Genomic DNA, 56643 nt, shown 5'->3' with positions numbered 1-56643 from the left:
GGCTGGGGCGTGCTGCCCAGCGGCTCGCTGCTGGCGTACATGACCATTTTCCAAGTGATCGCGGCGCTGCTGATGCCGGTGCTGGCACAACGCGGTGTCGACCGTCGTCCGTTGCTGGTCATCAGCCTGTTGGCACAAACCGTGGGTTACCTCGGACTGATCTTCGCGCCGTTGGACTACCCCCACCTGTGGGTGGCCTTGTGCGGCTTCGGCCTGGGCGCCTGCTTTGCCCTGAGCCTGCTGCTGACCCTCGACCACCACCGCGACCCTCGCCATGCCGGGCAACTGGCGGCCTTTGTGCAAGGCGTGGGCTTTTTGATCAACGCCATTTCACCGTGGATGACCGGTTGGCTGCGCCAGCTCACCGGCGACTTCGTCAGCGCCTGGTGGGTGCTGACCGCCACGGTGCTGGCGATGCTGGTGGTGACGCGGGTGTTCAGCCCGGCGAGCTATCGCGTCGAACCGGACGTCGTGGCGCCGGGTCAGCGCTTTACACACTAGCGACACAAAACAATGCCAGGTTTGAACCATCGAAGTTCACCGGGCACGCTGCCCGCCCCTTTGACGAAAACGAGGACGTCGTCTGATGGACTGTATCTTCTGCAACATCGCTCGCGGCACCGCCCCTGCCCACTTGTTATGGGAAGACCAGAGCCACATGGCTTTCCTCTCCATCTTCCCCAACACCCCAGGGTTCAGTGTGGTGATTCCCAAGGCTCATTACGGCAGCTATGGGTTTGCCCAGTCGGACGAGGTGCTGTGCGAATTGGTGGTTGCGGCCAAGAAGACCGCACGGCTGATTGACCAGGCGCTTGCGGGCGTGGCGAGGACCGGCATGATTCTGGAGGGTTACGGCGTCGATCATTTGCACGCCAAACTGTTCCCGATGCACGGAACGGGCGAAGACAGCGCATTCAAAAAAATCAGCTCTCGCATGGATAAGTTTTTTGATCGCTATGAGGGCTATCTCTCGTCCCATGACTGCGCCAGGGCCGACGATTCGGCGTTGGCCGAGTTGGCCGCGCATATCCGTGCCTTCAACGACTGAGCACGGGCGGCCAGACTCGCCACCTCAACCGGCCACCGCACCTCAGCGCAGCGCCGTTTCCGCCGGTTTGAGGCCGGCATTGGCTGCCGCCATGGGCTCCAGCCGATTGGCCCGCGCAAACGTGCCGAAATCATTAAAGCGCACCCCTATTTCAGCCATCACTTTATGCGCCACCTTGGCCGTCATCTGGCGGATATAGAACGGTTCCTTCACCACAAAATGATGAATCCCGTGGGTGCTGCCGAAGTTGAAGCAGAACGCCTGCAACGGCCACATCCACCACGGGTTCAGCACCTGGGTCTGCTGGATCACATTGCCCGGTTCCACATCGCCGTAGTAGTGCATGTTGGAGCTGACAAAGTGCAGGCAGAACGTGCGCAGTACATTGGGGCCGATGATCACCACGGCGGCGATATCGATCACGTGCATCATCTGCAAAGTGCCTTCCGACCAGGCGATGGGCGCGCCGAGCAGGCTGGCGATGCCGTTGGCGGCGTGGAACCCTAGAAACACGTACCACGCGCCCCAATGCAGCAGCGCCAGCGGCGCATAAACCAGCAGCGCGCGCTTGAGAATCTTGAATTTATGGCTCCAGGTCTTGGCCCGCAGCATGCGGATAAAGGCCGACATCACGTTATCGCCCACCATCAACAAGCGCGCCAGGCCCCACGGCTCGCCGTTGGTGATTGCGCGCTCCTCCATGTCGGCCTCGGTGCCGGAGACCTTGTGATGGTTCAGGTGCAGGTGGCGACGGATCCACGGGTTGATGGTGCTCGGCCGCGCCAGCCATACCAGGCCCATCATCAGGTTGTGCGGCACACGCTGCTTGCGAAAGTACATGCTGTGGATCAGGTCGTGTTCCAGCTCGTGGGTCAGTGAAGCGAAAAATGCGTTGAGCAGCAGGCACACCCACCAGGCCATATGCCCGCTGATGTACAGCGCCGCCGAGCCAAGCATGCCCAACAGCGCGAAGGCCAGAATGCCGGCACCCAGAGCGTCCTGATGCTGCAGCCACGGGTGTTGCTGGCGCAGGCGCACGCCTTCGGCGAGTACGACTTCGCGAATGTGCGCCGAACGTTGTTGTGCATTCAGCGATTGGGGACTTGCAGAAGTACCGTCCATGCTCCCATCCTCTTGTTTATCGAGGTTTACATCCTGCACCAGGCGCTCGCGCAGGACGCAAGCCTCACACGCCAACCTGTTGACCGCACACGCCAATCATCATGACCGAACCCACCTCCCTCGCCAGCTGGACCCGCGCCCTGCGCAAACAGCTCGATGCCCTGGGCCTGGACAGCGCCGCGCTGTGCCGCGAGGCCGGGGTCGATCCGCAGTTGATGGACGACCCCAACGCGCGCTACCCGCTGTCGGCCACCACGCGCCTGTGGGAACTGGCGGTGCAGGTCAGCGGCGATCCGGCGATCGGCTTGCGGGTGTCGCGGTTTGTCAGCCCCACCACGTTTCACGCGCTGGGCTATGCGCTGGTCGCCAGCGGCAGTTTGCGCGAGGTATTCGAACGCATCGTGCGTTACCACCAGGTGGTCAGTGATGCCTTGACCCTGGAGTTGAGCCGCGACGGCGAGCGCTACCGGTTTCGCCTGCTGCAACCGCCAGGCAACCCGGCGCCGGCGTTCGAGGCGATCGATGCGTTCGCGGCGATTTACGTGCGCACCTGCCGCAATCGCCTGGGGCGAGATTACGCGCCGTTGGCTGTGTATCTGCGTCGCCCGCCACCGGCCGATCCGACACCATGGCACACCGTGTTCCGTGCGCCGGTATTGTTCGCCGCCGACGAAGACCGCCTGGAGTTCGCCGCGCGCGACTTCGACAGTCACTTGGACGACGCCAACCCGGAGCTGGCCGAACACAACGAAGCCGTGCTCAAACGCACCCTCGCGCAGCTGCAACCGCTGACTTGGGAGCGCAAGGTGCGTGCGGCCATCGAAGCGCAATTACCCGACGGCGAGCCCAGCGCCGAACGCGTTGCCCAGGCCCTGCACCTGAGCCTGCGCAGCCTGCAACGGCATCTGGCGGACGAAGGCTGTCGGTTCGATGCGTTGCTCAATCAATGCCGGCAGAACCTGGCGTTACTGCACCTGCGTGATCCGCACTGTTCGTTGGCCGAGATCAGCCACCTGTTGGGGTTTGCCGATACCAGCAGCTTCAACCGCGCGTTCAAGCGCTGGACGGGGATGACGCCGGGGCAGTTCAGAGAAGGCTTGGGTTAGCGCCCACGTTCGCGCCGCAGCAGTTTCTTGACTCGCGCGACCAGCGCCTTGTCATCAAACGGTTTGAGCAGGTAGTCATCCTCATGCAGCTCCAAACCGCGCAGACGGTCTTCGATCCCGCCCGGCGTGGTCAGGAACAACAGCGGTGTGTCGCCTCGCTGACGGATCGCCTGCTGCAGCTTCCACGCATTCAGGCCCGGCAACATCACGTCCAGGATCACCAGGTCGTACACGCAGCTTTCCACAAAGCGCTGCGCGGCCATGCCATTGGCCGCGACTTCCACGGCGAAACCCGCCTCGCTCAAGCCCTGGGCCATGCGTTGCGCCAGCTGCGGCTGGTCTTCCACTAACAACACCTGCATGCCTCACCTCTGGTGATTAATGACAAACCTGTCATCCAATTGTGCGGTTTCTGACCCCGTTCACTGGCTACCGTGGGTGCCTGTTCAACGGAGCCTTCACCATGTATCGCACTGCTTTGTTTTTAAGCCTGGCGCTGACCAGCGCCGCCCAGGCCGCGCCGCAATTGCCGCGCCATGCCGATCTGGACCTGCGTACAGCGCGCCAATTGGCCGACGCCAGCCTGGCCCACTGCAACGCCGCGCTGACCGTGCTCGATCGCGGCGGCAACCCGTTGCTGGCCCTGCGCGCCGATGGGGTCGGGCCGCACAACAGCCTCGCCAGCCAGCGCAAGGCCTACACCGCGCTGTCGAGCAAGACCGCCACCCGGCTGTTTGCCGAGCGCGCCCGCAACAACCCGGAAGCGGCCAACCTTAACACCTTGCCTGAATTGCTGTTGCTCGGTGGCGGCGTGCCGTTGTTTGCCGACGCCGAACTGGTCGGCGCCCTGGGCATTGCCGGTGCCGGTGGCGCGGCGCAGGACGAAGCCTGTGCCGTCCAGGCCGCCGAGCAGCTGGGCCTGAAAACTTCCTTGTAACTGACCCTCGAAAGGACCTCTCGATGAAAACCCTGAGCATTACCCTCGCCGCCCTCAGCCTGAGCGGCCTGTGCAACCTGGCCCTGGCCGACGGCAACCCGCTGAGCGTCCACGTCCTTAACCTGGAAAACGGCCTGCCGTCGGCGGGTGTGAGTGTGACCCTGGAGCAGCAGGTGGGCGATCACTGGCAAGCGCTGTCCGAGGGCGTGACCAACCAGCAGGGGCGCATTGCCGAACTGTTCCCCGCCGATCGCAGCATGAAACCCGGCGAGTACCGGGTGGTGTTCAAGACCGGCGACTACTACAAGAAGGCCAACCGCGAGACCTTTTTCCCGGAAGTACCGGTGATTTTCCAGGTCAAGCAGGCCGACCAGCACTACCACATCCCGCTGCTGCTCAGCCCGTACGGGTTCTCCACGTACCGCGGCTCCTAGTTTGAGGCGCCTGCGGCGTGCCGCAGGCCTGGCAGGTCGAGCACTTTGATCGCGCCATAACTCAAGCCGATAATGCCCTGCTGCTCCAGACTCTTGAGCAGGCTGTTGATGGTCTGGCGCGACAGGCCCAACATCGCCGCCAAGTCTTCCTGGGGCAGTTGCAGCTCGCGGCGCGCCTGCTCGATTTCACCGTAGCCTTCGGCAATCATCAGCAACCGATGGGCCAGGCGCGCCGACGCGGGCATCAGGCTCATCTGTTCGATATTGATCAATGACAGCCGCAGTTTATGGCTCATCAGCAGGGCTATTTCCCGCCAATACACCGGCTGGTGCTCAAGCAGCGCGAGCATCGCCGCCTGCGGCACGTGCAGCAACGTACACGGCCCCATCGCCAGCGCATCGTGGGTGCGCGGCAGGCCGTCGAACAGGCAGATCTCGCCGAACCAGTAGGGCGTTTCCACCAGGCTCAACACCGCTTCCTTGCCTTGGGCATTGACCGCGCTGATGCGCACCGCACCGTCGAGCACCGCATACAGGCCACAGGGCGGATCGCCGCGTTTGAACAGCCACTGCCCCGCCGCCAGCGTACGCAAGCGAGCGGCCGTCAGCAGGCTGCGCTGCAGGTCGCCCGGCAAGTGCCTGAACCAATGGCCGGTGACCAATTGGCGGTGCCAGTTCTCTGGGTTCATGAGCGCTCCGAAGATTGTCGTCCAGCCGACAGTCAGGCGTGGTCCGACAGGGCATCATCAAACATCCTACAGGAGGAACAACAATGAAAAGCCTCGTCGACCACCTCAGTCAATACGCCGCCTACCACCGCGACCCGCGCAATATCGCCAGCCATTTTGTCGGCATCCCAATGATTGTGGTTGCCGTGGCCGTTCTGCTGTCGCGCCCGGAATGGACGGTGGGTGGGTTGTGGCTTTCACCGGCGGTGATCGTGGGGTTGTTTTCGGCGTGGTTTTACCTGCGCCTCGAGCTGGCCCTGGGCGTCTTGATGACGGTATTGATGGGCTTGTCGGTGTGGGCCGGGCATGCGTTGGCGGCGCAGAGCACGATGGTGTGGCTCAGCAGTGGGGTGGGGATGTTTGTGGTGGGTTGGGTGATTCAGTTTGTCGGGCATTACTACGAAGGCAAGAAACCGGCGTTTGTGGATGACGTGTCGGGGTTGATTGTGGGGCCGTTGTTTGTGGTGGCGGAGGTGGCGTTTTTGCTGGGGTTGCGGCATGGCTTGAAGCAACAGGTCGAAGAGCGCTCGGGGCCAATGGCTCGCCGCGATGATCGTTCCCATGCTCCGCGTGGGAATGCAGCCCAGGACGCTCCGCGTCCCAAAGCGTGACGCAGAGCGTCACAAAAGGCGCTCCCACGCGGAGCGTGGGAACGATCAGGGGCTCAGGTTTTTTGCCAGACCTTGGGCTTGAAGAACAGGGTTTCGCCACGGGCCAAACCGGTCAGGCTGTCGTGGTCTTTCACCACTTCGGCTTCGATCAGTTCGGGCTGGCCCTCCACCTTGAGCGTCACTCGCGTGGTCGCGCCCAGCGGGCGGATATCGCGCACTTCGGCGGCGTGGTGGTCTTCCAGTGCATGGCGCGACAGCGACACTTCATGAGGGCGGAACAGCACGTGCCGGTCTTCGCCCAGGTGCAGGCGATTGGAGTCGCCGAGGAAGTGGTACACAAAATCGCTGGCCGGGTTCTCGTAGACGTCACCCGGTGAGCCGATCTGTTCGATCACGCCCTTGTTCATCACCACGATGCGGTCGGCGACTTCCATGGCCTCTTCCTGATCGTGGGTCACGAAAACCGACGTGAGGTTGATGTCTTCATGCAGGCGCGCCAGCCAGCGGCGCAGTTCTTTACGCACCTTGGCGTCGAGGGCGCCGAAAGGTTCGTCCAGCAGCAGCACCTTGGGTTCCACCGCCAGGGCGCGGGCCAGGGCGATGCGCTGGCGTTGGCCGCCGGAGAGTTGTTCCGGGTAGCGGTCGGACAGCCAGTCCAGTTGCACCATGTTCAGCAGCTCATGGACCTTCGCCGCGATCTGGCTTTCGCTGGGCCGCTGGTTTTTCGGCTTCATGCGCAGGCCGAAGGCGACGTTATCGAACACGGTCATGTGGCGAAACAACGCATAGTGCTGAAACACAAACCCGACGTTGCGATCACGCACGTCGTGGCCCGACACGTCCTCGCCGTGGAACACAATGCTGCCGTCATCGGGCGTTTCCAGGCCGGCGATGATGCGCAGCAACGTGGTCTTGCCGCAGCCGGAGGGGCCGAGCAACGCCACCAGCTCGCCACTCTGGATATCCAGATTGATGCTGTTCAGGGCCTTGAAGGCGTTGAAGTTCTTGCTGACATTACGGACTTCGATCGACATGACTTATTCCTCTGCCGCACTGGCGCGCAGGCGATTGATACGGTTCTCGCTCCACTGCTTGAGCAGCAGGATGAAGAGCGCCAGGATCAGCAACAGACTCGCCACCGCGAACGCGGCAACGTGGTTGTATTCGTTGTAGAGAATCTCGACGTGCAGCGGCAAGGTGTTGGTCACGCCGCGAATGTGGCCGGACACCACCGACACCGCGCCGAACTCCCCCATGGCCCGCGCGGTACACAGCACCACGCCGTAGATCAGGCCCCATTTAATGTTCGGCACGGTCACATGCCAGAACATCTGCCAGCCATTGGCGCCGAGCAGGCGCGCCGCCTCTTCTTCCTGGGTGCCCTGCTCCTGCATCAGCGGGATCAGCTCACGGGCCACGAACGGCACGGTGACGAAAATCGTCGCCAGCACGATACCCGGCAGGGCGAACACGATCTGGATGTCGTGCGCTTGCAACCACGGCCCGAAAAAGCCCTGGGCGCCGAACATCAGCACATACACCAGGCCGGCGATCACCGGCGACACCGAGAACGGCAGGTCGATCAGCGTCACCAGAATGCTTTTGCCACGGAACGAGTACTTGCTCACGCACCACGCCGCGCTGACGCCGAACACCAGGTTGAGCGGTACCGAAATCAACACGGCGATCACCGTGAGCTTCAGTGCGGACAACGCGTCCGGTTCAAGGATCGCGGTGAAAAACGCGCCGAGGCCGTTCTTCAAGCCCTGGGACACCACGATAAACAGCGGCAACAGCAGAAACAGCGCGAACACCAGCCAGCCGAAGCCGATCAGGATGCGTCGCGACGCGGCACTGCCACGCCGGGCTGCGTTGGCCGAGGACGCAGCGGAAATAGACGATTGGGACATGTTCCGCGCCTCCTTATGGACGTTCGATGCGCCGCTGCAACAAGTTGATCAGCAGCAGCAAAACAAAGGAAACCACCAGCATCAACACGCCAATGGAGGTGGCGCCGCGGTAGTCGTACTGGTCGAGCTTGACCATGATCAGCAGCGGCAGGATCTCGGTTTTCATCGGCATGTTACCGGCGATGAAAATCACCGAACCGTACTCACCCACGCCTCGGGCGAACGCCAGGGCGAAACCGGTCAGCCAGGCCGGCAGCAGCGCCGGCACGAGGATGTAGCGGAACACCTGCAACGGCTTGGCACCCAGGCAGGCGGCGGCTTCTTCGACTTCGCGCGGGATATCGGCCAATACCGGCTGCACCGTGCGTACCACGAACGGCAGGGTCACGAAGGTCAACGCCAGGGTGATGCCCAGCGGCGTGTAGGCGATCTTGAAACCCAGGTCGGCGGCGAACTGGCCGACCAGGCCGGTCGGTGTGTACAGCGCGGTCAGCGCAATACCGGCCACGGCGGTGGGCAGGGCGAACGGCAGGTCGATCATCGCGTCGATGATCTTGCGTCCGGGGAAGGTGTAACGCACCAGCACCCAGGCCAGCAGCGTGCCGATCACACCGTTGATCAGCGCGGCGTACAGCGCGGTGCTGAAGCTCAGCTTCAAGGCCGCCAGCACGCGCGGTGCGGAAATGATGTTCCAGAACTGATCCCAGGTGAGTTGAGCGGCGTGAACGAACATCGCCGCGAGGGGGATGAGCACGATCAGGCTGAGGTACACCACGGTGTAGCCCAGCGTCAGCCCGAAGCCGGGTATGACGGGGGAGATACGACGCGACATAAGAGTCCTTGGTTAGCGTAACTGACACACAAAACCCGCAGCTGAATGCGGGCTCTGTGGGCGGGTTGTTGCTTGGCTTACTGCGCCGTGTAGATCTGGTCGAACACGCCACCGTCGTTAAAGAATTTCGGTTGGGCAGTTTTCCAGCCGCCGAAGTCTTTGTCGATAGTCACCAGGTCCAGTTTCGGGAACTGCCGGGCGTATTTGGCGGCAACCTTTTCATCGCGTGGGCGGTAGAAGTTTTTCGCCGCAATCTCCTGGCCGGCCGGGCTGTACAGGTGCTTGAGGTATTCGGTGGCGATTTCGGTGTTGCCCTTTTTCTCGGCGTTCTTGTCGACCACCGCCACCGGTGGCTCGGCAAGGATCGACAGCGACGGTACGACGATATCGAACTTGTCTTTGCCGCCGTCTTCCTTGAGCGCCAGGAACGCCTCGTTTTCCCAGGCGAGCAATACATCACCCTGACCGTTATTGACGAAGGTGATGGTCGAACCGCGCGCACCGGTGTCCAGCACCGGTACGTGCTTGAACAGTTCCTTCACGTATTCCTGGGCCTTGGCTTCGCTGCCCCCAGCCTTGAGGCCATAAGCCCAGGCGGCGAGGAAGTTCCAGCGCGCACCGCCTGAGGTTTTCGGATTCGGCGTGATCACCGACACGTCTTGCTTGATCAGGTCGCCCCAGTCCTTGATGCCTTTGGGGTTGCCCTTGCGCACCAGGAACACGATGGTCGAGGTGTACGGAGTGCTGGCGTCCGGCAGCCGGGTCTGCCAGTTTTCCGGGAGGGTCTTGCCCAGCTTGGCGATTTCGTCGATGTCGCCGGCCAGGGCCAGGGTCACCACGTCGGCGCGCAGGCCGTCGATCACCGCACGGCCTTGCTTGCCCGAGCCACCGTGGGATTGCTGGATCTTGACGGTGTCGCCGGGGTGGGCCTGTTTCCAGAAGCTGGTGAATTCCGCGTTGTAGTCCTGGTACAGCTCACGGGTCGGATCGTACGAGACGTTGAGCAACTCGTAGTCCTTGGCAACCGCAGAACCGGCAAACACGGCGCTGGCCAGGGCGGCCAGGGCATAACGGCGAATCGACGACATAGAAGCTCCTGAAATTCTGGGGTGTTGGCTTTTTCTTATAATTGCGGGTCTATCGCCGTCAGCGCTTAGCTCGGTTTATTACCGGGGTTTTGCAGACGGAATTTTTCCTTGCGCTCGATCTGCACTACCTGGGCGTTATGCACGGTGATTTCCACCGCGCCAAAACGCAGATCGCGCAGGGCGCTCTGGATCTCACGCAAGATGGTTGCTTCGTCCTGGCCGTCGACGCTACGTAGAGATGCGCTCATGGTCTCGCTCCTGAAATGAATAGTGCCTGGCAGTGGCGGCACTGCTTGCGGCGTGAGAGCGATAGTAGATAAGCGCGGATATTCTTAAAAATACTATTTAAGAATGTTTATATAACCAGAAAGAATTTTCTGACAGGACGTGGGGTTAGTCATGGAAGCAGCCCGGCGAAGACCTGAATGGGGGAGCAGACAAGCCCCGCCCCCATCGGGAATGCATTCAAGTGTGGAGGTTGGGCGCGCGGTCCCAATCGATCTCATGGGCTGGCATCGGCCTGCCGAACCAATACCCCTGGCCCAGATCGCAACCCTGCTCCAACAGAAACCGCGCCTGCTCCACCTGTTCGATGCCCTCTGCGTGCACCTGCATGCCCATGCTTTTAGCCAGGGCGATGACCACACGCACAATTGCTACGTCGTCTTCGTCATAGGGCAGGCCGGCGACGAAGCCTTGATCGATCTTGAGTTTCTGCACCGGCAGCCGTTTGAGACGCAGCAACGACGAATAACCGGTGCCAAAATCGTCGATGGCCAGGCGCAGGCCGAGTTCGCGCAGGCGGTGCAGTTGCTCAAGGGCCACTTCGGGATCGTCCATCACCGCGCTTTCGGTGACTTCCAATTCCAGATAGGCCGGCTCCAGGCCCGTGTCATGCAGCACCTGAGCGACCTGCTCGTAGAGTTCGCGCCGTGCAAACAGGCGGCTGGAGACGTTGACCGCGATAAAACTCAGCGCGGCGCCCTCGGCCAGCCACTGGCACATTTGGCGACAGGCCTGGTGCATGACCCAGGCGTCGATCTCGGCAATCAGGCCGGTGCGCTCGGCGACCGGGATAAATTCGACGGGAGGCACCAGGCCACGCTCCGGGTGCTGCCAGCGCACCAACGCTTCGACGCCGATGAGGCGGCTGTCGGTGAGGTCGTGCACCGGTTGGTAATACACGCGCAATTCCTGCCGTTCGAGGGCACGGCGCAGTTCGCTGGCGATTTCCACCCGATTCTGCGCATGGGCGGTGAGTTCTTCGGTGTACAGCGCGTAGCTTTCACGGCCGACGCTCTTGGCCTTGAACAAGGCTGAATCGGCATTACGCAGCAGTTGTTCGGCGCTCAGGGCGTCGTTGGGGAACAGGCTGATGCCAATGCTGGCGCTGATAAACAGCTGATGGCCATCGAAGATGAACGGTTGTTTCATCGCATCGAGCATGCGTTGGGCCAGTGCCGCGGCCTGCACCACCTGTGGACAACTTTCGGCCAGCACCGCGAACTCGTCACCCCCCAGGCGCGCCAGGGTCATGCCTGGGCCGAACAGGCTCTGCAGCCGCTCCCCCACCAGCTTGAGCAACTGATCGCCGACATTGTGCCCGAGGCTGTCGTTGATGATTTTGAAATGGTCCAGGTCCAGCAACAGCAAGGCGCAGCCACGCTTGTGCAGCTGCGCCGAGGTCAGCGCCTGCTCGGTACGGTCGGTGAACAGCAGCCGGTTAGGCAGGTCGGTCAGCGGGTCGTGATGGGCGAGCCGGGCCAGCTCATGCTCGGAATGCTTGATGGCGGTGATATCGGAAAACACCGCCACGTAGTGACTGACGCGGCCATCGTCATCGTGAATCACCCGAATGGTTTGCCACTGTGGATAAATTTCCCCGCTTCTGCGCCGATTCCAGATTTCACCGCTCCATTCGCCGGTACGCGCCAGGGTCTGGAACATCTGTTGGTAAAAAAGCGACGAATGGCGCCCGGATTTGAACAGGCTGGGCGCCTGGCCCATGACCTCGTCGCGCCCATAGCCTGTGATCTCCATGAAAGCCCGGTTCACATGCACGATCAGACCTTGAGCGTCCGTGACCAGTACGCCTTCGCGAGTGCAATCGAACACCGCCGCTGCCTGGCGCAGGCGCTCGCGGTTCTCTTTGACGGGTTGTTGCTGCAGGTTGGCGCGCATGAAACGCACGCACAACAGGCCAATCACCAAGGCGGTCAGCGCCACCCACACATAGCCGCGCGCCTGCATCCAACGGCTGATATCGCTCGGATCATCGAGAAACTCGATAAATGCCCGTTGTGTCAGCCCGATCCAGGCGATCGAAACCAGCAGGTATACCAGCCCAACACGTAGGGCACTTCGGTATGAAAGCAGCATAGGTTTAGTAATCCTTACCAAAAAAACAGAATCGCCCTACAAAGGCTGCGGATTATAGAATAAGAAACATCCAGTCACTTCTATCTGAAAGGCCGGCTGGTTTTCTCTGTAGGCTTAGTGATAATGCGTAAGCTGTTCTTTTCTTTATCTGAGGGCCATACAGCCTATGTGGTACAACGGTTTTCTTGACTTGTCAGCCTGGCAACTGGTGGCAGTCACTCTGTTGATGACCCACGTGACCATTATTGCGGTCACCGTCTATCTGCACCGCTATTCCGCCCATCGCTCCCTGGAGCTCAATGCCGGTCTCAAACACTTCTTCCGTCTCTGGCTGTGGCTGACCACGGCGCAGAACACCCGCGAGTGGACTGCCATCCACCGTAAGCACCATGCCAAATGCGAAACCGTCGACGACCCGCACAGCCCGGTCATCAAGGGGCTTTCCACAGTGATGCGCAAAGGCGCCGAACTGTACCGCGCCGAGGCGGAAAACCCCGAGACGCTGCGCATCTACGGCAAGAACTGCCCCGACGACTGGCTCGAGCGCAAAATCTATACGCCCTACCCGCTGCTGGGCGTGGCGATCATGGGCGTGATCGACCTGCTGCTGTTCGGCACCATCGGCATCACCATCTGGGCAATCCAGATGATGTGGATTCCGTTCTGGGCCGCCGGCGTGATCAACGGCCTGGGCCATGCCGTGGGCTACCGCAACTTCGAATGCCGTGACGCGGCCACCAACCTGGTGCCGTGGGGCATCATCGTCGGCGGCGAAGAACTGCACAACAATCACCACACCTACCCCAACTCCGCCAAGCTGTCGGTGAAGAAATGGGAGTTCGACCTGGGCTGGGCGTGGATCAAGGTGTTCAGCTTCCTGCGCCTGGCCAAGGTGCAGCGCGTGGCGCCGATTGCCCATCGCGTCGAGGGCAAGGGCCACCTGGACATGGACACCGCCATGGCGATCCTCAATAACCGTTTCCAGATCATGGCCCAGTACCGCAAGTTGGTGATCGGCCCGCTGGTCAAGCAGGAGCTGGAAAAAGTCGATCACTCGGTGCGCCACCAGTTCCATCGCGCCAAGCGCCTGCTGTCGCGGGAAACCAGCCTGCTGGATGACCGTCATCACCTGCGTATCCAGAGCATGCTGGAGCATAGCCAGGCGCTCAAGGTGATCTACGAGAAGCGCCTGGCGCTGCAGCAGATCTGGGTCAAGACCAGCGCTAACGGTCATGACATGCTGGCGGCAATCAAGGAATGGGTACACGAAGCCGAGGCCAGCGGTATCCAATCCCTGCGTGATTTTGCACACCAATTGAAGACCTATTCGTTGCGCCCTACAGCCGCGTAACCTCGCTGCGGGAGGGCCTTCCCTCCCGCGCGACCTGTTTTTGGCGTCATTTACCGGGCGCCGCCATTCGACACCGTTGACGGAACTTCACCGCAATTAGCCTCTCTCAAAGAACACTTCGCCATCATGGTGGCCCCTTGTTGTGACCGCTGCTCCACCTTGCGGCGCGCCCAGAGAGAGATGTGCCGATGGTTCAAGAAAAGCCCCACTTACCCGACCCGCCCGCAGTTGAACAACCGCGTCCGGCCGCGGCTTCGACCCTGCTGGCGCTGGTGCATGCCCAGGGTGAGGTCGAGCGGCTGAGTGAGCGCGAGCAACTGCTAAGCTCGCTGCTGGTGAGTGTGAATGCCGTGCTGTGGGCCGTGGAGTGGGAGACTCGCCGCGTGCTGTACGTCAGCCCGGCCTACGAACGAGTATTCGGCCGCCCCGCCAGCCTGCTGCTCGCCGATCACCGCGAATGGCGCAACAGCATTCACCCCGAAGACCTCGATTACGCCGAACACAGCATGGCCCGCGTGCTGGACCAGGGCGCCGTGGAAGACCGCGAGTACCGCATCATCACTGCCGAGGGCAAGATTCGCTGGCTGAGCGACAAGTGCTACATCAACCAGCAGGTCGAGCCCGGCGAGCCGGTGATCGTGGTAGGCATGGCCGAGGACATCACTGAAAAAAAGCAGATGGAGCTGGAGCTGCACCGTCTGGCTACCACCGACGTGCTGACCCAGAGCAGCAACCGCCGGCACTTCTTCGAGTGTGCCAACCAAGCCTTCGACACCGCCAGCGTGCAAGGCGCGCCGCTGGCCTTTCTGTTGCTGGACATTGATGATTTCAAGGACATCAACGACACCTACGGCCATCTTGAAGGCGACCAGGTGTTGCGGCGTATCGCTGAAAGCGGCCGAGGAGTACTGCGCCGTGGCGATCTGTTCGGGCGCATCGGCGGTGAAGAATTTGCCGCCGTACTGCCCGGTTGCGCGCCGGAGATGGCACTGCAGGTGGCAGAGCGCCTGGGCAAGGAGATCCAAGCGCTGAATTTCAGCTACGAAGGCCAGGCGTTTGGCGTGACGGTCAGCCAAGGCCTGGCCAATCTCAGTGAGGAAGATTCAACCCTGGACAACCTGTTCGCCCGCGCCGACGCGGCCATGTACGAAGCCAAGCGCCAAGGCAAGAACCGTATTATCGTCGCCACCGCCGACTGCTAGCGCGCCCGACGCCGGGCTGCGAAGCAGCCCCACGGCGCGCACAAAAAAACCGCCGAGGCGGTTTTTTTTGTGCGCGGTGGTTATCAGAGTTCGGAGAAGCACTCTTCGATAATCGCCAAGCCTTTGTCCAACTGCTCGTCCGGCGAGGTCAGCGGTACCAGCACGCGCAGTACGTTACCGTACGTGCCGCAGGACAGCAGGATCAGGCCCTTGTCGCGCGCTTTGGCCACCACGGCGGCTACGGCGGCGGCGTTCGGCTTGTGGCTGTCGCCGTCTTCGAACAGCTCGACTGCGATCATCGCGCCCAGTGCCCGCACTTCGCCGATAACCGGGTACTTGGCCTGGATGGCTTTCAGACCAGACACCAGGCGCTCGCCGACGGCTTTGCAGCGGTCCAGCAGGTGCTCTTCTTCAAATACTTCCATTACGGCCAGTGCCGCGGCGCAGGCGATCGGGCTACCGGCGTAGGTGCCGCCCAGGCCACCTGGGGCGATGGCGTCCATGTACTCGGCCTTGCCACACACACCGGCCAACGGGAAGCCGCCGGCAATGGATTTGGCGAAGGTGGTCAGGTCGGCGGCCACACCCATCTGTTCCATGGCGAAGAACGTACCGGTACGGCCGGCGCCGGTTTGCACTTCGTCGGCGATCAACAGGATGCCGTGCTTGTCGCACAGTTCGCGCAGGCGCTGCATGAAGGCTTTCGGCGCAACGTAGAAACCGCCTTCACCCTGCACCGGCTCGATGATGATCGCGGCGATGTCGCGCGGTTCGGCATCGTTCTTGAAGATGCGTTCGATGCTGGCGATCGAATCGTCGATGCTCACGCCATGCAGTTCGTTCGGGTACAGCGCGCGGAAGATACCGCCGGGCATCAGGCCCATGCCGGCCGAGTAAGGCACGACCTTACCGGTCAGGCCCAGGGTCATCATGGTACGGCCGTGGTAGGCACCGGTGAACGCGATCACACCGGCACGGCCCGTGGCGGCGCGGGCGATTTTCACGGCGTTTTCGACGGCTTCGGAACCGGTGGTGACCAGCAGGGTTTTCTTGGCGAAATCACCTGGGACCTTGGCGTTGATTTTTTCGCACAGCTCCACGTAAGGCTCGTAGGCCAGGACCTGGAAGCAGGTGTGGGTCAGCTTGTTCAGCTGTTCGGTCACGGCGGCGATGATTTTGGGATGCACGTGGCCGGTGTTCAGCACGGCGATGCCGCCGGCGAAGTCGATGAACTCGCGACCTTCAACGTCGGTCACGGTGGCGTTTTTCGCCGATTCGGCGAAGATCGGGTGAATCTGGCCAACCCCGCGCGGTACAGCGGCTTCGCGGCGTTTCATCAGGGATGCGTTGGTCTTGCTCATAAAGTCCTCATTCGCCACTCATCGGGTGGCGTGGTCCAAGGAATACGTGGCGGGGAGGCAACTACGGCAGCATGCGATGATCGACTGCCACAGCTTTCCCGGCCACTACGAATAACGATGTGAAACACGCAAAGGGTCAGCGCTCTCGTGCCCTCTGCGTTTACTGCAATCTCTTGCAGGGCTTAGATGCCCAGGCAGAGGTATTTGATTTCCAGGTAATCCTCGATCCCGTACTTGGACCCTTCACGGCCCAGGCCCGAGGCCTTGATGCCGCCGAACGGCGCCACTTCATTGGAGATCAACCCGGTGTTGACGCCGACCATGCCGTATTCCAGGGCTTCGGCCACGCGGAACACACGGCCCAGGTCGCGGGCGTAGAAGTAGGAAGCCAGGCCGAACTCGGTGTCGTTGGACATGGCGATCACTTCGGCTTCGTCTTTGAAGCGGAACAGCGGCGCCAGCGGGCCGAAGGTTTCTTCCTTGGCCACGGCAGCGTCTTTGGGCACGTCGACCAGGATCGTCGGTTCAAAGAAGTTACCTTCCATGACCTTGCCACCGGCCAGCAGCCTGGCGCCTTTGCTCAGGGCATCGGCGATGTGTTCCTGCACCTTGGCCACGGCTTTTTCGTCGATCAGCGGGCCGGTGGTGGTGCCTTCCTCCAGACCGTTGCCGATCTTGAGCTTGGCCACCGCCACCTTGAGTTTTTCGGCGAACGCGTCGTACACCGAATCCTGGATGTACAGGCGGTTAGCGCAGACGCAGGTCTGGCCGTTGTTGCGGTACTTGGAGATGATCGCGCCTTCGACGGCCTTATCCAGGTCAGCGTCGTCGAACACGATGAACGGCGCGTTGCCGCCCAGTTCCAGGGACACTTTCTTGATGTCCTTGGCGCATTCGGCCATCAATTGGCGACCGATTTCGGTCGAACCGGTGAAGGACAACTTGCGCACGATCGGGTTGCTGGTCAGCTCGCCACCGATGTCGCCGGCGCTGCCGGTGACCACGCTCAGCACGCCTTTGGGGATACCGGCACGGTGCGCCAGCTCAACCAGGGCCAGGGCCGAGAATGGGGTTTGCGACGCTGGCTTGATGACCATGGTGCAGCCGGCGGCCAGGGCCGGGCCGGCTTTACGGGTGATCATCGCGGCCGGGAAGTTCCACGGGGTAATGGCGGCGGTCACGCCGATCGGCTGCTTGATTACGATCAGGCGCTTGTCGGGCTGGTGGCCGGGGATCACGTCACCGTAGATGCGCTTGGCTTCTTCGGCGAACCACTCGATAAAGGACGCGGCGTAGACGATTTCGCCCTTGGCTTCGGCCAGCGGCTTGCCTTGTTCGAGGGTCATCAGGCGACCGAGGTCTTCCTGGTTTTCGATCAGCAGTTCGAACCAACGGCGCAGCTTGTTGGCGCGCTCCTTGGCGGTCAGTGCACGCCAGGCCGGCAGCGCCTTGTCGGCGGCTTCGATGGCGCGGCGGGTTTCCGCGGCGCCCATCTTTGGCACGGTGCCGAGAATCTCACCGGTGGCCGGGTTGTTGACCTTGATGGTCTGGCCGTTGTCCGCATCGACCCAAGCGCCATCGATAAAGGCTTGCTGGCGGAACAACTGGGCATCTTTAAGCTGCATGTCGGGTTTCCTTAACAGCACCGCGCGCACGCGGAGCGAATTAGAGTTGTTGAAAGGCGCCTTGTGGGCTGCCGTCAGGGAAATCAGCCCCTGCGCGCGATTGAAGCGAAAAAGCGCACGGGAGACAGAGCGTTTGAAATCTCAAACGAATCCTAGGATCAATGGGGGTACAGGGCAATAGGATGTTCGAAAAAAAGAACGAAAACGGCGAATTCGCCGACGTTATCTGACCAGCGTAGGCACTGCCGCAGGCTTGGCCATGCCCGTACTGCGCACGTAACGTGCCGGCGATGCCCCCAGGGTTTTTCGGAACATACTGATAAAAGAGCTCACCGACTCATAACCCAGTATTTCGGCCGTGCGCTGCACGGATTCCCCTTCCGCCAGACTCTGCAACGCCACAATCAACTGCCATTGCCTGCGCCACTGGCCAAAGGTCAGGCCCGTTTCGCTTTTCACCAGTCGCGCCAACGAACGCTCGCTCATGGCGACCTCACGCGCCCAATCGCCGATGGTCGAGCGGTTCGAAGGGTCTTGTGCCAGCGCCCTGGCGATAGCACGCAATGGGGCAGCCGCCGGAAGGGGCAAATACAGCTGCTCGCAACGCGCCATTTCCAGTTGTTCGAGCAGTACGCCGGTCAAGCGTGCCGTGGGGGAGTCAGGCGGGTACGCCGGGTCCTGCTCACTGAGATGAAAGATCAGTTCGAGAATCAACGGCGACAGCACCAACGTGCAGCATTGCTTCGGAAGCACAGCCACCTCCGGCTCAACCAGCAGAAAACACACTTGCCCATTCGCTGTGACCCGGTTGCTGTGCGCAACGCCAGCGGGGATCCACACGCCGAATCCCGACGGCACCATCCACACCCCATCTTCCACGGTACACACGATGCCGCCGCGACACGCCACGACCAACTGGCCCTTGCGGTGCTTATGGACGGGAAATTCCTTGTCGTTCTGCTGTGTCGTGAGCATCAGCGCCACGGCGGGCTGACAAAGGTCGTCCAGTTCGAACTGCTCCTGTGAATGGCGCTGAACGTCCTGCATTGGCCTCTCTCACATTGGCTGGATTTGATTATTAATTGGCAGTGTAGTCGATATCGGCACATCAGGTTGTTGCGTAGCATTCTCATCAAGTACCGCCCGCGCCCTGCGGGCCTATCGATATCCGGTGATGAAGATGCTGAGTGAACTGTCCATCGCGAATCTCTACATCCCTCCGTTGCTGGCCTATCTGGTCGCGTCGGCACTGGCCTACCAAGCGTTGAAACATTGGGTCGGTGGTCCCTTGGCGTGGACCTGGCATCCCAGCCTGTCGCGCTTTTTTGTGCTGCTGATCATTTTGGCCACGCTGTTTCTGACGGTTTAAGTGAGGCCGCCCATGTCTGTCGTCAAATACCTGAAGACCTGCGCGACCCTGGCTTTGGGCCTTGTCGCCCTGGCCTTGTGCATGCAGCTGTGGCGTGCCTACGTGCTGGCGCCCTGGACCCGCGATGGGCGAGTCAGCGCTCAAGTTATCCGCATAGCCCCGGAGGTGTCCGGCCAAGTCGAACATCTGGCGGTGGCTGATAATCAATGGGTGTCCAGAGGCGATCTGCTCTACCGCATCGACCAGCGCGACTATTTGCTGGCCCAGCGCCAACGGGCGGCGGAGCTGGCCGAAGCGCAAAGTGTGTTTGAGCAACGCAACGAACAATTCAAACGTCGCACTCGCCTAGGTGACGCCATTGCCCGTGAGGAAATCGACAACGCCGCCCGCGTACTGAATGTCGCCAAGGCTCGCCTCGATGCCGCACAGGGCCAATTGGCCAGGGCCCGGCTGGATCTGGACCGCACCACGATACGTTCGCCGGTGGACGGCTACGTGACTCAACTTCGTTTGCAGCCGGGCGATTACGCGGCACAAGGCGAGACCAATATCTTCGTGGTCGATAGTCACAGCTTCTGGGTCACCGGCTACTTCGAAGAAACCAAGCTTTCGCGTATCCGCAAAGGCGCCCCGGCGTCGATCAAGCTGATGGGGTTCACGCCATTACTCCAGGGGCATGTCGCCAGCATCGGGCGCGGGATCGCAGACGGCAATGAGCTGCGCAGCGACAGCGGATTACCTCAAGTCAGCCCGACGTTCAGCTGGATACGCCTTGCCCAGCGCGTACCTGTACGCATCGAACTGGATAACGTGCCGACAGAGGTCGAACTGGCCGCCGGGATGACCGCGAGCGTTGAAATTGTCGAGGCAACGTCGGCATCGCATTGGCGGTTCATAAGCTGGCTTCAGGAGTACATGTAATGGTGGGGCATCTGCGGCGCGTGCTCGACTCACTGCCTTTGCCCTGGACGGCCGATACGTTCGCTTATGTGTGGCGCAGCATCGGCGCGGCGACACTTGCGCTCTGGCTGGGTTTTGAGCTGCAACTGGATTCGCCGTTTTCGGCTGCGTCCACCGTGCTCCTGCTGGTGCATCCGGTGCAAGGGGCGGTGGTTGGCAAGGGTTTCAACCGCACGGTTGGAACCCTTATCGGCATCACTGCGGCATTTATCCTGCTGGGCATGTTCGCCCAGCAGATGCTGCTCTTCATTCTGGGTGTCGGTCTGTGGCTTGGCTTATGTGTGGCGGCAATGACGGTGCTGCGCTATTACCAGTCAACGGCGGCGGTCGTCGCCGGCTACACCGTGTGCCTGGCGCTGGGCCCCGCCATTGTCGCCCCCGAACAAGGCTTCGATCACATCGTGACCCGAGGCACCGCCGTGGTGGTCGGTGTATTCAGCCTCAGCCTTATCGCCACGCTGGGCAGTCGTAAAACCATTGATCGCAAGCTGCTGGACACGCTTGTCGACGTGTCTGCCCGCGCTGCACGTCAACTGTCTGATCGATTCGCGGGCGAGGACACGCCTGAGCTGGTCTCACGACGCGCGCAGCTCTCGATGGACATCGGGCGAGTGGATGATCTTCTCGGCATCGGCTGGGGTGAGTCCGTGCTTATCCGGACGCGTCTGCCGGTTATTCAAACCGGCCTCGCCCAGCTGCAATCGGCGGTTATGGACAGGCGCCTGAACGATCGCGATGCTGCGGGGCATTGGTTGAACCGGATCAGTACCCCGCTCTGTCACCTGGGCCAGGCGTTGACCGACCGAACCCTCGATTTCACCGCGGCGGCGGATCGGGTGAAACAACTCATCAACGTGCTTGTAAGCGCAGGATCGGTTGACGACCTTTCAGCAGAGTCTGCCCGCGCGCCGTTACAGGTGGAGCGTCTGCGTGAACAGCTGGCGGACCTGCACGACGCCCTGCGCAGCTTCTCCAGCCTTGAACGCAACACTCAAGCGCGCCACGCCGTGGCCGGGTTTCATCGCAACTATCAGGACGCCATACGCAACGGTATCCGAGCCTTGGGCGCCACCCTGGTCGCCGGCGCCGTGTGGTACCTGAGCGCCTGGAATCAAGGCCCCACCCTGCTGGCGGTGCTGGGGCCCTGCTGCACCCTGTCGGCTGCAGGGCCCGACCCGGTTCAAGGCGTCATCGGCTTCATTAAAGGGACCCTTTACGCCACGTTGGCCGCAGTGGTGTGCAAATTCTTACTGATGCCGTCGATCAATGGCTTTCCACTGCTCGCAGTGATGCTGGCGGTGTTCTGGTCATTCGGCATTCATGCCACCACCCGACCTCGACAGGCCCTCACCGGGATTGCCTACCTGATTGCGTTCAACACGCTGGTCAGCACCGGCACGACCGCTCATTACGACTTCGCCGAATTCATCAACCAAGTGCTCGCCTGGTTCGTCGCGATGGGTATCTGTCTGCTGGCGTTCAACGTCGTTCCCAAAAAGCCCCAGCACACTGTGCAGGCACTTAAACAGTCGCTGCTTACCGCCACGCGCCGGCTTCTGCGTCGAGGAGCAACGCTCAATCATCGCAAGTGGCAAGCGCAACAGCAGCACCGCATCGTCTCCTTGAAAAGCCTGTTGGGCGCCGACCGTCAGGGTGACTGCGAGGCTGGCTATTTATCGCTCCAACTCAGCCGTGAACTCGCACGACTCCAACACCACACACGTCGCCTGCCCCCCGGCTCGCCAATTGCTCGCTGCGCGGCCACGGCCACCAGAAGGCTGGCCCAGTCGGCTGACCACACCGCCATCAGCGCCGCTCAAGCACGCAGAGCAGCCAAGTCCATGCAGCGCCTGGGCGCCGAGCAGTGGGCAGCACGTTACCGAGACCTGGCCTGGTTGCTGGAGCAATACGAAAACGCAACGACCGCCATCACCTGAAGGTCGGCCGCTTTCGCGGTGTTGCCGACTGCTTATTCCCACTCACGAAGGTACTTGCAGAATGAACACGTTATTCACGTGGATCGCGCTCGCTTCAATCATCACCCTGCCGGTGTTTGCCCACGCGGAAGGCGGCGCCGATGCTTTGACGCGCTGGCATGAGCAAAACAAGACGACTCTGCCAAAAGACCACAAACACCAGCACAGCCACCTGCCGCAGACGTAAGACCCTGCCCTGATTTGCCCCTTCACCGCCCTGCAACTGGACGCCCCCCGGCCAGATGAGTATCATGGCGCCCGCATCGCATCCGTAGCTCAGCTGGATAGAGTACTGCCCTCCGAAGGCAGGGGTCGTGGGTTCGAATCCCGCCGGGTGCACCAAAATGATGTTTCTGGTTGTCTCCTGATGACTACGAAACGCCCCGCAAAGCCCGCCCTGTGCGGGCTTTGTTGCTTCTACTTGTCTACCTTTATCTCCCCTCATACTGTAGCTCTGTGTATCCCACGGTCTATCCTCAGGCATCTCTAGAACCGAGGGGATACATGGGCGTGAAACGGTCAGATATCAAACGCAGACCACTTGGTGACACCGCGCTGGCAAGCATCGAACCCGAGACTGGGGGATATCGCGAACTCGACGGCAATGGCTTGTATCTACGCGTGAAGCCAGACGGCCAGAAGTCCTGGAAACTTCGTACAAAACCAAGCAGCCAAATGGAGCTGGCTTAGCCTGGGCGGCTACCCCGAAGTCAATGGCGCACCAGGAAAAGGCAGCCGAACTCGAAGCAGCAACAAAAACGTTCGAGATCCTCGCTCGCGAATGGATCGAAATTCGCACTCCAGGCTGGGAAAGCAGTGAAGAAACGCGTCGACTGGGCGAGGTCCTTTTAGTCTGCATCGCTTTATCAACCGAAGACGATGCCATCTGGCAGTCGCTTGCCGTCGTCCCACGCGATGATTTCACCACTGACGAGCAAGAGTTGAAGAACCTGATCTATCGAACCCGCCGACGTTCGGAGTTGAATTCCATGATGGAGAAACAGGCTCAAACTCAAGCGTCCTGAACGCTTTTCCACATAGAGCTCATAAGCCGCCTTAGGGCGGCTTTTTCACCTGAATGCCTTACTCCCAGCGCACGTGACACCTAGCAGCGGCAACGCAGGGCCAAAAGCGGTTGGCCGTGAATACCAGGTTATTGTCGTGAGCTTTACCAATTACAAACCGCAGTTGTTAAGGAGTACAGAGCCACGAGAGCCTATGGCAGCGGTTGCCAGTCTGGCGGCACTGAGCATGTATGATTGCCCTGACCTCCCCCTTCACAACGGGAAAATGCGCCGATGCAGCAACTGCGTAAAGACAACCATTACGTGCCCAAGCTTTACCTGAAGCAGTGGGCTGATAAGGGCCAAATCCTAACTTATCGGCTATTGGTTCCTAGCGATAATGTTCCCCAGTGGAAAAAACAGTCGCTGAAAGGAATTGCCTTTCATCAACACCTCTACACCTACCTTGCAGGGCAGGAAGAAACAGACGAGTTCGAACGCTGGCTCGACAATGAATTTGAAAATCCTGCGGAGGAAGCTATCCGTCGAGTTGTTCGAGAAGATCGGATGCTGCCCGAGCACTGGAGACGGCTGGTGCGGTTCGCGGTTGCCCTAGACGTGCGCACTCCGGCTCGTCTGAGGCAGTTCATACGCCGACAGAACGAGACATTGGAGACATTAATGGATGAAAGCATGCAACGTTCCGTCCTTAAAATGGAGCAGGCCGCTCAGAGGAACCAACCATTCCCAATATCTTCGGATGAAAGCGTTGCCCCCTCTCTCTTCAAAATATCCATCGAGACTCTCCCGGAGGGAGGCGGTCAAGTAAAAGCAGAAACCGTTGTGGGAAGGCGATTATGGATTTGGCAAATGAGGCACCTGTTAACCAAAACGCTAGGCCGCTTACCAACTCACAAATGGACTATCTTGCATGCTCCGGATGGCATGTCATGGCCCACATCTGACAACCCGCTTATACGTCTTAATTTTCAGGACTCGAAGAACTATGACTTTGGTGGTGGGTGGGGAGTCAATAATGGAGACATACTCCTGCCCCTAAGTCCGAAGCACTTACTCTACACCTGCATCGGTAACCAAGTGTGGCCGCGAGGTACCACACTTGATGTTAAGACGGCTAGCTTGATACGGAAGATGATCATTGAGCATGCTGATCGCTACGTCTTTGCTGAGGAAGCTAGTGATGTGCACTTGATCCGGCCCAGACTGGTTTGCTCAGAAACATTTAAAAATGAGTTGTCAACCTGGCAAAACTGGCATGCTGAACAGTGCCTGGCAGAAAGAGAAATGCAAAGCTGATTGACCGCGTGCTCAGCATCTGAGGCATTGAAGCAGGCCGGTCAGAATCGCCACTAGGTGGCCGCTATGGATCAATTGCAGTCCTTGAGTTCTTAGCCGACGTCTCCTCCTGAATGATTCCCCCTGTCAGCACGAATGCAAATGACAGATCGGTGGCGACGCGATCCGGGAGCCACGTGAGCAGCAATGACGCAACTGATCCCACTGTTTAGGAAAGCCACCACTGGCCGGCTGGCGCTCCACCCGGCGCGCGCCGTTGTCCCCCCACCACACCCGCCGTCTAAAAATATATTTTTTTCTGCGATTCTGCGCCATGCTCCAAACCAAGCAGGCCAGCGCTCGCAGAGAAAAATAGCGTCATTCTTCTCCCTGCGAAACCCTGCACCGCGCTATCAATTTTGTAGGCGCCCGAGCTCTCCCTCTACCATCGAACAATAACCCGTCCTATTCTGTAGCTCTGCGGGAGCTTCAGCGGGCCTAGGCGGGCTCAACGAAGCTACCCCAATCATTAATTAATATTCTTCGAGTTGCAGGACATCATGGAAAAAAAATTTTCATTCCTATCTGGATCCTTGGCAATCGAAAATCGGCCTTTCCATTTTCAAGTGGCCGAGGTAATTAGGAAGGCTCTAGTCGAACATAATGGTTATGTTGGATACAAACTCACGACGCTTGGTCGAGCCAGTGATACTGACGTACCATCGTTTATTGTTGTATCGCAACAGTCTGGCATCATCCTGATTGACGTCATTGAAGAACAAGTAACTGATGTAATAGAGTCAGAAAATGAAGAGTTTTGGAAACTAGACTCCGGAACCCTCATAACTTCTAGATCCTTAATTACTGAGATATATGAAGAGGAAGTTGTAAGCCGACTGAAAAACGACCTGTCGCTGTATGACAGGAAAGCCAGAAAGATTAAAGTACCTATTACAAGCGTGGTAGTTTTTTGTGCAAATGACGAAGCACAAATTCAAGGAATGTTAGGTGACGACTCCCCGATCATGGGCCTCCCCTTCGACAATCTGGACGAATGGGTAAAAGAACTATCAGAAGACTACAACTGCACTGAAGATGAACTAGGAAAAATATACTCACTCCTAGAAGGAACGTTTGTATATGAAACAAAACACAGTCCTGTCATCAGCGAAACAGCTCCGCAGACAATAAACGATTATATTCAAAAGTCATTACGTACCACATTCAAACAAGACGACTCCCAACGCCTAGCCGCTATGCAGTTGCCCCCAGGCCCACAACGCATTCGAGGCCTTGCCGGCACGGGCAAAACAATTGTTCTTTCATTGAAAGCGGCTATTACTCATAAACGCTTACCTGAATTTAAAATACTCTACCTGTTCAACACCCAAAGTCTCTATCAGCACGTACAAACTTTAATATCCAAGTATTACACCTTGGAAGCTAAAAAAACCCCAGACTTCGATGCGAAAATCCACGTTCTTCATGCATGGGGCGGAAGGCAAAAAGAAGGGCTTTACTCCCGCCTTTGCAAAAAGCTAGGCGTATCGCCTCTTACGCTAGGAGATGCGAGAGGGCAAGCAGATCCGCTTTCTTTCATATATCGAGATTTACTCAAAAAAATGGGGGATCAGATTGAGCCAGAGTATGACCTTATTCTGATTGACGAAGCTCAGGATTTTTCAACCGAGCTATTCCAGGTAGCCTATAAGCTAGCGAAGGGTGAGGGCTCACAAAAACGTATCATATGGGCGTACGACGAATTTCAATCTCTCAAAGATACACTTATAAAAGGCCCGACTGAGTTATTTGGAAAGAACGCGGCCGGTGAGCCAAATCTTCCAGACTCAGTCCTAGATGGAAAATACGATGGAGACATTCCAAAGGATTTCGTATTACCTAACTGCTACCGAACCCCGCGGCCGGTTTTAATGACCGCTCACGGCGTAGCAATGGGACTATATTCAAATCGCCAAATCGAGATGTTCTACTACCCTAGCGATTGGGAGGCAATAGGCTATAAGGTCAACGCACCGAGAAATCTCACCATCTCAGAGGGAGACGTTGTAGAGATTGAAAGACCAGATTCTAATAGCAAAAACTTACTCGAAGGAATAATGCTGGAAAATCAGAAGCGTCCTTTGAATCTCGTGCAAACCAAACTATGCAATTCTGATACGGAACAACTCACCTATATCGCACAGAAAATTAGTCTACTTGTTGAAACCAATGGCGTTGCACCTGAAGAAATAATCGTAATCAACCTTAAGCCCGGTAACAACAAAGATTCAATGCTAGCAATTCAGAGAGAGCTAAGTTCTGTAGGTATTAAATCTGTAATTCCGGGGTACGTAGAGAGTGCAGACGTCTTCAAGCCGTTAGGTTACGTGACACTTACTACCCCTTATCGGGCGAAAGGTAATGAAGCAAATATTGTTTTCGTCCTAAACTCCCAACAAGTTGCAAATGACTTCACCTTCAGAATGAGAAATGCGTTTTTTGTAGCAGTCACAAGATCTAGAGGCTGGTGCTATATAAGTGGTTTCGGTCAATCCATGGAAAAACTCATACATGAAATTGATTGCATAAAGCGCGACTTCCCAAAATTCAAGTTCATTTGCCCAAGCCCAACTCAAATGAAGAACAACAAAACCTTCCTCAATAAGTCAGACAAAGAATTGGACAAACTTCAGGAAATCTTTGAGCTAATGCAGAAAAACCCTGAATTCAAAGAAATGATTCAGAATTACTCTCAAGACTAGGAGTCTTCTGATGAAGTTTGCACACATCTGTCAAGGAATAATAAACGCAACGCGTACTCTGGAAAAGCATACTCAGCTTAACAACATATGTGTGGACAATGAGACCAAGTCAATCTCATGGCACGGTAGAAAACCTGGGATCATTAAGGGGTTATATTATCCGCTTGAGTATCAATATTTGATTGATTCCCAACAGTATTCACTACTACTGTCTGACGGCTCTTTTTTTCAGTTTTTCTATCAATATGACAAAAGTGAAAACCTGACCAGTGCCAGGCTCGCGTTCTATCCAAGGCCGCTATCAACCCGCGACTCTCTGGAAGAAATTCTTGCCGCCGCAGATGATGCTGTCGATAGAGAGGACGATGAACTTTTTAATCATCTCTATAACTGGACGGAAATGATGGAGTTGAAAAATCAAACACCTTCAAACACGTCTCACATTAGATTCGATTACGATCCAAAAGCTAAATCTCATAGTCCTTCACACTTACAGCTTAGCGGACTACATGACTTCAGAATCTCCGCTAACTACTTCCCTCAACCACTTGCGTTTATACAACTTTGCGAAGCGACTTATTCAAGTGAAAGAGTCATAGACACGGCAGGTATGGCTTTCGAGAAGCGACACGCGCTGCTCCTACAACAGCCCTCAGAGCTTATCAACCTCGGGTGGCCGGTGCAGGATTAGCCTGTATCCCAGGATGTATCCCTTCGAACAATTACGGAAAAATAATCTATTTTTTCAATCGGTTATGAGCCAGGTTAGAAGCCCGCCGGGGCACCAAACACACATGAAAAAGCCCCAAGTCGAAAGACCTGGGGCTTTTTCATGTGTGCTGGGATCACATCCCCCCTCAAACCCGCGCTGGCGACACAATGATCTTCACGTTGTGTTCCTTGTTTTTAACCAATTCCTCAAAACCTTCCCCCACGATCTGTTCCAGCTGAATACGCCCCGTCACCAACGGCGTGATATCCAGCCGCCCATCGGCGATAAACGCGATGACATCCGCGAACTCGCCGTTATAGGCCAACGCGCCGAGTACCTGTTTCTCCGTGGCCACCAACTCGAAGAAGTTGAATTCGCTGGGTTCTTCGAAGATGCCCACCAGCACGCACTTGCCGGCTTTGCGGATCAGGTCGATGGCAAGTTTGGCCGTGTGTTTGTTGCCGATGCATTCGAAGCTGACATCCGCGCCGAGCCCGGCGGTGAGGCGGCGGACTTCGGCCAGGGCGTCGCATTGGTTGGGATCGAGTACGTGGCTCGCGCCCACTTCCCGGGCCTTGGCCTTGCGGGCTGCGGACATTTCCAGGGCGATCACTTGCGCCGCGCCCGCTGCTTTGGCGCACATGATGGTGCACAGCCCGATGGTGCCGGCGCCGACCACTACGACGTTTTGCCCCAGCAGGCTACCGGCCTTTTTCACGGCGTGCATGCCCACCGCCAGCGGCTCGATCAGTGCACCGGCTTCGGCGGGGAAGTTGGCGGGCAGCTTGTACAGCAGGTTGGCGGGTACGTTGACAAGTTCGGCGAAGGCACCGTTGTTCATCAACCCGGTGAACGCCAGGTTTTCACAGATGTTGTACAGCCCGTGGGTGCAGTAGTAGCAGGTGCCGCAATGCTGGCAGGCATCGGCCGCCACCGGTTCACCGACGCTGAAGCCCTCCACGCCGGCGCCGATCTCGACGATTTCGCCACAGAACTCATGACCGAGAATGCACTGGCCCTTGATGCCGGTCAGCGGGTGTGGCGCGTCGACCGGAATAAACACCGGGCCGGCCACGTACTCATGCAGATCGGAGCCGCAGATGCCGCACCATTGCACGCGGATCTGCACCCAGCCGGCGGGCGGCGCGTCGGGCAGGGGCACATCTTCGACGCGGATATCGTGGCGGCCGTGCCAGACAGCGGCACGCATGCTGCGTTGCGGATTGATCGTTAGGGTCATGGCAAGGCTCCTTGAAACGGCAGTGAGTGACGAACCCCGACGGGGTTGCGAGGGCCAGAGCAAGGCCGGTGCCATCTGCGCGAAAATCCTCGAACAGGCGTTTTTTAGAGCGATCCGTGGCACAACCCCCGCTGGCCGCAATCACCGTCGAATGAGACGCCTTGAATCAGCCCTCTGAGAAAGCGCTGAGCAATTGGGACGCTCCGTCTCATCGCTGCGTGCCTGTATGACGTTTTGTCGGGCCATCTGTATCTAACGCGCCGTCTTCGGCGGCCCTACCATCGTGCGCATCCAGCCACTCGCGACCACGCGCCCACGGCTGGCGTTACCTACAGGAGTTACCCCATGCCCGAACTGTCGAGCCTGCTGGCGTTTGGTCTGATTTGCCTCGGGATGGTGCTGACGCCAGGCCCGAACATGATCTATCTGATCTCCCGCTCGATCTGCCAAGGGCGGGTCGCGGGCTTGATTTCCCTGGGCGGCGTGGCGTTGGGTTTTGTGGTTTATATGCTCTGCGCGGCGCTGGGTATAACCGCTCTGCTGATGGCGGTGCCCTTTGCGTATGACGCGCTCAAGCTCGGCGGCGCGTTGTATTTGCTGTACCTGGCCTGGCAAGCGGTGAAGCCCGGTGGGCGTTCGGCGTTTCAGTTGCGCGATCTGCCTCGGGACGGGCCGCGCAGGTTGTTTATGATGGGCTTTGTCACCAACCTGCTGAACCCGAAAGTCGCGGTGATATACCTGTCGTTGCTGCCCCAATTCATCGTGCCCGACGGCCACGGCAGTGTGCTGGCGCAGTCCCTCGTGCTGGGGTTTACCCAGATCATGATCAGTGTGAGCGTTAACGCGTTGATCGCCCTGTCGGCGGGCTCCATCGCCACGTTTCTGGCGGCCAAACCACTATGGCAATGGGTACAGCGCTGGTTGATGGGGACGGTGCTGGCAGGGCTGGCTGTGCGCATGGCGCTGGAAGGGCGGCGCTAAGCGCGGCGCTTTATGGTCACTGGCATGTGGACTCAAGGGCCACAGTTTTTTTGTGAATATACTGCTGCTGTCGAACGCCTATATCATGCGCGAGCCAAAATTTTTGAAGCTCAATAAGCAGGCGACGTGAAAAGCCCGTCGTGCGGCGACGGCCGGTGAAGGTCGAAGGAATTGCCATGAACATCGAATCGATCACAATCAAAGGATTCAAAAGCGTTACAAGCCTGACGCTTGAGGGACTCTCTCCCTTTACAGCCCTGGCAGGCTCTAACGGGGCCGGGAAAAGTAATATTACTGATGCCCTGGCGTTCTTCGGTGCCGTCGTGAAACGAGGGGCTGCCACTGCCATTCGGGATTTTGGCGGCTTTCAACAAATCCACTGTTTCAAGTATCGCAAAGAAAAAAGGACCTCACTGTCCTTCGAAATAAAAATAGAAATCGATAATGAAAAATTTGATTACTCGCTCAAACTGATTGATATCGACAAAGTTCCTCAGGTCATTGAAAGCCTGAAGATCGATGGCGAACTGTGCATCGACCGGCGCCAAAATGGCGAAACGCGACTTACGCTGTCTGGCTACTCTCCACTTACGCCGCTTCTGCAATACCCTCAAGACATGACCGCACTCATGTTGTTCAGCAACTCATCGCTCTACAAATTCCTTACAAACATACGTGTGTTTCGAATTGATCCTATTGCTGCAAAAGAACCAGACAGCTCGACCGCCGATGCCACAATGTTGGACAGCCATGGTCGCAACGTCGCAACCATGCTCTCCGTACTGGAAAAGGATGAAGCATTCAGAACTCAAGTCTTGGAATGGATTGAGCTAATTGTTCCTGGACTGGAAAATGTCTCGACTGAAAAGCAGCGACTCGATAGCGCCACGGTCATCACCTTCAAAGAAGAGGGCACCAGAACTCACTTTCCTGCGCGCTTGATCTCCGACGGCACTATTTATGCCCTGTGCATCATGACCGCCGTGTTGAGCCGCACTGCTCAGGCAGGCCTTACCATTATCGAGGAGCCTGAACGAGGTATTCATCCTAAAGCCATTGGCGAACTCGTTACGCTTATGCGGGATAACGCGACGGTTGAACATCCTGTATTCATTACCACACACAGTGAGTCTGTGGTACGCAACTTAAATCCGGAAGAGCTCTGGCTGGTCAACAAAACCGAGGGCCGCACGGGCGTCAAATGCGCGGCAGAATCCGGAGTCGATAAAAAGCAGATCCCTCTGGACACCGCGTGGCTGACAAATATGCTCAACGGGGGGCTTCCATGGTGAAAGTTGGCTTTATTGTGGAGGGGGACTGTGAAAGGATCGTGGTTGAATCTGCGGCCTTCACCAAACTCCTCAGCGATTGTGGACAGGAACTGGTAACGCCAGTAATCGATGCAAAAGGAGGTGGAAACCTCCTTCCACACAATATCGATGTATTCATTCAGGCGCTTGAGGTGAAAGGGGTGAGCAAAATCTATGTGCTCACCGACCTGGAAGAAGAGGCCTCGGTTGAAGTAGTTCGAGACCGTATAAGCAACGCAAAAATCGAAACCATATTCATCGCCGTCAAGGCTCTGGAGGCATGGTTCCTTGCTGATACCCAGGCAATGAGCAACTGGCTGAAGCAGGCCTACAATGAGCCCTATCCTGAAGCGACCTTTGGAAAACCCTATGATCGCCTTAAAGAAATTGCCAAAACCGTGGGAGTTTCCGGCCCTGGCAATAAACCCGCCTTCGCCAAGAAAATGGTCAAGCACTTCGATTTCAGCATCGTCCGTGCAGCTCAACACCCGCTGTGCCCCAGTGCGCGCGAGTTGGTCGATTACTTCCGAGAAAGATAAACCGACTACTTGCAGACCATCGCTTATTCAACTGGCCGGGTTTACAGAATCGCTGTCGTTACTCCGCCTGATCGACGCCAAAGCACGCTCCAGACAGCTGAATTTTATATACTCCTGCTCCAATCTAACGCCTACACCCAGTCGGTTATCTCGTAGCTCATCGAACAACAAACGCTCATCCGAGTTAAGGCGAGGCAATTCATGTAACGCTTGCCGGGCCTCTTGGCCCCAGACGTCCTCATGGGCAACGAGCGTTTGGCGGTCCATTAATAACGACTCCACGTGCCCAAATCTGCGCCGCAATTGATCAAGAATGGCGAACCCGTGGGTATCAATATCCCCCCAGTAATAAATTGTGCTGCGCGACAACCAGCTCGCCCGTCCCAAGGCCTCCCAGCCATAGCCCTTGCCAAAGATCACAATGGCAGACGCGACACAAGGAAATGCCAGGAAGTTAGTCTCGTTCTCTGTAACGAACACCCGACTGACAGCGATATCCAACTGAGCAAAACTGGCTGAGTCCAGGGTTATGTCAGGACAGGTCAAGCCTGGAAGCGTGGCCATTTTTTGATCCAGAACGCGAAAGCGGATCCCCGTAGGTTTATCGAGAAAACCGTAGCGAAGAGAAAATTGTGAAGCGCCCTTGTAGTGCGAGGCAATGGCCTGCTCGGGCAGGACTCTATCGAAAAGCTCACACAAGACCCCCTTGTGCCCTTCGATAAATTTGCTATGGATACCTGGGATATCGACCTGCCGCAGGTAGATACCGGGTTTGGGATGCTCGGTTATCCAGGTTACAACTTTCAACAGGGCCGGCCATTGTCGTGCAAGGGTAATGGCCCGTAATGGACGAGCTTCCAGCCAGGCGACAAGCAGAGGCTGACATTGAAGCGTTAAATCAAGCAGGGACTTGAATTCGTTGAGCTCTTTGCCCTTGCCAACCAGTACGACGGCTGCCTCTAAAGAATCGACCCACACTGCGACAGGCAACCGTTGCAAGCCTACGACACGATGATTGACCTCTCGCCACTGAATGCGGATACCGACGATAGCGCTGAGATCTGCAACCCACTGGCGAACCTTTTCAAACTGCTCACTGAGCTGTACCGCCTCAGGCCCTTTCAGGGATAGCCGCCGTGGTTCCCAGGGTTGCCCCGTCACCAGCGGTCGCAGCAAGTCACCACGCAGCCAAAGTCGCTGCATCTGCTTATTCAAGTCGGCCGTTGTGGTCCATTGCATACTCAAAGCTCGTTCCGGTTCGTCCGATACTCTTCAATCGACAAATTACGCAATTGTGAAGCCTTGCCCCCCTCGTTGCGCACAAAGCCGACACTGGAAACAAAGGGCTCAATGATGTGAATTTTCTGCAGGGGCGTCACGATCAATAACTGCAGATTGAGTTGCTTGAACAGCCTCAAGCCATACTCGGCGGACTCATCCGAACCACGCCCGAACGCCTCATCGATTACCACAAAACGGAACGAGCGCGAACGCACGGCGCCCCACTCGAGGCCGAACTGATAGGCCAGACTGGCCGCCAGAATGGTGTAAGCCAGCTTTTCCTTCTGCCCGCCGGACTTGCCACCCGAGTCCGGATAATGCTCATGTTCCCGGTCGTCCTCACGCCAGCGCTCGCTGGCGGCAAACAAGAACCAGTTGCGCACGTCGGTGACTTTGGCGGTCCAGCGGCGATCTTGCTCTGCATGCCCTTCTCGCCCACGAAAACGATCAATGATGGTCTTGACCTGTAGGAACTTGTTTTCCGAGTACTGCGCATCCTCGGAGCCCGTCAATGCACCTTCGGTGCAGGCCCGCAATTGCATCTGGAAGTCACGGACATCGATATCCGGACTCAACTGCGACTCCAGCACGATGTAGCGGCCGGGGTTGTAGTCGATCTGCCCAAGAGACTCGTTGATTCGGGCAATTCGCTCCTTGATGGTCTCGCGCTCGCGCGCCAGTTGTCCGTTGAAGTTAGCGATTTCATTAAGTGTATTGACGTTGAGCAGCTCCTTGAAGCGCTGTTCGAAACGCGGCAAATCATCGCGATTGAGCTGGTCAAGCAGATTACGGTACTCATCGACAGCATTGAGATCGGCGTCAAACTCACTGGTTTCCAGTTTGTAGGCGTCCTTGAAAGCCCCCATGGCCCGAATGATTTTGTCTCGTAGCCGATCCAGCACCTTGACCTCGGCATCCATTTCTCGTTGCAAAGCTTCGCGCACTTCGCGCTCGGCGTTGTCGCAGGATTCGACAGTCAGCAATCGTTCGCCCAACACCTGAACACGTAGCGCCTCCAGACGCAGACGAACGGATGCTTCAATGTCCAAAAGCAGGCGGGTGGTTTCAATATGCAACGCGCTGGCGGCTTCGTATTTTGACGCTACGTTACCCAGCTCCTGGTCCAGCCGGGATACTTCATTCTCCGTGACCTGCAACGCGTCTTGCTGGGTCTTCAATTGCGCCGCCAACGCCAGTAATGCATCACTTGCCGCCTCCAACTGCGACTTTTCGTCTTGCAAACGCGCTACCAACGTCGCACATTCGGCCCAGTCGATTTCACGGTAGTCGGTAAACTCATTGAGCGCAGCGAGGGATTCCAGTTGGTGACGGATAAGGGCACGCTGCTTTTCAGCGTTAGCAATGTTTGAGCCTATGTCGCCCAGACGTTCTTCCAAGCGATCTTTAGCGACCTCAAGGGCAGTAATCTTCTGCGTATTGCTCCACCCAAGCACATAGCGGCTACGATCATCCAGACGATGTCGGTCATCCTTTTCATGGCGCTCGCCAGTCCCTTTGACTTGGCCCGATAGAGACAAGGCGCGGACCTCACGCCGAAACTGCTCCGGTGTCTCACAACAGGCGTAGTTGAAGCGATAACTCAGTTCACGGGCCAGCCAGGGGTAAAACGGTGAGTCGGGTTTGACACTGATTTTTGTTACCAAGGACTGCGGATGCAGGTCCGATGGCTCGGCCTGACGGGCGGCACGTACCCGGAAATACACCACACGCCCCGCCAAGTGGGTTCGATCCACCCAGGCTGCCACCGCGGGGTAATGTTCATCCGGCACCAGCAACGCCAAGCCAAAACTATGCAGAATACGCTCAATCGCGCCTTCCCAAGGGCGATGTTCTTCACGTACTTGAAGCAACTCACCGACAAACGGGATCAGGTCTTCGGCAAGCTCAAGTGCCTGGCACATCGCGGCGCGCAGCTTGATCTGAGCGAGCGGAATATTACTGCGGCGCGCCTTAAGGCTGGCTATTTCGCTAACGAGCGCGTCATGCTCACGCCGCCCTTGAAGCAGCGACACAGACCATTCGGTAAGCTGGTTTTGCAGCTCGGCCTCCTCGGAGCCTGACTGTTCGCGACGTACCCCTAATTGCAGTCCCAGGCGCACAAACTCCATTTCGTCGCGCACCGGGGAAGCGCCTACCGCATTGAGAAGCTCCGCATGACGCCGGAAGCGTTGCTGGCGCCTTTCACGCTCATCATCCTGTTTACGTATTTCACTGGCCAATTGATCCAGGCGGTCTCCGCCCTGCTCGGCCACCGCGCGTTTAAGAGCGTCTACCTCCAATCGCTGACGATCTCGCAGCTCCAGCCGACGCTTCTTTTGAGAGGACAGTCGCTGCTGATCATTAGTCAACAGCTCCAGACGTCGATCCAACAAACCGAGTTTGAGCTCCGAGAACCAGGCCTTGAGGGACTCGCGGCAGTCGCGCAAACGCTCCTGCTCACCAACCAGGTCGTGGTGCTTGTCGCAGTCGGCCACCAAAGGCTCCAGCAAAAGCCGCTGATGCTTGGCCTTTAAAACCGCTTCATGGGCACGACTCAAGTCATCGAAGTGGGAAATCAAGGCATTAATGCGTACAGCGGCATCAAACGGTTCAAGCATGTGGTTGCGGACAAATTCAGTCAGGTTGCCAACCGACTTCATCGAAACCGTTTGATGAAACAACTCCATTGCCTGTTCATTATCAATACCCAGGCGTCGCCGAAACCACGCACCGTACTTTGCAAAACTGTCCTGGACATCTGCACCCGCATTTCGCAGTCGCTTGCGTAACTGCGGAATATCCGAACCGAAATCGGCAAAGTCATCAGTAATACTCAGGTCGCGCTCAGCGCCGACATAAAAGCGTTCCGGCTGCCCTTGCCCTTCTTTCATCCAGAACACCTGGGCCAGGGTTATCGTCTGATCGTAGCCTGCGTTATGAAATACACCCAAAATCACCGAGTAACTGCTGTGGTCGCGAAGAGCTACTGGTTTTGCCGTACCCGTGACTTCACTGCGTTCAGACTTGTAATGCCCCAACACGTAGGAGCGCAGACCTCGCTCCTTATTCTCTGCCCCGGCAGCCTTGTTATAGGCGATGCGCTGGGTGGGAACCAGCAATGTAGTGATCGCATCCACCAAAGTGGATTTACCGGAACCGATGTCCCCCGTCAGCAGACTGTTTTTACCCTCCGGCAGCAGTGTCCAGACCTTTTGATCAAAGGTGCCCCAGTTGAAGATTTCCAGGCGTTTGAGACGAAAGCCAGACAGGCTGTCGTCGCCGATAAAGTCCAACTCCGGGAGCGATGCATCACTCATGATCCTTCTCCTGCTCAGTATCAAGTGAAGCGTCTTCGTCTCCACCTAGACGGACCCGGTATTCAGCCAGCCGGCTGTCAAAATCAGATAACCATTGAGCATCCACAAATGCCTTCAGGATACGGCGCACTTCGAAACTCATTGGACCGCCACTGCTTTTGAGCCGGCGCAGAAAACCCAGGTCGATTACCTTGGCAATTTGCGCATCAATCTGGTCGACCAACTTAACTTCATTGCTGCTGGCAGGCAGAAATACGCGAACCAACTCCACAATCTCATCGCGCGTCAGTACCAGCCGAGTCTCACCGCCGCCAGCATCGAACTCCGCTAATTTTTTGCGCAGCAGGGCCAGCAGCAAACTGACCGGAAATGACAAGGGTCGGCGCGCGACGAGACGCGGAATCTGTACGCTGGCTTCGCCGACGTCCTGCTCGGGACGGCTGCGCAGAAAGACATAACCTTCCGCTTCATCCAACATCAACTCAAGGCCCAGTACCGTCACGTAGTCACGCACACGCACTTGCAAGTTGAGTAGCGCGCCCCACAAACGCTCATTACCTTCCCGGTAAATCACCCCTTTGAGCAGCGAAACCAACAGTGTGGACAGATCCGCCGCCGCGACATCCATAGTCGCCGCCGGCGCGGGTTGTTCTTCGCTCATCCTTCCCTCACAAAAATTATTCGCGCCAGGCGCGCCTGCTTTCTTACGTAACCGCCATCACGAGTCATCGCGTTCCAGATGATCGGCTCGTAGAGGCTGTCGTCGATCACAGTCGTAAAGGTTTCGCTGCCAAGATGGAGATATGCCACCAACTCGGCCAACCCTTGCTGCAGGGGTTGCAAGTCGATCAAGTCATACAGGGTGATTTGCGAGCGGGTCTGCAGCGCTTGCCGGATATGGCTTGCCAGACGAAGCAGGTCGACGGCCTGTTCGTTGTACAGGGCGCTGACATCCACATCGTCGTCTCCCGCCTGGACGACCAGTCCGGCGAAGTCAGGCTTGACGGTCAACGTATGCAGGGGCCGCTCCATGGGCAATTCGATATGCGCAGCCACGTCATCCATGTCCATGAAGTGACCAGCAGGCGGTTGGTCACGTGCCCACAACGCCTTGGCCTCCACACCACGCAAGATGTCCATGATCCGTCGATTTTCCAGCCAGACCTGATCATCCAGAAACCGTCGCAACTGCTGGGAAAGTTGAGCCACCATGCGCTGGGTATGCTCACCAGCTTCAAGCCAATCGTAGTGAACGCGGCGAGTGCGAATATCCGGCTTGAGCTCCATGACCGGCGCCAAGGCCAGCACATGATCAAGCATCTGCGTCAGTTCCTCCTGCCGCTGGCTGGACATCAAAAAGCCCCAGAACGCTCTGAAACTACGGCCCTGGTCCGAGTCGGAAATGGCATCGCGCTCGCCCATGATCTGTTCCAGCAGGGCCCCCTTGGCACCTTCCCATAGGGCGATCCGCTCTCGCACACGCCGGTCAAGCAGACGAAAATTATGTTCGACCTCACGAAAGTCAGCGAGCAACTCTCGCGACAACTGGGTGAACTGCTGGAAGCGATCTTTCAGGGCGGTATCGTTCAGCAACGGCACATTGCCACCGACGATCTGCGCAATTTCAGCGTCCAGTTCGTCCCGGCGTTTTCGTAGTTCGGCGACGCGTTTGGCCGGGTCTGTTTCAGTGCCTTCGCTCATCTGTTTGAGCAGCTCGAATAGCGTCAGCAAACGTGATTCGGTTCCGACGAAGCCCCGCTCGGCGAGGGTCGCCAACCAGGCAATGGCTTTCTCGGTAGACGGCGTGAGGTCGAACTGCGGTTCATCGTCGTCCTGACGATAAAACTTGCGCAGCCAGCCCTTTTCCGGACTCGCCCATTCGTTGAGATACTGCAACGCAGGTTTGGGGAAAACCTCGTCTTCGATCTGCCTACGCAGGGCAAACAGCTCATCCTCCAGAGCCTCGGCCAGATCGGCGGCTGAAATGATTCGAACGTTAGGCGCGACAAACACACGGTGTAAAAAGCTTGCCACCAACGGACCATGATCCGAACACAAGAGGCGCCAGGCCGGATGATGCTTGCGCAAACTTTCAAGGGTGGCGTAATCCATCACTCACCGATTTGCTGAATTGATCAGTTCAAAACAATGGCGCCAGACTTAAGTATTTTCCAGTCTTAAATTGCACTTACTAGCCAAACAGCTAGGTATTGCAAACCCAAGATACAAAGAGCCTCTCAGGTTTGCAGAGGCTCCAAGGACCGAATCAATGCTTGCGGATCATCTCCAACCGCGCCGGCAAATCCTCCTGGGGAAAGCGCTGGTGCAGCGCCAGCAGTTTTTCATCCGCCGCTCGGGTTTGGCCTGCTGCGCGTAGGTTCACAATTTCCTGCAACCCTTGCTCCAATGTCGGCAACGCCGGCGGCGCGCGCTTGCTCAACGGTTTGGCCGCTGGGGCCTGGGCCAGCGAGCCGGTGATTTCGGCCTGGGCACTCTCGGCCTTGGGTGCTACAGCCATACGTGCCATCGGCGCAGGAGCGGGTGCCGGAGGTGGAGCTTGGTCGTGGAGCGCCGAGAACGTCGCGGGGGACACTTCGGGTTGCGGCACCGGCGAGCGCATGACCACGCCGATCATCAGCGCAACACCGGCAACCGTGGCGAACGCCATTTGCCAGCGTGGTCGTTGGCAGGCCTGCAGCCAGCGTTGCCACAGGTTCGGTTGCGGCGTCGGGGCCTCGCGGCGGGCGGCGTTGAGGATGAAGGCATCGAGGGACGCGGGCGGCTCGCCGGTGACGTGTTGACGAAAATGCTGGAGCAGTTGGTCGTCAGGTGTGTGTCGGGGGTCAGTCATACAGGTACCTCCTCAGCCAGCAGGCGACGCAGTTTCTGCTGGGCGTAGCGCAAGCGACTTTTTACGGTTTCCAGCGGGGTTTGAGTGAGCGCGGCGATTTGCGGTACTTCGAGGTCGCCATGCAGGCGCAGCAGGAACACTTCGCGCTGGTCCTCGGGCAAGTCTTGCAGGGCCGCGTCGAGACGCGCCTGGTCGCGGCTCAGGCTCAATTGCTGCTCGGGGCCGGGGCCGTGGTCGGGCTGGGCATGCAGTTGCTCATCGTAGCTGTCGTGCAGCGGGTTGTGGATGCCGTGCTTGCGCCAGTGGTCGATCAGGCGGTTGCGCGCAATCTGGAACAGCCACGTGCGAAAGCTCGCCCGGCCTTGTGGCGAAGTGGCGCTGCGGATCAGGCTGAGCCAGGTGTCCTGGTAGATTTCCTCGGCCAGCTCGGCCTTGTTGCTCAGGGACACGAGGAAGCGATACAGGCCTTGGCGATGCCGGGCGTACAAGACTTCGAACGCAGCGGCGTCACCGGCTCGGTAGCGGGCCAGCAGCGCTTCGTCGCTGGAGGGGTCATCTGGAACAGCCATGTAGGGGGCGCACTCCTTTTGTAAAGTTAACGCGGTTCAAAGGTAGGAGGGAGCTTGCTCCCGATGGCGGTGTATCAGTAACAGACATGCTGTGTTCGAGCTCAGGGCTTGAGGCTTTGGGCCAGCTCCACCAGTTGCACGAATTCGTTGCGCAGGCCAAACGGGTCGTCGCCCCGTGCCGAGCGGGCCAGTGCGGCGGTGTCTTTCAACGTCATGCTGCCAGTGTAGCGGCCATCGCCCTTAAGTTGCTGGGCGAACGCAGCCACTGCCGCCGCAAAGCGCAAATCGTCGCTGCCCTGGGTGGTTTGGCCAGGGATTGGCCGTTCGATCAAGCGGCTATCGCCACCTGCGGCAGGCTTGTAGCGCACGCGCAGCATTGCCAGTTCATCGGCTTGCCCCTCGGCCGCAGGCGCGCCGGCATAGCGTAGCGGTTCCAACCAGCCTTTCTCACCCTTGGGCACAATTTCGTACAACGCGGTGAGCGTATGGCCGGCGCCGATCTCTCCCGCGTCCACTTTGTCGTTGTTGAAATCCTCACGCTTCAGGGCACGATTTTCGTAGCCGAGCAGGCGATATTCACTGACCCGCGCCGGGTTGAATTCCACCTGCAATTTCACATCCCGCGCGACCACCGCCAGGGTCGAGCTGAGCTGGTCCACCAGCACCTTGCGCGCTTCACGCAAGGTGTCGATGTAGGCGTAGTTACCATCGCCGGCATCGGCCAGTTGCTCCATCAGGTGCTCGTTGTAGTTGTCCACGCCAAAGCCCAAGGTCGTGAGGGACACACCGCTTTTTCGCTGCTGCGCGGCCATCTGCTTGAGGCTGTCGAAGTCGTTGACGCCGACGTTGAAGTCACCGTCGGTGGCCAGCAGGATGCGGTTGATGCCGTTGTCGATAAAGCCTTCGCGGGCCATCTGGTAGGCCAGTTCGATACCGGATGCGCCGGCCGTGGCGCCACCGGCGGTGAGCTGGTCGATGGCGGTGCGGATCGTAGCCTTGTCGCGCCCGGACGTAGGCTTGAGCACCACGCGGGACTCGCCGGCGTAGACCACCAGCGACACGCGGTCCTGCTCGCGCAATTGATCGACCAGCAATTTCAAGGTGCTTTGCACCAGCGGCAAGCCTTCGCGACGGTCCATCGAGCCGGACACATCCACCAGGAACACCAGGTTGGCCGGGGCCAGCTGCGCCACGGCGCGGTCGCTAGCCTTGATGCCGATACGCAGTAACTGGGTGTGCGGGTTCCACGGGGTGGCGGCGACTTCGGTGGTCACACCGAACGGTGAGCCATCGATAGGCAGCGCATAGTGATAGGGGAAGTAATTGACCATTTCCTCCAGTCGCACGGCACCTTCGGGCGGCAGGCTGCCTTGATTGAGGAAACGCCGTACGTTGGCGTAGCTGCCGGTATCGACATCGGCGCTGAACGTGGACACCGGCGTTTCAGCCACGCGGTGCACCGGGTTATCCGCCAGGTTGGCGTAGTGCTCACGGGGTTCGCTGCGGTAGTCCATCACCTTCGATTCCTGCATCGCCAGGGGGGCGGGCATCGGCGCGGACATCGGCATGGGTTTGCTCAGTGCGCCTTGCACGGTGTCGGCTTCCAACCGGGAGATCGGGCCCGTGTCGGCGGGTGGCGTCACATCCTGGGAGGACGGCACTCCACAACCGGTGAGCGCCACCATCAGGGTAACGACAAAGCCTTGGGTAGCAGGACGCAGGAATAGCGAAGGACGGGACATGGGCTGAACCTCAAGTGTGAATGATCCGTTCACAAGGTCAGACGCACGTCATGAGGGGTTCGGGTTAAATCGCAGAACCGGTGACGTAAGCCTCCACTCACACTTGGTTAAACACGCGACGTGAACCAGGATTATCCCAAGACCACCTATCGGAAGCCCCGCTCCCTATCAGACGTTTGCGAACAACAGGGAGCCTTATTAACCGGAACCGACAACATGACGTACATAAGCCAGAGGACCGCACGTTCGGTTGACTATGCTGGCGATGCCTCGCCGCCTGCCACACCGCGCAAACCCTCCTACAGCACCGATCAAGCCGCTGACCAACTGCTGCGCATGGGCCGGCATTGGAGCGACCGTAATCTGGACGGCACCACCCGCCTGTCCTACCGATTCTTTACCCCCTCGCAAGCCAACCACCGCACGCCCGCCCGCGCCAATGAGTTCAGTACCGTTCAAAAGCAGCAGGCCAGGCTGTCCATGCAAGCGTGGGCCGATGTGGCGCGACTGTCGTTCACCGAAAAGGCAGCCGATGCCGAAGGGCACCTGGTGCTTGGAAATATTGCCGACAGCGGCTTGTCGGCGTATGCGTCCTACCCCCCAGGCGCGCTCGAAGGCGCACATGCCTGGTTCGCATCGGACGGCAAGAACCGGCCTTTTTCACACGGCAGTTTCAGTCGACATTTATTGACTCATGAAATCGGCCACACCCTCGGCCTCGCCCATCCTGGTCACTACAACAACAGCGGCAGTTACGCCCGGCACGCCCGTTATGCCGAGGACACTCGCGCCTACAGTGTCATGAGCTATTGGTGGGAAGGCCACCGAGGGCACGCTCACCGAAAGAACCAGCAAACCTACTATCCCAGCGCACCGATGATGGATGACATCAGCGCCATTCAGAAGCGCTACGGCGCCAATCTCACTACCCGCGACACCGACACGGTCTACGGCTTCAACTCCAATTCCGGGCGCGACTTTCTCAGCCTTCACTCAGCAGCCGACGCGCCGTTGTTTTGTGTATGGGACGCGGGTGGCAACGATACGTTGGACTTCTCCGGCTTCCATCACGACCAGATCATCGACCTGCGGGCGGAGCATTTTTCCGATGTCGGCGGCATGCAGGGCAATGTGTCCATCGCCAAGGGCGTGACCCTGGAAAACGCCAGCGGCGGCGCAGGCGACGACCATTTGATCGGCAACCATGTGGACAACCGCCTCACCGGCGGCCAGGGTGCCGACACGCTGACCGGTGGGCGTGGCCGCAACACGTTTGTCTACACCCACGCCAGCGATTCCACGGTGCAGCGGCCGGACCTGATCATGGATTTCAAGAGCGGCCAGGACACACTCGACGTGTCCGCCGTATTGAAAAACGCCAACGTCAACGGCCTGACGTTTGTCTGGCGCTTCAGCGGCCGTGCCGGCGAAGCGGTAATCGACTACAACCCGCAGACCCGCCTGCACAGCCTGGCCATTGACCTGGACGGTTCCGCGCAGGCCGACCTGCTGATCACGAGCCACGGGGCAATCAAGCCTGGGGACGTGATCAGCCATACAGCGCGGGCTCCCGCGACGCCCATGCCACTGATTCCGCAGGCACCCGCCCCTGCCCCTGCATTGGCTAACCGGCAGGCACCGATTGCGTCACAGAACGTACCCAGCGCCGCCCTCAAAGGCACGCCCATGCACATGTCCGCGAAGGCCGTGGGCAGCCTGCGCGAGGTGAGTGTGATGCGTGACTCATGGGGGTACGAGCGCGTGCATCAGCGCTCGCTGGGCACGGGGTCGCTGATCGATGGTGGTAACAGCGTGCTGACCAATCAGCACGTGCACGCGGCACTCGCCAAGGGCAGCAGGCTGGAACTCTGGTTAGGCTGCGAGGAAGACAGCAGTGGTCGGCTAAAGGTGGCGCGCAAGGTGCCGCTGAGCGTCACGCCCCAAAGCAGCGACGCGCGGCTGGATTACGCAACACTGCGCGTGGACCTGCCCGCCGAGGCAAAAACCGCGCTGGCCCGCCAGTTCACGCCGCTCAGGCTGGCGACAAACCACAGCGCCCTGCCGGGGCAGAAGATCTTCATGCCCAACCACGGCCAGGCGTCCCTTGGCATCTCATTCCTGAACGCCAGCGGCCAGCCGACCACGCTCAAGGCCTACCACCAGGACAGCGTCGGGCAAACCTCGTTCTACCATGATGCCTTTAAGGTTCCCGGCACCTCCGGCTCACCGCTGATCAGCGTCGAGACCGGCGAAATCGTCGCGCTGCACAACGGCTCGATTATCGGCACGGTGGACGGGCGCCGCGAATCCCTGGGTCATGCCACACCCATCGACCTGATCCAAAGGCACCGCGAGGCCCTGCAACGTCCTTCCAGCAGGCCGACCTGACGCGCCGGGTCAGTCCGTGCCGTACTTGGGGTTGCGCGGACCATACAGAATCCCCGCTCGTTGCCCCGGCGACAGCAGGCGCGCGCTGGTGATACCGGCAATCGGGTGCGCGGCGTCGGTAGAGCTGTTGATCACCTGCTTGACCGCCGCGGTGATCAGCATGCCGATCAGACCACCGCTGTTGTTGTTGCCTTCTTCGCTGGAAGCGCGTGCGGTGCCGGTCCACAGGGTGGTGCCGGTGCGCAGGTCCACCAGTTTGGCCGAAGCGGTCACGGCGGTGTCGCTGGAGATCAGCATGTACTTGGTGCCGTACTCGGTGACGGTGATGTACAACGCCGCGTCCGCGCCGAAGATGTCATGCAGCTTGGTCGGCGGCACTGCCTGGATATCGTTGGCGGTGGTCAGGCCGTTCTGGCGGAAGGTTTCGTCCACCAGAGCAATCGGCAGCACGTAGTAGCCAGCTTCGGCCAGCGGGTACGTCACCTGCGACACCAGGCTGTAGGACGCCTGCACTTCCGGCGACTCATTGAGCGGCGGCAGCACCAGGATTGACTTGGGCCGCGCTTGTTTATACGCCGAGTAATCGACGGTCTTGGGGGCCGCGCAACCGCCGAGCAAGGCCAGGGCCAGCAGGGCGCCGGTGAGTTTTAACAGGCTCATTTAGTCGCGACTCCGGTCTTGGCGTTTTTCAGCAGAAAGTCCATGTAGGCGGCGGATTCGGGAAACAGCGCCTTCTCGGTGCGAAACTCCTGCACCATCTGGTCATCCTTGCCCATGCTCAGGTACAGCATGCCCAGGTGGGCGTGGTAACCCGGCGGCGCCTTGCGGCCACTGGCGTTGATCTTCTGCAGGTCGCGCTCCAGTGCTTCCACCTGGGCTTCCTTGGGCTCGCCCTTGAAGTACTCGTAGACCTGCGGCTGGTAGCTTTCCCATTGATACAGGGGTTGGGGCGCCGTCTGGCACCCGGCGACCGCTGCGATTGCTGCCAGCATCAGCGCTGACTTAACTGCCTTGCTCATCCGTGTACTGCTCCTTGAGGTGCTGCTGATCAGTTGCGCGGGTTCCAGGCACCGGCGTTGATGCCGTCGACCAGGCGATTGATCGCTTCGCGCATGGCCAGGTCCAGGACCTTGCCATTGAGGGTGGAGTCGTAGCTGGCGGTGCCGCCGAAACCGACCACTTCACGGTTGGACAGTGCGTACTCACCGGCGCCCTGGGTGGAATACACCACTTCGGAAGTGTTGATGTTGACGATATTCAACGCGACTTTGGCGTAGGCCACTTGGGTCTTGCCACGGCCGAGGATGCCGAACAGCTGGCGGTCGCCGGTTTCTTTGCGGCCGAACTCGGTCACATCGCCGGTCACCACATAGTCCGCGCCCTTGAGCTTCTGCACGGTGCCTTTGATTTTGGCTTCCTGGGAAATTTCGCCCATGTTGTCGCGGTCCAGCACGCTGAAGCGGTTGGTCTGCTGCAAGTGGGTGATGAGGATGGTCTTGGCCTGGCCGCCGAGACGGTCGACGCCGTCGGAGAAGATGCCGCGCATGTAGCTGGAGCGGTTGTCGAACTTGCCCACGGCAATCGGCACACGCACGCCGGAATAGGCGACGTTGGCGCTGGCGACTTGTTCCACCGGCATCGCGCGGTTGCTTTCGGTGGCGCAACCGGCCACGGTCAGCAGCGCTGCGGCGGTGAGGCCGGACAGCAGGGTTTTGCAGAGTATTTTCACAAGGTGCTCCTAAGTGGAAAATCGGGTGCAACCGATAACGCTAGCGGGACGGAATATCGCGCAGGTCATCGACAATGAAACGGCTCAATAAACCGGTATAGAACGTCTCGACGCTGGAGTTGCCCGTGTTGGTCAACACCCCGGCCAAGGTCTTCATGTTCTGCCAGTCACCTTGGTATCCGCGCGGCATCAGCCCCTCGCGCACCTGGGAAAAATGCAGCACCTCGGCACCGGCCTTCTTGACCTTCACCTGGTAGTTGAAGTCGACACTGGCGAGGATGGTGTTGTCGTCAACGATGGTCGTGATGAAACCGCCCTTGGAGTCTTGAATGCGACGGGTGTAGACCACGTTCACATCCAGCAGGTAATCGGCTTTGTCTTTGCTGGTGGCGTAGCGCTTGGCCTTGAGCAGACGGTCGACCAGATCGACGCCCAGTTGCTGGCGCACTTTGTCATCGGGCAGGAATCGTTCGTTCTTGCCCACCACCTCCACATCGAAAGTGTCGAGCCAATACGTGGCGGTTTTGGGAATGGTCACCGGCGCCGGCGAGATGTAGTAATCCGGCTTGGAGGCGCAGCCCGCCAGGAGGCAGACGGCGAGGAACACGGCAAATGCGCGCATGTCTGAATTCGTCCCTGAAAAGTATCGTGCTTTAAACAGTGGCGGCATTTTACGGAGTTGAGGGGGGTTCTCAAGATGTTTCGTGCAGGAGTGAGCTGGCTCGCGAATAAACAGAGAACACCGCAGGCATTGAACATGCCTGCGGTTTGGTTACCGACCTCAGCTCACTTGATCAGGTCCGGCCGAGAGGCCTTAAGCATGGCCTCGTTGACCGCGCCCTGCACGGAACAGGTGATCATGCCTTTGCTGGTCTTGGCCAGGTCACCGGGCGCGGGTTCGACCATCAGGATCCGTTCGGCCGTATCGGTAACCAGCTTGCCCGCGGTGTCGCCGCCCTCCGGCACCCAGGCCGATTGCTTATGCGACCAGATCTGCGGGCGGGCATAGATCCCGTTGGCCTTCTCCAGTTCGGTGCCCGGCGCTTTGCTCAGCTGTGCGTAAAGTGCGTCGGGCGCCTGCTCGGTGTAGAAGCCCCAGCCGATAATGCGCGAGCCCATCAGGTCCTGGTCTTCGGCGAAAAAGCCGGTCAGGGTTATGCCGTCGAGTGTCAGCGGCGTATCGAACATCCAGCGTTGGCCCATATCGGTCTTGGTGCCGCCGCTGAAGGTGAGCTTGCCGCTCTCCAGCCCATGGGGCACACGCTCCTTGAGGCCTGGCTGGTTCACCACCGCCAGGGAGTTCTGGTCGCACGCGAGGAAACCTTGCAGGGCCGGTGCTGCGGCGAAGCTGCTGGTGCAGGTCGCCAGCGCAGCGAGCGATATGAACAGACGATGCAGTTTCATTGAAAGCTCCTTGAATCCAAAAAAGCTTAGGAGCGAGCTTGCTCGCTCCTCGCAGTTAAAAGGCGTAGCGCGCCTTGAGCATCACGCCATCGGCATCAAACCCACTGCGCGCCTGGCGGGTGTAGCTGGCGCCGACGGTGAAGTCCGACACTTGGTAGTTCACGCCGACGCTGGCCTCATAGCTGTCACGCGCCACCGACGCACCGGTCACGGTAAACGCCGAACCGCCGGCCACGAAGCTGGAGGTTTGCGCCACGCGATCGCCCATCAGGTCGTGGTAGGCCATCAAAGTCGCTTCCGGCTGCAGGCTGCCCGCGCCCATCGGCAGGTGGCCGGCCAGGCGTACGCCGGCGCCCAGCTCGCCCACTTCGTAACGCTGCGAACGAGTGCTGAGGGAGGCCGATGAACCTTTCTCGTCGTAGCCATCCATGCGCACGTTGGAATAACGCGCAGCCACACGCGGCTCGATCACCACTGCTTGCGACGGCTTGAAGCTGTAGCCGCCGATCACACTGGCCGACAACACATTGCTGTCATAGCTGCCCTTGGCGGTGGTGCCGGCGATGTGGCGCTTGCTGTCGTTGTCGTTGTGGCCATAGCTGAGGCTGGCGTCGGCGAACCAGTTTTGCAGCGACCAGTTACCGTACAGCGACAGCGCGTGGCCTTCGACGTCGGTCTTGTTGCCCAGGTCGGAGTGGATGTTGGAATTGAGGTAGCTGTATGCCACGCCCAGGGTCGTGGTGTCGTTCACACGGCCATCCACGCCGACCGCCATGCCGCTGCTGTTGGCCGAGTAGCCGTTATCGCCGCCACGGCCATCCTGGTCCATGTTGCTGCTCAGGCCCTGCACCCACACGCCGCCGACCTGATGGCTTTCACGCTGGTCGGTGAGGCGGTTGAAGATTGCACCGTTGACCACGGTTTGACCGGACAACGCCACATCGAGGGCGCCGCGGTTGACGTCCGGCTTGAGCTGGTCACCCACCTGCGCCAATTGCTGCGCGGTGCCGGCGTTGGCCAGGGCCTGGAACACTTGGTCGTCCTGGCCGAGCTGGCCGAGTACGCCGTTCTTGAACGTGTTGACCGCCGTGGCCGACGCCGCACTGGCGCCCACACCGGCCAGGTCCTGCTGCACTTGCTGGTTGTCCTTGACCGCCACCACGGCCTTGACCGTTTGCGCATCGGCCGAGTAGCTGAGCACGTTGAGCAACGACGAAGAACTGGCCACGGACAGCCCATTGTTTTGCACGCTGGTGGCTTGCAGCAGGGTGTATTGGGTGCCGTTGTGAGTGCGCGCGAAATCGCCCGGTTGAGCGCTGACCGTCAGCTTCGACGACGGTGCAAAGCGGGCGACGCCGTTGACGGTGAGGTATGGCGTGGTCGGCACGACGCTGTCGGACAGGTGCATATCGATGCCCGCGCCGCTGGCGACGTTGAGGTTGCCGGTGATGGCGGTACCTGGGGCAGCGAGGTTCAGCGAGCCGGAATTGACCGAGACGGGGGCGATGATGCGCTTGCCGCTGAAGTTGGCCTGGCCGTCGATGTTGACCGCGTTGAGGTTGAGCAGGTCGCCGACGATATTGCCGCCAGTCCAGTTCAGGGCAGCGAGGTTGGCGGCGTCGATGGCGGTGCCGGAGTTGCTGCGGATTTCGCCGGCTTGTTGGTTGATTTCAAACGTCGCGACCTGCTTGGCCGCATCGACCTGAATCGCTGTGCCGTCCGCTGCGACGAGGCCACGGTTGACGATACCGCGCGCGCCCGTGGCGCTGTTTTGCGCAAAGCTGGCGCCGGAGAAGTCGAAGGCATTGGCAGATGCGCCCTTGGCTTCAATGGTGCCGGTGTTGAGGATGTAATCGACGGTGCCGGCATAAAATGTCAGCCCCTTCGCCTCATTGCCATTGGCGGAAATCAGTCCGCTGTTTTCAATCCGCAGGGGGTTGGTGGCGGTTTCCACTTCCACGCCCCAAGCGCCGTCGCCTGTTGCGGTGATCGAACCCGAGTTGAGCAGCTTGCCACCGATAGTAGTCGGCGTTCCGCTGTTGACGTCGAGGACCAAGCCAATCGCATCCGGGCCGGCCATATCGATCACACCGGTGTTGGAAACATCACCCGCAATGGTAGTGCCATGCAGATAAATGCCTTCACCGCCACCCAGGTAACCAGGAGTCGTTACAGTACCCACCGGTGGCGTCGAGCGGATAGTGCCGGAGTTGATGACGCTGCCGCCAATCGTGGTGGCGCCGATCTCAAGCCCTTCATAACTGCCGTTGCGCATCAGAACGTTGCCCGCCTGAATCACATCTCCCGTGACAGTGCCGGGGTTCAAATTGGCGGGGCCCGTCCAGAACATCGGGTCGATAGCGATTGCACGAATAGTGTTGCCTTGTGATTCCAGCGTGATATCTGCGCGATTGATCAACGAACCCTGAATATGAGTATCGGCGACACCCAGCCCGGCTGGGGGCAAATGGGTCGGCGTGGTGATCTGCGTGGTCTGCCCGGTGAGGATCAGCGACTCGTTGTAGGTCTCGCTGACAAACTGGGTCTTGCCTGCGCCAAGGTCAACTTCCACCGCCAGCACCTGCGTGCTGATTGCGCCAACCATGATTGCCAACAGACTTTTCTGGAACGGCTTACGCGTCATTTCAAACTCCATGAACTACAGGTCAAAGCCGCCAACAGGCCCGGCGGCAGTAGGTGTATCGAACGAAGGGATCAAAGGTCCCGGATGCAGGCGCTCGGCGCGTTTGCCGAACGCGCAGGCGCGCGCCTTAGCACCGCACAAGGCAGTGGCGAAGAAGGGAATAAAGGGGGGAAAAGCTCACATCAATCCTTAATGTCTTTGAAAACGCTGCAGTCCATGCAGCCGACCGCGTGCGGGTAGGCGCGGTAAAGACCTTCAAATGTACGAAAAGGTTCAGGTTTGTGTCGGAAAGTTGTGCGGTCGGTCACAGGGTGACGAGGTAAGTGGCGTTTGCCGAGGGGTCTGCATCCCTGCGTAATTGCCCCCAGGCTCGAAAACTTCATGGAAAAGTCGTCCCAATGCGCGTGCGCTCTTTCGAGAACCAGATGCCGGTGACCTTGCCCACTACGTCCTCCACCGCAACCTGGCCCATGAAGCGGCTGTCGTTGCTGTTGTTGCGATTGTCGCCCAGTAAAAAGACATGACCCGGCTCGACCTTGATCGGCGCCATTGCCTGCGATTGCGGCCCTTGCACCCGGTCGGCCGGTGCGTGAAACAGCCCAAGGTTTTCACCGTTATGGATCAGCTCACCGTTCACGATGGCTAACGTATCCCCCGCAACACCCGCCACCCGTTTGACCGCTTCGGTGCCGTTCCAGCGATACACCACCAGATCCCCTACCTGCGGCGCGCCGACTTGCAGGTCGGCGATGATGTAGTCGCCAATGGACAGCGTCGGAACCATCGAGCCCGACGGAATGTAATAGTTCTTGAAGCCCAGCAACGGCACCCGAAAGACATCCAGCATCAGCACCAGGATCAGCACGCCGCCGACGTAGAGTGCATGAACACGTTTACGCGGCACATTGGGCGCGCCGCTGTAGCGACGGGCCAATACGGCGGACACGATGGCGGAGGCCAGCTTGACCGTAATGACGAACGCGAAGAAGGCATACAGCCCAAGCGGTGTGGTGATCCACCCCAAGGCGCCCATCAGCGCGACCCCGCCCAGTAACAACGCGGCGACCCGCATGCCCCACTGAAGGCGGCCTACATACACCAGGCCCCAGCCGGGTATGAGACAGGCCATCAGGAAGGCCTGGAGGGAGAGTTTTGCGGGTTTCATCAAAGGTCCTTTATCCGGCAACTGCCTACTTAAGCTCTTGCACCAGATAACGCCCGGAAATCTGCGTAATACCGGTGAGCGCCCGGCGCAGCGCCTCAGGGTCTGTGCGGTAGGTGAGCGGCGTGTAGCCATAGACATTCTGGCCATTGAACGGCGTGATCGCCTCACTGGTGCGCCAGACCATTTCATCGCCGCGATTCATCTGCGCCAGGACATTGAGGGTGGGATAAATCACGCTGCTGAAACCTTGAGTCAGGCGAAAGCCCCACTCGGCCACGGTCAGCTGGATCTGCGCATCGGCGGGTTCATCGTCGCCCACCACCTTGAGCGTTGAAGTCTTGCCCAGCGCGTCGATAAAGCCCTGTTTGAGCAGCACGCCCAGATCGATTTTTTCTGCCTCCATCACCGTCAAAATGGCCACCGGCGTCGGCATCTCAGCCAACTGCCCAAGCTTCATGCCGGCGGCAAACCCGGCGCCGCTCAACGCTGCAGTGCCCACCTTGGACGCACCGCTGGCCATGCCGACGCCCGCACCAACCCCAGCACCCAAGGCCGCGCTCCACGCTTGCTCACGGCCGAAGTACACCATGTTCTTTTCCCACTTCACGGGCAGGACTTTGACGGTCTTGATCTGCGCACGGTTTTCGGGGGTGAGGGGGTGGCTGACACAACCGCCGAGGATGAGAGTGGTGAGGAGGATGAAGAGCAGATTTTTCACATCAGTCCTTTAATGTTCACAGGTGAATAGCGGGGCCGGCAGAGCCTTGGGCTTCGGCCGGCGCCAAACGCGTTAACTTATTTGTTTTCTTTGACAAGGGTACCCAAGGACGCATCCTTGACCAGATAACGGCCTTCCAGGTCGCTCAGCACTTTGAGACTGTTGCGCGCCACGGCGAAGCCCATTTCAACTTCCTGCTTGAGGTAAACCACCTCACCGGCTTTGACGTCGATTGGCATGTCCGCCCAGTTTTCAGCCTTGGAGCTGATCACGTGCTTGCCCGGCGTCACGAAAAAATAGATGTACTGGTTACCGCGGTTGTAACCCATCTCCGAGTCGGCTTCCTTGTCATCCAGGAACACGTTGAACCGTACCAGCATCCCGACGTTGCTCGGGCGCACGACATACACCAGGCCTTTATCGGCCACGGCGGCCTTGGGCAACGAATAGCTCGCGACGTCAGCCTGCATCTTCTCTACAGAAGGCGTCGAAGAACAGCCAAACAGGGTGGCCAGGGACAGAACGACAGCGGCTTTGCAGAACAACTTGATCATGTATTTCTTCCTTGTGGGTAGCGGGTCTTATCATTGATGCATTGGGTCGTGGCCAGCCTGTCGGCGTTGTATGGCGCGAGACAAGGCATTATGCCACTACTCTGATGCCTTGCGCGGTTTTGGGTGAGGGGCTTATAGTCCGGCCGTCGTCCAACAGGGCGATCGGATTTGGCGATCCGTTGACCGTATGCGAAAGCTATCTGCTTGATTGCAGGGGCTTCCGTACCCGCATCGCTGCTCTATGGCAGCTGTGCGTGGGAGACCTCCGGGTCTGCCGGAACTCGGTCCCGGTTCGCCAACCTGCGTACAGCTGTCACCCATTCGTTTGGCGACGATAGGCGACAGCCTCACTCTACTGACCGAGGTTGTACCCATGAACAGATACATGCCCCTAACCGGCCACGACTGCACCGTCCCTGCGCTGATCATCGACACCCAGGCGCCCCTCGACGTCCTTCACGATGCCGCCGCGCATCGCATTCGGGCCGTCACCCAACTGCTGGAAAATCTGGCCTTCCGCGAACAACTCAGCAGCGATGCCGTAGTACTTTCAGACTTCGCCCACTTGCTGGCCATTCCGCTGCGCGATGGGTGCGATTTGCTAGATGTCATCAGTCGCAGGCTTAACGCCGATCTGTCCTGAGTGAAAATAGGGCGGCCTTAGTGTCGCCCGCTTTGTGCGTGAGTAGTACAACCAAATAAATCAACTAGATAAATCCGCCCCCTTTACTCACGCTTAAATAACAAGCATTTCAATTGAATAAATCCGCCTATTTTCTAGTTTGAACTACTGACCACATGGATTGACCAGCTGCAATATTTCCGGATGGCTCGTATATACGATGCTGGGATAGCGCGAGACATAAATTGCCTCGCTGGTCCGCCCGGTGGCTGTCACAAAATTACCCTCTGGCCCCACGTATGCTTTTTTCCCTTGCGGCACCATGACATCGAGCATGAGCTTTTTTTTCTTCATATCCGGTTTACTATGCGCATCCATTGGCCAAATCTGCAGCGCATAATCTTTGGTGAATAAATAGAAATTCGGTGACGTATCTCTGGACTCGTAGAGGTGAGCACACATGACGTCACTGGCCAACACTTCTAAGTCGGGCTTATAGTGCTGACTGCTATAACTGGCAAATATCAGTTTTGTTCGCGTCTGTACCGCAAGTGCATCCTGTGGACGACACGGCGCCATGTCACCATAAGGATAGGAGCACCAACTTACCTGACTCATTATGACAATATCCTCAGCCTTTATGGAAAGGTCCTTCTGGATAGAAATCTGGTCTTCGGGCTTTTCGTAGGGAATTCCTGCGCAGCCTGTTAATAGAGTGAGCTTGAACAGGATGACTAGGTAAAGACCTTTTCGGTATACGTTCCAATACTTCATTGTCGAATTTCCTTTTCTATTGTCATGACTTTCCTGCCGCTGCTAAATGGATAAACTTGAATCAGGAAAAATAGGGGTCAGACCACCAATATACATTGATTCATTAATCGCGGTCTGCCCCCTATTTTCATTCTTTTAAGATTCACACCCAATAGGTGCGAGGTCGTTCGAATAATACTCGAACAGCAGCCCGATGTGGCCCTACACAAAAAACCGCCCTCCAATCAGAGCATAAGCCAGAAAGCAAAAAACACTTTCAGATGAGGGTACTTCCCAGTGTTCATAGGTTGATCACAGAACCAACTTCTGCAAGTGAACCACGAGTACCAGCGAACCCATTAAATTCAGTTTGCGAGAGGTGATGTAACTCGACTGATTTTCCATCATACCCAATTGGTGCTCGACCCGAGGCAATCCTCTCAAGGTTTGAGTCTTGAACAGTTTTACCTCGTACTCTCCAGGTCGATAGGGCCTCTGGATCAAAGAGGTCGTTACGTTGATAGACAGTCTATCTAAAACTGTTGTTTTATTCCAAAAAGCACCAGCTTTAGGCGTTGTACTTGCAACATCACTACCCGCCGTCGTGCCCGTACCAGCAGAACCCGTCCCTTTTGGACCATCAGCCTTTTAAGCGTTCTAAGAACTCGACCATCGCCTGTGGATCACGCTCCACAAGCTCTTCAACCAAATCTTGCGCTGCCCAATGCAGAATCATGTCCCCTCCCCCACCATCCTTGCAGAGGATGAGATCAGCTGACAAAGAAGAGTCAACAACATTGACTTCTCTATCACTGAGTGCCCTCAAACCGCCATAACCATCATAAGGAATGACCCAGTAAAAGCGCTCGTTCTCTATCCAGTAAATCCCAAACACCTGCACGGGCTCTTCTCGCCCAATTTCTCGAATAATCATTCCACATCACTCAATAGTCCTACCGGGCTGCAGCACAGGGGGCAGCTGCTGCGGCGTGGTAATTTTCATATCGTATGCTTTACCGGTTGCGGAGTTGTATTGATAGTGGAGGGTTATATTTTCTCCGCTAGGCAGACGGTGACTTACTTCCATTTTTTTTCGTCCCTCACTCCGCGGAAGGTCTTTATCACCAGCTAGTTTTGATCACGACCGGCTGAAGGATTTTCTATCACCCTGTTCCACAAAGTCTCTCGTTCAGATCTCTTGGCACCGTTGACTGATAGCTCTTTGCTGTTGAATGCGTTGCGTAGTCTGGAGCAGAAAATTCATCGGCAGCATTTTCTCGACCATAATAATCTCTATTTACTCTAGAACTTTCAGTAATAGCAACCGGGCTATATGGATCATCCACAATAGTAGGTTTACCGCCACTGAAACCACCAGAACCGCCACCTTTTGCACCGTCAAGAAAGCTCTAAGAGTTCAACGGATCCCAAAGCACTCTCTTTACATACGCTATTGATTCCTCTTCAGTATCGAAGTCTTGGACTTCATAATCATCATTCAAAAGCATTTCTCTCCAACGCACACTGTTATCTTCGAACGCTGCAGCCAGCTCAGCTTTCATCTCATCCAGCTTTCCACTTGATATCAAGCCTCTTAGGTATATATTTTTAGCAGCTTCCTCCTGAAAACCAAAGTCTGCAGAAAATATAGTCTTTAGCATATAGCGAATATTTTCATACATTATAATATCCCCTCTATTTTGGCAACGGCGCTGGAAAAATAGTGATAGTCTCCCAAACATTTTTGCCAGGATTAAATTGATAAACACCTTCTACGCTGCGTAAGTTGCTTACTTTATCAGGAGCGCCTAGAACTTCTAAATTTTTAGCTGTATTACCGCTTGACCAAATCCTCTTAAACCCTCTACCAAGGTCAGCCCCGACATCACCAACATCATCAGCCGTGACTCTAACTGTATCGCTGCCAGGATTACGAGCAATCGCTTTTTGCAAAGCGTTGTTTCGGACGAACTGATCAGCTTGAACCAACAAATCGTCAGAATGGAAGGCGGAGGACAATGGCGGAACCGATGGACCTATAGCGCCGTCCGGTTTTACACCAGTCTTTGCCCTGACCATCAGGTCTCCGTCAGTAACGTTACCACCGTGAACACCCAGTGAATGTGCGTTCGGATGACTTGTGAGCAACTCAAGTTTTTGTTGATCAATTTCACTTGAGGTATTTTTTGGGCCGTCGAAATTTGCATCCTTAGCTGCAATTTTACCTGTCCCTACAACTCCTGCGTCTCCAGGAACCAAACCCGACGTACTACCTTTTGTACCAAAATACCCCTCCGGCAACACACACGGCCCGGTATTGTGCACCCACGTCTTCAAATCCCCAACGTAGAACGTGTGCCCCACGTCCACCGTCAGGTTGAAGGTCTCGCCCACAGGCAAGTAAAGCTCCAGCGACTCCACTTCAGAGGACGTGTTGTCGGTATCGCCATCGGCCAGGGATTGAAGTTGATCTCCCGGTTTAAGATCGATAACCGGGATGAAGTCGCGCTTGGCCGGAACATAGAACGGGTGACCCGGCGTGACCAGCAGGGTTTCGCCTTCTGCTTTACCGTCTGCCCGAACACTTTTCAGCTTGAGGCGGTAAATCGGCTGGTCGGAGCGCTGATGAGTGGCGAGAATCGTAGCGGCGAAGGGTTTGCCGCCTTTTTCGGGTTTGCTCCAGACCACGTCACCGACTTTGAGCGACTCAATGGTGCGGTCGCCGTTGGGGGTCGAGACTTTGGTGCCTGCCGCAAAGCAGCAAGGCTCTTTGTATTTTGTCAACACGACTTCATTGCTTCTGGCAGCAAGTAAGTCATCGGCTCTGACGTAGCTGCCTACATCACCAGTGAGGGCAGTCGGTTGATAGGCGCCGACGGATGTGGTCGGTGTACGAGTGCCCGTGCGCTCAAACTGTAACGTGGTGTCAAAGCTATTGGGGCTCAGGCCGTAGGTTGGGGTGCCATCCGCCAATCGGGCCGTCATCCCCGCACCGGCTTCGCTTCTCGCCACCAGGGCACTGT

The 56643-nt window shown here is 58.2% G+C and carries 54 protein-coding genes, 1 tRNA gene and 1 pseudogene (1 of these 56 only partly in view); 22 read left to right on the top strand and 34 right to left on the bottom strand.

What is annotated here, in order from left to right; translation table 11 throughout:
- A protein-coding gene (locus G7025_RS23740; protein WP_181081461.1) for a CynX/NimT family MFS transporter crosses the window boundary here: on the top strand, positions 1–501 show its 3' portion. It extends 696 nt beyond the left edge of the window; the window shows 501 of its 1197 coding nt (coding positions 697–1197); its start codon lies off the left edge, out of view; the stop codon is at positions 499–501.
- Between the two features lie 85 nt (positions 502–586).
- Complete coding sequence (locus tag G7025_RS23735; RefSeq protein ID WP_181081460.1) at positions 587–1048, top strand: HIT family protein; 462 nt, start codon at positions 587–589, stop codon at positions 1046–1048.
- Between the two features lie 42 nt (positions 1049–1090).
- Here G7025_RS23735 and G7025_RS23730 read toward each other — a convergent pair whose 3' ends face one another.
- Positions 1091–2170, bottom strand: coding sequence for a fatty acid desaturase (locus tag G7025_RS23730; protein ID WP_181081459.1), 1080 nt, complete (start codon positions 2168–2170; stop codon positions 1091–1093).
- Between the two features lie 101 nt (positions 2171–2271).
- Between G7025_RS23730 and G7025_RS23725 the strand changes: the two genes are divergently transcribed.
- On the top strand, positions 2272–3276 hold the full coding sequence (locus G7025_RS23725; RefSeq protein WP_181081458.1) for an AraC family transcriptional regulator: 1005 nt from the start codon (positions 2272–2274) through the stop codon (positions 3274–3276).
- Here G7025_RS23725 and G7025_RS23720 read toward each other — a convergent pair.
- Positions 3273–3638 carry a response regulator transcription factor gene (locus tag G7025_RS23720; RefSeq protein WP_181081457.1) on the bottom strand — a complete coding sequence of 122 codons (366 nt, stop codon included), beginning with the start codon at positions 3636–3638 and terminating at the stop codon, positions 3273–3275. The two genes, G7025_RS23725 and G7025_RS23720, sit on opposite strands and share 4 nt — an antisense overlap.
- Positions 3639–3739: 101 nt before the next feature.
- On the opposite strand from G7025_RS23720, the gene G7025_RS23715 reads away from it, so the two are divergent.
- Together G7025_RS23715 and uraH are read left to right on the top strand one after the other, a co-directional pair.
- On the top strand, positions 3740–4213 hold the full coding sequence (locus G7025_RS23715; RefSeq protein WP_181081456.1) for a GlcG/HbpS family heme-binding protein: 474 nt from the start codon (positions 3740–3742) through the stop codon (positions 4211–4213).
- A 23-nt stretch (positions 4214–4236) separates the two neighbouring features.
- Positions 4237–4647, top strand: a complete 411-nt coding sequence (gene uraH, locus G7025_RS23710; RefSeq protein ID WP_181081455.1) for a hydroxyisourate hydrolase — start codon at positions 4237–4239, stop codon at positions 4645–4647.
- Here uraH and G7025_RS23705 read toward each other — a convergent pair.
- Positions 4644–5336 (bottom strand): Crp/Fnr family transcriptional regulator, encoded by a 693-nt coding sequence (locus G7025_RS23705; RefSeq protein WP_181081454.1) that lies wholly within the window; start codon positions 5334–5336, stop codon positions 4644–4646. The two genes, uraH and G7025_RS23705, sit on opposite strands and share 4 nt — an antisense overlap.
- A gap of 83 nt (positions 5337–5419) precedes the next feature.
- Between G7025_RS23705 and G7025_RS23700 the strand changes: the two genes are divergently transcribed.
- Positions 5420–5986 carry an Mpo1 family 2-hydroxy fatty acid dioxygenase gene (locus tag G7025_RS23700; RefSeq protein ID WP_181081453.1) on the top strand — a complete coding sequence of 189 codons (567 nt, stop codon included), beginning with the start codon at positions 5420–5422 and terminating at the stop codon, positions 5984–5986.
- 53 nt (positions 5987–6039) lie between these two features.
- Here G7025_RS23700 and G7025_RS23695 read toward each other — a convergent pair whose 3' ends face one another.
- The 6 genes from G7025_RS23695 to dibA form a co-directional block, all read right to left on the bottom strand.
- The gene (locus G7025_RS23695) at positions 6040–7020 is read right to left on the bottom strand and encodes a sulfate/molybdate ABC transporter ATP-binding protein (RefSeq protein WP_181081452.1); all 981 of its coding nucleotides are present in this window, start codon (positions 7018–7020) and stop codon (positions 6040–6042) included.
- 3 nt (positions 7021–7023) lie between these two features.
- Positions 7024–7896: a sulfate ABC transporter permease subunit CysW gene (gene cysW, locus G7025_RS23690; protein ID WP_181081451.1), complete on the bottom strand. Its 873-nt coding sequence runs from the start codon at positions 7894–7896 to the stop codon at positions 7024–7026.
- Between the two features lie 13 nt (positions 7897–7909).
- Positions 7910–8728 (bottom strand): sulfate ABC transporter permease subunit CysT, encoded by an 819-nt coding sequence (cysT, locus tag G7025_RS23685; protein WP_181081450.1) that lies wholly within the window; start codon positions 8726–8728, stop codon positions 7910–7912.
- Between the two features lie 77 nt (positions 8729–8805).
- The gene (locus G7025_RS23680) at positions 8806–9816 is read right to left on the bottom strand and encodes a sulfate ABC transporter substrate-binding protein (protein ID WP_181081449.1); all 1011 of its coding nucleotides are present in this window, start codon (positions 9814–9816) and stop codon (positions 8806–8808) included.
- A gap of 65 nt (positions 9817–9881) precedes the next feature.
- Positions 9882–10064 (bottom strand): sulfur starvation response protein OscA, encoded by a 183-nt coding sequence (gene oscA, locus G7025_RS23675; protein ID WP_007941032.1) that lies wholly within the window; start codon positions 10062–10064, stop codon positions 9882–9884.
- 217 nt (positions 10065–10281) lie between these two features.
- Entirely contained in the window at positions 10282–12195 is a 1914-nt protein-coding gene (gene dibA / locus G7025_RS23670; protein ID WP_181081448.1) for a phosphodiesterase DibA, read from the bottom strand.
- 166 nt (positions 12196–12361) lie between these two features.
- Between dibA and desA the strand changes: the two genes are divergently transcribed.
- Positions 12362–13546: a delta-9 fatty acid desaturase DesA gene (gene desA / locus G7025_RS23665; protein WP_181081447.1), complete on the top strand. Its 1185-nt coding sequence runs from the start codon at positions 12362–12364 to the stop codon at positions 13544–13546.
- Between the two features lie 188 nt (positions 13547–13734).
- Complete coding sequence (locus G7025_RS23660; RefSeq protein ID WP_181081446.1) at positions 13735–14748, top strand: GGDEF domain-containing protein; 1014 nt, start codon at positions 13735–13737, stop codon at positions 14746–14748.
- An 83-nt stretch (positions 14749–14831) separates the two neighbouring features.
- Here the strand turns inward: G7025_RS23660 and gabT are convergent, their stop codons facing one another.
- The 3 genes from gabT to G7025_RS23645 form a co-directional block, all read right to left on the bottom strand.
- Positions 14832–16109 (bottom strand): 4-aminobutyrate--2-oxoglutarate transaminase, encoded by a 1278-nt coding sequence (gabT, locus tag G7025_RS23655; protein WP_181081445.1) that lies wholly within the window; start codon positions 16107–16109, stop codon positions 14832–14834.
- A gap of 182 nt (positions 16110–16291) precedes the next feature.
- Positions 16292–17734 carry an NADP-dependent succinate-semialdehyde dehydrogenase gene (gene gabD / locus G7025_RS23650; protein ID WP_181081444.1) on the bottom strand — a complete coding sequence of 481 codons (1443 nt, stop codon included), beginning with the start codon at positions 17732–17734 and terminating at the stop codon, positions 16292–16294.
- A gap of 222 nt (positions 17735–17956) precedes the next feature.
- A complete protein-coding gene (locus G7025_RS23645; protein ID WP_181081443.1) occupies positions 17957–18781 on the bottom strand; it encodes an AraC family transcriptional regulator in 825 nt (274 codons plus the stop codon).
- Between the two features lie 133 nt (positions 18782–18914).
- On the opposite strand from G7025_RS23645, the gene G7025_RS23640 reads away from it, so the two are divergent.
- The 9 genes and pseudogenes from G7025_RS23640 (at position 18915) to G7025_RS23600 (ending at position 27792) form a co-directional block, all read left to right on the top strand.
- Entirely contained in the window at positions 18915–19103 is a 189-nt protein-coding gene (locus tag G7025_RS23640; RefSeq protein WP_181081442.1) for a DUF1656 domain-containing protein, read from the top strand.
- 12 nt (positions 19104–19115) lie between these two features.
- Positions 19116–20024, top strand: coding sequence for an efflux RND transporter periplasmic adaptor subunit (locus G7025_RS23635; protein WP_181081441.1), 909 nt, complete (start codon positions 19116–19118; stop codon positions 20022–20024).
- Positions 20024–22000: an FUSC family protein gene (locus G7025_RS23630; protein ID WP_181081440.1), complete on the top strand. Its 1977-nt coding sequence runs from the start codon at positions 20024–20026 to the stop codon at positions 21998–22000. Before G7025_RS23635 ends, G7025_RS23630 begins: the two co-directional genes overlap by 1 nt.
- 61 nt (positions 22001–22061) lie before the next feature.
- Positions 22062–22226, top strand: coding sequence for a hypothetical protein (locus G7025_RS23625; RefSeq protein ID WP_181081439.1), 165 nt, complete (start codon positions 22062–22064; stop codon positions 22224–22226).
- A 78-nt stretch (positions 22227–22304) separates the two neighbouring features.
- A tRNA-Arg gene (locus G7025_RS23620) sits at positions 22305–22381 on the top strand.
- A gap of 168 nt (positions 22382–22549) precedes the next feature.
- Positions 22550–22878: pseudogene (locus G7025_RS26890) on the top strand (integrase arm-type DNA-binding domain-containing protein); the annotation flags it as partial.
- Positions 22879–23337: 459 nt separating this feature from the next.
- Positions 23338–24360: a DUF4238 domain-containing protein gene (locus G7025_RS23610; protein WP_181081437.1), complete on the top strand. Its 1023-nt coding sequence runs from the start codon at positions 23338–23340 to the stop codon at positions 24358–24360.
- A 539-nt stretch (positions 24361–24899) separates the two neighbouring features.
- Positions 24900–27101 (top strand): DEAD/DEAH box helicase, encoded by a 2202-nt coding sequence (locus G7025_RS23605; protein ID WP_181081436.1) that lies wholly within the window; start codon positions 24900–24902, stop codon positions 27099–27101.
- A gap of 10 nt (positions 27102–27111) precedes the next feature.
- On the top strand, positions 27112–27792 hold the full coding sequence (locus G7025_RS23600) for a DUF2290 domain-containing protein (protein WP_181081435.1): 681 nt from the start codon (positions 27112–27114) through the stop codon (positions 27790–27792).
- A 166-nt stretch (positions 27793–27958) separates the two neighbouring features.
- Here the strand turns inward: G7025_RS23600 and G7025_RS23595 are convergent, their stop codons facing one another.
- The gene (locus G7025_RS23595; RefSeq protein WP_258197726.1) at positions 27959–29023 is read right to left on the bottom strand and encodes a 2,3-butanediol dehydrogenase; all 1065 of its coding nucleotides are present in this window, start codon (positions 29021–29023) and stop codon (positions 27959–27961) included.
- Positions 29024–29398: 375 nt separating this feature from the next.
- On the opposite strand from G7025_RS23595, the gene G7025_RS23590 reads away from it, so the two are divergent.
- The 3 genes from G7025_RS23590 (at position 29399) to G7025_RS23580 (ending at position 31883) form a co-directional block, all read left to right on the top strand.
- Entirely contained in the window at positions 29399–30034 is a 636-nt protein-coding gene (locus G7025_RS23590) for a LysE family translocator (RefSeq protein WP_181081433.1), read from the top strand.
- Positions 30035–30210: 176 nt separating this feature from the next.
- Positions 30211–31326 (top strand): AAA family ATPase, encoded by a 1116-nt coding sequence (locus G7025_RS23585; protein WP_181081432.1) that lies wholly within the window; start codon positions 30211–30213, stop codon positions 31324–31326.
- Complete coding sequence (locus G7025_RS23580) at positions 31287–31883, top strand: DUF4276 family protein (protein ID WP_253509929.1); 597 nt, start codon at positions 31287–31289, stop codon at positions 31881–31883. The genes G7025_RS23585 and G7025_RS23580 overlap by 40 nt, the downstream gene beginning before the upstream one ends.
- Positions 31884–31910: 27 nt before the next feature.
- Here G7025_RS23580 and G7025_RS23575 read toward each other — a convergent pair whose 3' ends face one another.
- The 7 genes from G7025_RS23575 to G7025_RS23545 all read right to left on the bottom strand — a co-directional run bounded on the left by G7025_RS23575 (position 31911) and on the right by G7025_RS23545 (position 41643).
- Positions 31911–33122 carry a DUF3322 domain-containing protein gene (locus G7025_RS23575; RefSeq protein ID WP_181081431.1) on the bottom strand — a complete coding sequence of 404 codons (1212 nt, stop codon included), beginning with the start codon at positions 33120–33122 and terminating at the stop codon, positions 31911–31913.
- A gap of 2 nt (positions 33123–33124) precedes the next feature.
- Entirely contained in the window at positions 33125–36481 is a 3357-nt protein-coding gene (locus G7025_RS23570) for an ATP-binding protein (protein ID WP_181081430.1), read from the bottom strand.
- On the bottom strand, positions 36474–37142 hold the full coding sequence (locus G7025_RS23565) for a DUF4194 domain-containing protein (RefSeq protein WP_181081429.1): 669 nt from the start codon (positions 37140–37142) through the stop codon (positions 36474–36476). Before G7025_RS23565 ends, G7025_RS23570 begins: the two co-directional genes overlap by 8 nt.
- Positions 37139–38593 carry a DUF3375 domain-containing protein gene (locus tag G7025_RS23560; protein WP_181081428.1) on the bottom strand — a complete coding sequence of 485 codons (1455 nt, stop codon included), beginning with the start codon at positions 38591–38593 and terminating at the stop codon, positions 37139–37141. The genes G7025_RS23565 and G7025_RS23560 overlap by 4 nt, the downstream gene beginning before the upstream one ends.
- Before the next feature lie 154 nt (positions 38594–38747).
- Positions 38748–39332, bottom strand: a complete 585-nt coding sequence (locus G7025_RS23555; RefSeq protein WP_181081427.1) for a hypothetical protein — start codon at positions 39330–39332, stop codon at positions 38748–38750.
- Positions 39329–39901, bottom strand: a complete 573-nt coding sequence (locus tag G7025_RS23550) for an RNA polymerase sigma factor (protein ID WP_181081426.1) — start codon at positions 39899–39901, stop codon at positions 39329–39331. Before G7025_RS23550 ends, G7025_RS23555 begins: the two co-directional genes overlap by 4 nt.
- A gap of 101 nt (positions 39902–40002) precedes the next feature.
- Positions 40003–41643 carry a vWA domain-containing protein gene (locus tag G7025_RS23545; protein WP_181081425.1) on the bottom strand — a complete coding sequence of 547 codons (1641 nt, stop codon included), beginning with the start codon at positions 41641–41643 and terminating at the stop codon, positions 40003–40005.
- A 216-nt stretch (positions 41644–41859) separates the two neighbouring features.
- Between G7025_RS23545 and G7025_RS23540 the strand changes: the two genes are divergently transcribed.
- Positions 41860–44031: a M10 family metallopeptidase C-terminal domain-containing protein gene (locus tag G7025_RS23540; RefSeq protein ID WP_181081424.1), complete on the top strand. Its 2172-nt coding sequence runs from the start codon at positions 41860–41862 to the stop codon at positions 44029–44031.
- 9 nt (positions 44032–44040) lie between these two features.
- On the opposite strand, the gene G7025_RS23535 is transcribed toward G7025_RS23540, so the two are convergent.
- The 9 genes from G7025_RS23535 to G7025_RS23495 all read right to left on the bottom strand — a co-directional run bounded on the left by G7025_RS23535 (position 44041) and on the right by G7025_RS23495 (position 52161).
- The gene (locus G7025_RS23535) at positions 44041–44691 is read right to left on the bottom strand and encodes a DUF799 domain-containing protein (RefSeq protein WP_181081423.1); all 651 of its coding nucleotides are present in this window, start codon (positions 44689–44691) and stop codon (positions 44041–44043) included.
- Positions 44688–45050, bottom strand: a complete 363-nt coding sequence (locus tag G7025_RS23530) for a DUF4810 domain-containing protein (protein ID WP_094066098.1) — start codon at positions 45048–45050, stop codon at positions 44688–44690. The genes G7025_RS23535 and G7025_RS23530 overlap by 4 nt, the downstream gene beginning before the upstream one ends.
- Before the next feature lie 29 nt (positions 45051–45079).
- A complete protein-coding gene (locus G7025_RS23525) occupies positions 45080–45760 on the bottom strand; it encodes a CsgG/HfaB family protein (RefSeq protein WP_181081422.1) in 681 nt (226 codons plus the stop codon).
- Between the two features lie 40 nt (positions 45761–45800).
- A complete protein-coding gene (locus G7025_RS23520) occupies positions 45801–46382 on the bottom strand; it encodes a hypothetical protein (RefSeq protein ID WP_181081421.1) in 582 nt (193 codons plus the stop codon).
- Between the two features lie 164 nt (positions 46383–46546).
- Positions 46547–47164 carry a hypothetical protein gene (locus G7025_RS23515; RefSeq protein WP_181081420.1) on the bottom strand — a complete coding sequence of 206 codons (618 nt, stop codon included), beginning with the start codon at positions 47162–47164 and terminating at the stop codon, positions 46547–46549.
- Between the two features lie 55 nt (positions 47165–47219).
- On the bottom strand, positions 47220–49808 hold the full coding sequence (locus G7025_RS23510; protein WP_181081419.1) for an autotransporter family protein: 2589 nt from the start codon (positions 49806–49808) through the stop codon (positions 47220–47222).
- Between the two features lie 379 nt (positions 49809–50187).
- Positions 50188–50973 (bottom strand): signal peptidase I, encoded by a 786-nt coding sequence (gene lepB, locus G7025_RS23505; RefSeq protein ID WP_181081418.1) that lies wholly within the window; start codon positions 50971–50973, stop codon positions 50188–50190.
- Positions 50974–50998: 25 nt separating this feature from the next.
- Positions 50999–51691 carry a hypothetical protein gene (locus tag G7025_RS23500; protein WP_181081417.1) on the bottom strand — a complete coding sequence of 231 codons (693 nt, stop codon included), beginning with the start codon at positions 51689–51691 and terminating at the stop codon, positions 50999–51001.
- Between the two features lie 77 nt (positions 51692–51768).
- On the bottom strand, positions 51769–52161 hold the full coding sequence (locus tag G7025_RS23495) for a DUF2846 domain-containing protein (RefSeq protein WP_177449824.1): 393 nt from the start codon (positions 52159–52161) through the stop codon (positions 51769–51771).
- A gap of 469 nt (positions 52162–52630) precedes the next feature.
- On the opposite strand from G7025_RS23495, the gene G7025_RS23490 reads away from it, so the two are divergent.
- A complete protein-coding gene (locus G7025_RS23490) occupies positions 52631–52888 on the top strand; it encodes a hypothetical protein (RefSeq protein WP_034112924.1) in 258 nt (85 codons plus the stop codon).
- Positions 52889–53032: 144 nt separating this feature from the next.
- Here G7025_RS23490 and G7025_RS23485 read toward each other — a convergent pair whose 3' ends face one another.
- The 5 genes from G7025_RS23485 to G7025_RS26880 form a co-directional block, all read right to left on the bottom strand.
- On the bottom strand, positions 53033–53641 hold the full coding sequence (locus G7025_RS23485; protein ID WP_181081416.1) for a hypothetical protein: 609 nt from the start codon (positions 53639–53641) through the stop codon (positions 53033–53035).
- A 280-nt stretch (positions 53642–53921) separates the two neighbouring features.
- Positions 53922–54035 carry a hypothetical protein gene (locus G7025_RS26885; RefSeq protein ID WP_308811982.1) on the bottom strand — a complete coding sequence of 38 codons (114 nt, stop codon included), beginning with the start codon at positions 54033–54035 and terminating at the stop codon, positions 53922–53924.
- Positions 54036–54260: 225 nt separating this feature from the next.
- Positions 54261–54554: a hypothetical protein gene (locus G7025_RS23475; RefSeq protein ID WP_181081415.1), complete on the bottom strand. Its 294-nt coding sequence runs from the start codon at positions 54552–54554 to the stop codon at positions 54261–54263.
- Positions 54555–55029: 475 nt separating this feature from the next.
- Positions 55030–55302 (bottom strand): hypothetical protein, encoded by a 273-nt coding sequence (locus G7025_RS23470; RefSeq protein ID WP_181081414.1) that lies wholly within the window; start codon positions 55300–55302, stop codon positions 55030–55032.
- 13 nt (positions 55303–55315) lie between these two features.
- A partial coding sequence (locus G7025_RS26880) for a Hint domain-containing protein (RefSeq protein WP_258197725.1) occupies positions 55316–56643 on the bottom strand: 1328 nt, incomplete at its 5' end.

It is taken from the genome of Pseudomonas lurida, assembly GCF_013522705.1.
GTDB classification, from domain to species: domain Bacteria; phylum Pseudomonadota; class Gammaproteobacteria; order Pseudomonadales; family Pseudomonadaceae; genus Aquipseudomonas; species Aquipseudomonas quebecensis.
Note: the sequence above shows the minus strand (reverse complement) of the source record. Positions and strands in the feature narration are given on the sequence as shown.

Excerpts from the sequence above, each read along its gene's own strand:
- G7025_RS23560 (WP_181081428.1), bottom strand. The coding sequence starts at position 38,593 with ATGGATTACGCCACCCTTGAAAGTTTGCGCAAGCATCATCCGGCCTGG.
- G7025_RS23570 (WP_181081430.1), bottom strand. The coding sequence starts at position 36,481 with ATGAGTGATGCATCGCTCCCGGAGTTGGACTTTATCGGCGACGACAGC.
- cysW (WP_181081451.1), bottom strand. The coding sequence starts at position 7,896 with ATGTCCCAATCGTCTATTTCCGCTGCGTCCTCGGCCAACGCAGCCCGG.
- G7025_RS23590 (WP_181081433.1), top strand. The coding sequence starts at position 29,399 with ATGCCCGAACTGTCGAGCCTGCTGGCGTTTGGTCTGATTTGCCTCGGG.
- G7025_RS23555 (WP_181081427.1), bottom strand. The coding sequence starts at position 39,332 with ATGACTGACCCCCGACACACACCTGACGACCAACTGCTCCAGCATTTT.
- G7025_RS23640 (WP_181081442.1), top strand. The coding sequence starts at position 18,915 with ATGCTGAGTGAACTGTCCATCGCGAATCTCTACATCCCTCCGTTGCTG.
- G7025_RS23575 (WP_181081431.1), bottom strand. The coding sequence starts at position 33,122 with ATGCAATGGACCACAACGGCCGACTTGAATAAGCAGATGCAGCGACTT.
- G7025_RS23540 (WP_181081424.1), top strand. The coding sequence starts at position 41,860 with ATGACGTACATAAGCCAGAGGACCGCACGTTCGGTTGACTATGCTGGC.
- G7025_RS23630 (WP_181081440.1), top strand. The coding sequence starts at position 20,024 with ATGGTGGGGCATCTGCGGCGCGTGCTCGACTCACTGCCTTTGCCCTGG.
- G7025_RS23725 (WP_181081458.1), top strand. The coding sequence starts at position 2,272 with ATGACCGAACCCACCTCCCTCGCCAGCTGGACCCGCGCCCTGCGCAAA.
- G7025_RS23490 (WP_034112924.1), top strand. The coding sequence starts at position 52,631 with ATGCCCCTAACCGGCCACGACTGCACCGTCCCTGCGCTGATCATCGAC.
- G7025_RS23495 (WP_177449824.1), bottom strand. The coding sequence starts at position 52,161 with ATGCAGGCTGACGTCGCGAGCTATTCGTTGCCCAAGGCCGCCGTGGCC.
- cysT (WP_181081450.1), bottom strand. The coding sequence starts at position 8,728 with ATGTCGCGTCGTATCTCCCCCGTCATACCCGGCTTCGGGCTGACGCTG.
- G7025_RS23730 (WP_181081459.1), bottom strand. The coding sequence starts at position 2,170 with ATGGACGGTACTTCTGCAAGTCCCCAATCGCTGAATGCACAACAACGT.
- G7025_RS23565 (WP_181081429.1), bottom strand. The coding sequence starts at position 37,142 with ATGAGCGAAGAACAACCCGCGCCGGCGGCGACTATGGATGTCGCGGCG.
- lepB (WP_181081418.1), bottom strand. The coding sequence starts at position 50,973 with ATGAAACCCGCAAAACTCTCCCTCCAGGCCTTCCTGATGGCCTGTCTC.
- G7025_RS23605 (WP_181081436.1), top strand. The coding sequence starts at position 24,900 with ATGGAAAAAAAATTTTCATTCCTATCTGGATCCTTGGCAATCGAAAAT.
- oscA (WP_007941032.1), bottom strand. The coding sequence starts at position 10,064 with ATGAGCGCATCTCTACGTAGCGTCGACGGCCAGGACGAAGCAACCATC.
- G7025_RS23510 (WP_181081419.1), bottom strand. The coding sequence starts at position 49,808 with ATGACGCGTAAGCCGTTCCAGAAAAGTCTGTTGGCAATCATGGTTGGC.
- G7025_RS23600 (WP_181081435.1), top strand. The coding sequence starts at position 27,112 with ATGAAGTTTGCACACATCTGTCAAGGAATAATAAACGCAACGCGTACT.
- G7025_RS23660 (WP_181081446.1), top strand. The coding sequence starts at position 13,735 with ATGGTTCAAGAAAAGCCCCACTTACCCGACCCGCCCGCAGTTGAACAA.
- G7025_RS23720 (WP_181081457.1), bottom strand. The coding sequence starts at position 3,638 with ATGCAGGTGTTGTTAGTGGAAGACCAGCCGCAGCTGGCGCAACGCATG.
- gabD (WP_181081444.1), bottom strand. The coding sequence starts at position 17,734 with ATGCAGCTTAAAGATGCCCAGTTGTTCCGCCAGCAAGCCTTTATCGAT.
- G7025_RS23585 (WP_181081432.1), top strand. The coding sequence starts at position 30,211 with ATGAACATCGAATCGATCACAATCAAAGGATTCAAAAGCGTTACAAGC.
- G7025_RS23695 (WP_181081452.1), bottom strand. The coding sequence starts at position 7,020 with ATGTCGATCGAAGTCCGTAATGTCAGCAAGAACTTCAACGCCTTCAAG.
- desA (WP_181081447.1), top strand. The coding sequence starts at position 12,362 with ATGTGGTACAACGGTTTTCTTGACTTGTCAGCCTGGCAACTGGTGGCA.
- G7025_RS23635 (WP_181081441.1), top strand. The coding sequence starts at position 19,116 with ATGTCTGTCGTCAAATACCTGAAGACCTGCGCGACCCTGGCTTTGGGC.
- G7025_RS23535 (WP_181081423.1), bottom strand. The coding sequence starts at position 44,691 with ATGAGCCTGTTAAAACTCACCGGCGCCCTGCTGGCCCTGGCCTTGCTC.
- G7025_RS23705 (WP_181081454.1), bottom strand. The coding sequence starts at position 5,336 with ATGAACCCAGAGAACTGGCACCGCCAATTGGTCACCGGCCATTGGTTC.
- G7025_RS23470 (WP_181081414.1), bottom strand. The coding sequence starts at position 55,302 with ATGTATGAAAATATTCGCTATATGCTAAAGACTATATTTTCTGCAGAC.
- G7025_RS23735 (WP_181081460.1), top strand. The coding sequence starts at position 587 with ATGGACTGTATCTTCTGCAACATCGCTCGCGGCACCGCCCCTGCCCAC.
- G7025_RS23700 (WP_181081453.1), top strand. The coding sequence starts at position 5,420 with ATGAAAAGCCTCGTCGACCACCTCAGTCAATACGCCGCCTACCACCGC.
- G7025_RS23550 (WP_181081426.1), bottom strand. The coding sequence starts at position 39,901 with ATGGCTGTTCCAGATGACCCCTCCAGCGACGAAGCGCTGCTGGCCCGC.
- G7025_RS23485 (WP_181081416.1), bottom strand. The coding sequence starts at position 53,641 with ATGAAGTATTGGAACGTATACCGAAAAGGTCTTTACCTAGTCATCCTG.
- uraH (WP_181081455.1), top strand. The coding sequence starts at position 4,237 with ATGAAAACCCTGAGCATTACCCTCGCCGCCCTCAGCCTGAGCGGCCTG.
- G7025_RS23610 (WP_181081437.1), top strand. The coding sequence starts at position 23,338 with ATGCAGCAACTGCGTAAAGACAACCATTACGTGCCCAAGCTTTACCTG.
- G7025_RS23545 (WP_181081425.1), bottom strand. The coding sequence starts at position 41,643 with ATGTCCCGTCCTTCGCTATTCCTGCGTCCTGCTACCCAAGGCTTTGTC.
- G7025_RS23715 (WP_181081456.1), top strand. The coding sequence starts at position 3,740 with ATGTATCGCACTGCTTTGTTTTTAAGCCTGGCGCTGACCAGCGCCGCC.
- G7025_RS23680 (WP_181081449.1), bottom strand. The coding sequence starts at position 9,816 with ATGTCGTCGATTCGCCGTTATGCCCTGGCCGCCCTGGCCAGCGCCGTG.
- G7025_RS23515 (WP_181081420.1), bottom strand. The coding sequence starts at position 47,164 with ATGAAACTGCATCGTCTGTTCATATCGCTCGCTGCGCTGGCGACCTGC.
- G7025_RS23475 (WP_181081415.1), bottom strand. The coding sequence starts at position 54,554 with ATGATTATTCGAGAAATTGGGCGAGAAGAGCCCGTGCAGGTGTTTGGG.
- G7025_RS23530 (WP_094066098.1), bottom strand. The coding sequence starts at position 45,050 with ATGAGCAAGGCAGTTAAGTCAGCGCTGATGCTGGCAGCAATCGCAGCG.
- gabT (WP_181081445.1), bottom strand. The coding sequence starts at position 16,109 with ATGAGCAAGACCAACGCATCCCTGATGAAACGCCGCGAAGCCGCTGTA.
- G7025_RS23520 (WP_181081421.1), bottom strand. The coding sequence starts at position 46,382 with ATGCGCGCATTTGCCGTGTTCCTCGCCGTCTGCCTCCTGGCGGGCTGC.
- dibA (WP_181081448.1), bottom strand. The coding sequence starts at position 12,195 with ATGCTGCTTTCATACCGAAGTGCCCTACGTGTTGGGCTGGTATACCTG.
- G7025_RS23625 (WP_181081439.1), top strand. The coding sequence starts at position 22,062 with ATGAACACGTTATTCACGTGGATCGCGCTCGCTTCAATCATCACCCTG.
- G7025_RS23595 (WP_258197726.1), bottom strand. The coding sequence starts at position 29,023 with ATGCGTGCCGCTGTCTGGCACGGCCGCCACGATATCCGCGTCGAAGAT.
- G7025_RS23645 (WP_181081443.1), bottom strand. The coding sequence starts at position 18,781 with ATGCAGGACGTTCAGCGCCATTCACAGGAGCAGTTCGAACTGGACGAC.